Genomic DNA, 57,671 nt, shown 5'->3' with positions numbered 1-57,671 from the left:
GAATCTTCACTGCCGTCTCGCGCCGGGGGGTTACACCCCCCGGACCCCTCACGGACCGAGGATGGGCGGGGGCGGCGATTGAACACGGTCTCTACTAATTCTCCTGTCTTGAAAAAGAGCAATCAAGCGACGAGAAATTTTCATCCCGTATGCTTGAGGCATGCTTTCGCCTCATGAGCAATTCCATAAAATTGAAGGTTTCAACACGTCGGCAAACTTTTTTTTCAGAGCAGGAACGCCATTCCCGCGGCGCAGATCCCGCCGCCCAGCGTGGCGATGAGGTTGGTGCCCGCGTTCCCAAAGACCCCGCGGTTCTCCAGGGTCGCCCCGACGACGCTGTCCACATTGGTCCCGACAAACCCGGCAACCGTCCCGATGACCGCGATCCAGGGGTCGGCCACCCCGAGGGTCCAGGCGGTGAGGGAGACAAACGCCGCCGCACCCAGCCCCACCGCCTCGCCGAGGAGGGTCACCCCGCCGTTGGTGCCGGGCGGGACGCGCTCGAGGGTGGTGATCAGGTACGGCCGCCCACCCATCACCCCGATCTCCGAGGCCACCGTGTCGGCCGCGGCCGAGGCCACACTCCCGAGGAAGAGTGCGATACAGGCCGGGTGGCCGGTGATCCCGTACAGCACCGCGCCGACCGTGGCGACGAGACCGTTGGCAAAGACGTTCAGGTAGCCCCGCACCCCGCCGTGGGACTGCGCCACCCCGAGGTCGTTCTTCTCCCGATACTTGAACTTCGTCGCCCCTGAACCCAGGATGAAGAAGACGAGCATGATGAAGAACCAGCGGACGTCGGCGAAGACGATGAGGAGAAGCCCGATGATCGCCCCGGAGAAGAGGCCCGAGAGGTCGGCGGCCTTGAAGCGGTATGAGAGGTAGCCAAAGACCAGGGCGATGACCAGGGCCAGGAGGAGCGACTGGAGATCGACCGAGTACCCGATCTCGAAGAAGAGCTGCTGGGCCATGGCCACGCCGAGGGCCTCGATCATCAGGGCGTCCTCGCGGCCGACGAGGGCGGCCCTCAGGAAGACGGCGACCAGCGCCCCGATGAGGACGGTGAGCGGCGAGAAGACCCCGAGATAGGCCATGGCCGCCAGCGCCCCCATACCTCCGGTGAGGATATAGGCGATATAGGACCTGGGCTTTCCCCCGGTCACCCTGAAGGCGAACTCGCCGAGGACGACGATCGCCAGGGTCGAGGCAAAGACCGCCAGTGATAGCAGGCCGAGGCCGTACAGCAGGGCGGTGACGATGATCGAAACCGAGACATACCGCGTCCCCTCAATGAGGAGGAGGACGCCGGAGAAGAGGATCACCAGCAGGGAGAGGAGCCATGCAGGCTGGACCAGCGGGGCTACGAGGATCCCAAAGACCGCAAGGACAGCAGCCAGCGCAGGCCCGATCTCCCGAGTCATCCGGATGATCATTGGGAGTACACCAAAAAGAACTTTGTAGTAGGGAGGGGCGAGGGCACGGCATCTCCTGCGCCATATAATTCTTTTAAAAACTTGAAAATACAATAGGAAAGGAGATGTCATCCTCGCATACGATCCCTAAAAACTACGACTTTCGGGAAGTGGAGGAGCGGTGGCAGCGCACATGGCGCGACGAGGACAATTACTTTGACCCCGACTCGACAAAGCCGCGGTTCATCATCGATACCCCGCCGCCCTACCCCACCGGCAACTTCCATATCGGGAACGCTCTGAACTGGTGCTATATCGACTTCATCGCCCGCTACAAGCGGATGCGCGGGTACAACGTCATGTTCCCGCAGGGCTGGGACTGCCACGGCCTCCCCACCGAGGTCAAGGTCGAAGAGATCCATGGCATCACCAAAAACGACGTTCCTCGCGAGGAATTTCGGCGGCTCTGCCGGGAACTCACCCACGAGAACATCGCGAAGATGCGCACCACCCTGCGGCGGTGCGGGTTCTCGACCGACTGGAGCCACGAGTACATCACGATGCTCCCGCAGTACTTCGGCAAGACGCAACTCTCCTTCCTGCGGATGCTCAAGGCGGGCTACATCTACCAGAGCGAGCACCCGGTGAACTTCTGCACCCGGTGCGAGACGGCGATCGCCTTCGCCGAGGTGAGCCACGAGGGCCGGGAGACGAAGCTCAACTTCTTCGACTTCGACGGGCTGGAGATCGCGACGACCAGGCCCGAACTCCTTGCGGCCTGTGTGGCGGTCGCCGTCCACCCCGAAGACGAGCGCTACACCGACCTCGTCGGCAAGCACCTGACCGTCCCGCTCTTCGGCCATGAGGTCGCCGTGATCAAGGACGAGGACGTCGACCCCTCCTTCGGGTCCGGCGCCGTGATGATCTGTACCTTCGGCGACAAGCAGGACGTTCACTGGTGGAAGAAATACGACCTTCCCCTCAGAAAGGCGATCGACCGCAAGGGCAGGATGACGGCACTCTGCGGCCGGTACGAGGGCATGAAAGCAGAAGAGTGCCGCACGGCGATCCTCGGCGACATGGAAGCGGCCGGCATCCTCAAGAGGCAGGAGAAACTCGAGCAGCGGGTCGGGACCTGCTGGCGGTGCAAGACGCCGATCGAGATCCTTTCCGAGCGGCAGTGGTTCGTGCGGATCAAACCCGAGGAGATCCTGAAGGCCGCCCGGCAGGTCAAGTGGTACCCCGAGCACATGCAGATGCGCCTGGAGAACTGGGTCGAGCAGATGGAGTGGGACTGGTGCATCTCGCGCCAGCGGATCTTCGCCACGCCGATCCCGGTCTGGTTCTGCGCGAAGTGCGGCGAGATGGTCCTACCCGACGAGGCCGACCTGCCCATCGACCCGACGGTCACAAAGCCCAATCACCCCTGCCCGACGTGCGGGTCAGAGGAGTTTGTGGGCGAGGACGACGTCCTGGACACCTGGATGGACTCCTCGATCTCGGTCCTGAATATCACCGGGTGGGACGGGAGCGAGACGCCCGAGATCTTCCCGGCGCAGCTGCGGCCCCAGGGGCACGACATCATCAGGACCTGGGCCTTCTACACCATCCTCCGCTCGGTGGCCCTCACCGGCGAGCGGCCGTGGGACGGGATCCTGGTCAACGGGATGGTGCTCGGCGAGGACGGATACAAGATGTCCAAGAGCCGCAACAACATCATCCCGCCCGAGGACATCCTCAGCGAGTACGGCGCCGACGCCTTCCGGCAGTGGGGGGCGATGGGTTCGGCCACCGGGCAGGACATCATGTTCAACTGGAACGACGTCGTCGCGGCGTCCAGGTTCCAGACCAAGATGTGGAACATCATCCGCTTTGTGCTGACCCAGCTCGAACGCGAGCCGGTGGACGAGGCGGCCGAAGTGACCGAACTCCTGGACCGCTGGCTCCTCGTGAAACTCTCAAAGACCGCGGCCGAGGTGACGAACGCCCTCGAGACCTACCAGTTCGACCAGGGGCTCAAGGCGATCCGGGACTTCACCAGGAACATCCTTGCCGACGACTACATCGAACTGGTGAAGGGCCGGCTGTACTCCGACGCCCCTGAACGTGCGAGCGCCTGCCGCGCCCTGACCATCACCGTCGACGCCCTCTGCCGGATGATCGCACCCTATACCCCGCACTTCGCCGAGGAGTGCTGGGCCCAGTTCAGGGAGGACTCGGTGCTGAAGCAGCCGTGGGTGGAGATCGCCGTCGACGACCCGGAGGCCGAGCGGATCGGCGACCATGTGGTCGGCCTCACGGCAGAGCTCCGCCGGTACAAGCACGACGCGGGGCTTGCCCTGAACGCTCCCTTCGGGACGATGAACATCTACGCCCCCGACCAGATCGACGACTCCGGCGATGTGGCGCGGGCGCTGAACGCCACCGTCGCCTGGAAGACCGGCGAGCCGAAGCTCGAGAAGTCGGTGGCCGGCGTTACGTTCAATATGGCGGTGATCGGGCCGAAGTTGCGCAAGCAGGCGAAGGCCTTCATGCAGGCGGTCGAGGCCCTGCCGGCCGAGGCCATCGTCACCCCGCCGGCAACGGTGAGCGTCGACGGCGAGGAGATCGCCGTGCCTGAGGACGCCTTTGCCCCGAAGTTCGCCTTCTCCGTGGAAGGCGAAGAGGTCGAGGTGCTCGACTTCGATGAGGTGACGGTTACGCTGCGGCGTGACTGAGCCTTCCAACTTTTTTTTGGTACTGTCGATTCGTGATGGACACAGAACTCTTCGGCTGTGTCGAACTCATCTGAACAATCCGATCTTTTCCTTTTATCGAACTCACCCCCGGGGGAGAGAACCAGGCCCTATTATCACCGCTCTCCATGATTGATCATACCATGCCAATCGATCAGATCCCGATCGGGAAGTTCTCCCACCTGACCAGGCTCTCGAAGAAAGCGCTGCACTGCTACGACCAGAAGGGCCTGCTGGTGCCGGTGGCAAAGGACCTCTGTTCCGGGTACCGGTATTATGCGATCGCCCAGATCGACCGGGCCGTCAGGATCCGCGCCCTTGCCGGCCTCGGGTTCTCCCTGGACGAAGTAGGAACCGTCCTCGACGCCCTGGACCGGGGGGAGTCCGCGGTCGTTGCCGGACTCATGCAGATGCGGCGCCGTGCCGTCAGGCAGGAGATCGATCGGTTGCATGGGGTGGAACGGGTGCTGTCGTCGGCAGACCCGTTGAAGGAGTTGTTCAAGATGTCATTAACCGAATGGACAATCAAGGAGATCGCGCCCCTGCGCGTCGTCTCGACCCGTGAAAAAGGAGCATATGCAGAGGTCACCGGCCCGATGATCGAGAAACTCTGCCGGGAGGTCGCCCTCCCTGAGAACAGGAACGCCATGGTGAAGGTCACCGGGACCGTCATCTCGGTCTGTCATGACGGAGACGAGATCGGAAACGACTGCGACGTCGAGGTGGCCCTCCCGGTCGCGGGAGCGGTGACGGTCAGCGACCCGGCCGTCGAGGTGCGGGTGCTGCCGGGGTGCTGCGTCCTCTCGGTGCTGCACCGGGGACCGCATGAGAACCTCCCCCTGGCCCACCGACAGGTGAGGAAATATCTCGACGCCCATGGCCTGCACCAGACCGGTCCTGAGCGGGAGGTCTATCTCAACGACCCGGCAGAGACCGCGGCCGCAGACCTCATGACCGAGATCCAGTACCCGGTCGGGGAATGAGCACGGCGAAAGGTCATCATTTTCTGGCCCTGAGAATCAAGTATGAACCGAGAGCACGCCTCAGGCATACCGCGGGAACATTGTTCTAAGTGGCATTTTGAGGTGTGGAAGGATTCTTGATCCCTCTCAACCGCCGCCCCTCGACTATCTTCATCGTGGGGGGTCCTGGGGGTCTCCCCCCGGCTAAAGAAAGCAGGAGAACATTCTTTACTCTATAGGTGGGGCGGCACGTCGATCGGCCTGCCTTCCCGCATGCTCGTGCCGGGGGCTCTGCCCCCGGACCCCCGGGATTGCGATAGGGGCGGGAAGGCGCATGAGATGATGCTTAAGAGGGGATTACCGTCCTCCTCCCTATCTTCTGCGGGGGGAACGGCAGGCAACCAGCCACCCGGCGGAAGATCTGCGATCAGAATTTCTGGAATGAAGGGTTTTGATACGGACGAAGATTCATGTTCGGGATACTTTAGGGATATGCTCAGAGTATCCTCAGGGCCAAATCATTATTGAGATTCCCCCCATAGTACCAAATCGTGGTCTTGCAACCTCGTCCCATCTCCCGCCTTATGGGCATGGACCCGGTCCGCCGGCAGAGTCTGATCAGTCTCGCCTCCACGGTCGGCCTCACTGCTGCCGGTTTTGTTGCCACGATGTACTTTACCCATGTGCTGGGGAAGGCCGCATATGGACCGTACGCCCTCTTCCTCGCGTACTACGGGATCTTCAATCTCATCGGCGACGGGGGGTTCGGCGGCGCGGCGGTCAAACGGATCTCAGAGGAGAGCGAACAGAACGAATACTTCACGGCCTTTCTCGTACTCAGGGTGCTTCTCCTCGCGCTCTCGGTGACCGCACTCCTCGCCATCCGCCCGTTCATCGACGATCTCCAGGGCGAAGGGACCCTTTTCTGGCTGGTGCTTGCACTGGTCATCGGGGTCTTCACCGGCGTCACGGGAAATGGAGTCTATGGAGAAGGGAAGGTCGGCGTGAACCAGAGCGGGGGTCTCCTGAACAGTCTGGTAAAAATTCTTCTCCAGGTGGTCGCCGTCTTCTTCGGGTACGGTGCCGCCGGACTTATCGGCGGGTTCGTCGCCGGTCTCTTCGTCGGCGGCCTCTTTACCCTCAGGTTTCTCACGCTCAGACCGGCACGGTTCACCGGGCGCCACCTCAGAAACCTCAGCACCTTCTCCTTCTGGATCTTTCTCGCATCGAGCGGCGTGATCATCTTCTCCCATGCCGACACGATCCTCGTCGGCTACTTCATGACCGACGCCGACGTCAGTGTCTACCAGATCGCCTTCCAGTTCACCACGGCCGCGGCCTTCACCACCACGGCGCTTCGCACCACGCTCTACCCAAAGATCAGCCGCTGGCACGCCGACCGCAACCCTACCTGGATCGCCAACGCCCTCTCCCGCGCCTTCACCTACTCCCTCCTCCTCGCCGTCCCGGTGGCGGTCGGGGGATGGGTCCTCGGTGAGCGCCTCCTGTACTTCTTCTACGGCGCGGGGTTCGCCGAAGGTGCAGCAGCCCTCGGCATCCTCCTCCTCGTGCAGGTGGTCAACGTCTTCATGTACCTCCAGACGATGACCCTCAACGCCATCGACCGCCCGCGCGAATCCTTCTACGCCACCGGCACCGCAGCGGCCGTGAACGTCGCCCTCGACCTTGCTCTCATCCCCCTCATCGGGATCGAAGGAGCGGCGATCGCCACGCTCGTAACGATGCTCGTCAACGCCGCGATCGCCCGCCATTATCTCTCAAAGCAGATCTCGGTGCGCCTCGAACGCGGCCCCACCCTCCACATCCTCATCGCCGCCGGGCTGATGGCTCTCGTGCTCCTGTCGTACCGGGCCGTCATCCCCCTCTCGAACGTCTTCGTCGTCCTCGCCGCCGTCGCCCTCGGCGCGATCGTCTACGGTCTGGTGCTCCTGAAGGCCGACCGCGGCATCCGTGACGAACTCCGCGACCTCGTCGTGCAACTCGGGGTGCCCTGGCCGCGGTGGTTGTGAATGCTTGAAAAAAATGGCTCTGGAGATACTCTCTCGTCTTCTGAATGCGAACGTGACTCAACCGCCTTCCCCTCTCCTCGCGCCGGGGGCGCTGCCCCCGGACCCCCGGCATGGCGATAGGGCCGGGAAGGCTGAAAAAAAGATCCTGAATGTCGGGATGCCGTTCTCCACCCATCGCTCGCGCGGGGGGTTCGGAGGGCGGCCAGCCCCCCGCAGAGTGATCGATCCGGATCTGAAGAGATTACCTCGCCGCGCCCGCGCGCCGCCTGATCTCGTCGGCGACGAACGAAAGCATCTCGTCGACCGGGAGGAGGGCGTCGACCAGGACGAACCGTTCGGGATCGGCTTCCGCCAGGGCCAGGAAGTTCTGCTGGACCTCTCCGAGGACCGACGCCTCCTCGAAGTGCTCCCGCTTCTCTTTGAGTCTCGTCACCGCCGCATCGACCGGGAGGACGCAGAGGAAGGTGAGGCCGGGGACGACGGTGAAGGGGGCGTGGACGGCCTGCAGCCAGCCGGCGGGGTCAGGGAGAAGATTTTTGAGCGTCACCGCCTGGTAGGCGTAACGGCTGTCGGCGTAGCGGTCGGAGACGACGATCCGCCCGGCGGCCAGGGCCGGCCTGACGACATGCCTGAGATGCGCGGCATGGTCGGCGATGAAGAGAAGACACTCGGTCATGGGGTCGTCGTTCTCGGCGATAGACCGGCGGACGGCCTCGCCGACCCAGGTGGCCCCGGGCTCGCGGGTGATGACGGGATCGAGGTCGGCGAGGGCGCCGGCAAGCCCCTTCACCAGGGTGCTCTTCCCGCTCCCGTCGATCCCTTCGACGGTCACGAGCATGTCCGCCCCTCCTGCAGCCATTCGAGCGGGATCGCACCTTTGTGGACGCCGGTCGCCACGATCGCCCCGTCGAACCCCGCGCCCTCGAGCATATCGAGGTGGCGCACCCCGGCCACGCCGCCGCCCCAGAGGAGGCGGCCCGAGTACGCGGCGCGGAGGTCTTCCAGGTCGTCGGGGAGGCCGCACCCGGTCCCGACACCGCCGATATTGAGGAGGATGCACCCGGCGAAGGGGAGGGACTCGGCCCGCTTCAGCACCTCGATCGGCCGTTCTCCCTTCGGGATCACGAGGCCGTCCTTGATGTCCACCGAGAGAAAAGAGCCCGCATACCCGGAAAGGTCGTCCCCAGCCGTCTCGGTCCCGACGACGTTCGTCACCCCGGCCATCAGGTCGGCCGGCGTGCGGCAGCCGCGGTCGAGATAACAGCGCTTCACCATCCCGGCGAGGCGGCGGACAACCTCGTCATGGTCTCCCACCCCCTCGATCCGGTCGAGGTCGGCGATATAGAGATATTGGGGCGCAAGATCCCGGAGGTACGCCTCAGGCTCGGCCGTGGAGGAAAGCCCCCAGGTGAGCGGGGCATACGTCTCCCGTCGTCCCTTTGCGCCGTGGACAACACAACCCCCCTTCAGGTCCATTGCAAGAATACATTCCATGTGCTCAACGTAATCACTATTAGGATAAAAGATCATTAATTTCTATGCGATTATTGGTCAGCCCAAGCAGTATCGAAGAGGCTCGATCCGCCCTCGCCGCAGACATCATCGACGTGAAAAAACCGTCGGAGGGCTCGCTCGGTGCCAACTTCCCCTGGGTGATCCGCGCCATCAAGGAGATGGCGGAGAAGCCAGTCAGTGCTGCCATTGGCGATTTTGATTACAAACCTGGCGGCGCCGCTCTCGCAGCATATGGGGCCGCGTGCGCTGGTGCTGACTATGTCAAGGTGGGGCTCATGTTCGACGGCAAGGAGAAGGCCTACGAACTGAGCAAGGCAGTCGTGCAGGCAGTCAAAGACGAGTTCCCTGAGAAGATCGTCGTCATCGCCGCATACTCCGACTACCAGCGCCTCGGCACCATCTCGCCCTTCGTCGCCGCTGAAGCCGCGGCCGACGCCGGCGCCGACGTCGCCATGATCGACACCGGAAAGAAAGACGGGAAGAGCACCTTCGCCTTCATGGACGCGGATATGCTCGCCGCCTACACCGCGCAGAACCGGGATCTGGGAGTCGAGACCGCCCTGGCGGGTTCGTTGAAGTTCGAGGACCTCACCGCTCTCAAGACCATCGACCCCGAGATCATCGGCGTGCGCGGAATGGTCTGCGGCGGCGACCGAACCGACGCCATCAGGCCCGAACTGGTGGAAAAGGCCCTGGCAATGCTCAGGTGAGGACGATGTTCACCGAGAAATTCGAGATCCCGACCGCCCTCACCTTCGACGACGTCCTGCTCAAACCCGCGGCGTCGTACGTCGAGCCGTACAACGCCGACGTGCACGCGGCCTTCTCAAAGAACATCCCGCTGAATATCCCGATCGTCTCCTCGGCGATGGACACGGTGACCGAGTCGGAGATGGCCATCGCCCTCGCGCGTCTCGGCGGGATCGGGGTCATCCACCGGAACATGAAGCCCGACCACCAGGTCGAAGAGGTGACCAGGGTCAAGCACGCCGAGGACCTCATCGAGCGCGAGGTGCTCTCGGTCGGGCCCGACGCCACCCTCAACGAGGTGGAGGCGCTGATGAACCGGCACGGGATCAGCGGGGTGCCGGTGATCAAGGAGAAGCAGCTCGTCGGGATCGTCTCCCGACGTGACATCAGGGCCATCCTCCATGTGCGCGGCGACGAACCGATCGCCTCGATCATGACAAGAGAACCGATCACCGCGCGCGAGGACGTCACCGCCAGCGAGGCACTGGAGACGATGTACACCAACAAGGTCGAGCGCCTGCCGGTGACCAACGGGAACGGGAAACTCCTCGGGATCATCACGATGCAGGACATCCTGGAGAAGCGTTCCTTCCCGCAGGCAAACCGCGACGCCTCGGGCAGCCTCCGGGTGGCCGCGGGGGTCGGGCCCTTCGACGCGGAGCGGGCCATCATGCTCGACGAGGCGGGGGTCGACGCCGTGGTCGTGGACTGTGCCCACGGGCACAACATGAACGTGGTCGAAGCGGTCAGGAACATCAAGGGCAGCGTGAAGGCCGACGTCATCGCGGGCAACATCGCGACCTCTGAAGCCGCCGAGGCCCTGGCCGACACGGTCGACGCGCTCAAGGTCGGGATCGGACCGGGCTCCATCTGCACCACCAGGATCGTCGCCGGGGTCGGTGTCCCGCAGGTGACGGCGATCGCGAGCGTCGCCGAGGTGGCGTCGCCGCTCGGCATCCCGGTCATCGCCGACGGCGGGGTGCGCTACTCGGGCGACATCGCCAAGGCCATCGCCGCAGGTGCCAACTCGGTGATGATGGGCAGCCTCCTCGCCGGGACCGACGAGGCGCCGGGACGGCTCATCGCAATGCAGGGCAGGAAGTACAAGCAGTACCGCGGTATGGGTTCCCTGGGCGTGATGAGCGGCGGCGAGTCGTCTGACCGCTACTTCCAGAAGAAGGGGATCGGCCGGACCAAGTACGTCCCCGAGGGCGTCGAAGGGGCGATCCCCTATGTCGGGAAGGTCTCTGAGGTCGTCTACCAGCTCATCGGCGGACTGAAGTCGGCGATGGGCTATACGGGCTCGGCGACGATCGAGGACCTGAGGACGAAGGCGCAGTTTGTCAGGATCACCCCGGCCGGGATGGGCGAGTCCCACCCGCACAATATCCTCATCACCGACGAGGCCCCGAACTACCGGCAGATGGGATAATCCCTATTTTTTTAATAGGATGAACACTAACATCAGGTAAAGATGCTTGAGAGCACTGAGACCTCCCGCATCCTCGACATCCTGGGGAACCGCAACCGGCGGCGGATCCTGGACCTCCTCAGACAGAAGCCCTGCTTTGTCACGGAGATCTCGGACCGACTGATGATCTCGCCGAAAGCGGTGATCGAGCACCTCCAGCTGATGGAACAGGAACGGATCCTCTCCTCCTTCCACGACGACCGGCGGCGGAAATATTATTGCCTGACCCGAGAGATCAGGATCGACGTCCAGTTCAGCAACGGCGATCCGGTCCCCCTCGTCAGGCCGGCCGAGAGTCTGGAGGGAAAGTACCTGGCCTCCCTGTACACCCTTGCCCGGATGATCCGGGCGCGTGACCGCCTGATCGCCGACCTGGAGACGATCGAGCGGGAGATCGATGTCAAGATGAACGACATCGTGCGGTACAGCCGGAATCTTCTCGCCAGCGAGGTCGAGATGGACCTGGTGCTGGCCCTGGCGCACTGCACCCTCACCCTCCGCGACCTCGAGGAGTATACCGGATTGGAGGCCGGGCCGGTGGAGAGGATGCTCAACGACCTGATCGTGAAGGGTATCGTCGAACAGAACGGGAACGAGTACATGTTGCGTGGTCCTTATGTCAAACAATCCCTATGAAGAAATTTTCAAGCACCTGGCAGAGATCCTCAAGGAGGCCATGAGCGAGAGCAGCGACCGGCCGCGGGTCATCGGGTGCGCCATCATCGCCGGCGGGGGGGGGCCCGGGCCCGAACCCGAGGCCCATGACGACGACGGGATCGACTACGAGATCACCGAGTGCGACCGTTGCGTCTATATCACCGCCCCGATCCCGCCGGAATGCGAGGACAATGTCTCGGCGGCGATCGAGGGGAAGGCGGTCACCCTGACGATCGGCGACGCGCAGGAGACGATCGACCTGGAGAGCGAGGTCGACGAGGAGCAGAGTTCGGTCTCCTGCAACCACGGCGTCCTCGATATCGTCTGTGTGAAAACCGAGTGAAGCGTTTCTGGGTGCTGGAGAAAGCTCCTCTTATTTTTGAAAGCAGAGATTTTCCAGGCGTAAGGCCGTGGAAAGGCACGTCGATCAGACGTGCCGCCCCGGTCGTAGAATCAGTCAATAAGAGGAATGATCAGGATCGACGTCGTGGCCTTCCCGGTCCTATCTTCATCCCGGGGGTCCGGGGGCAGCGCCCCCGGCGCGTATGGTAAGGAAGGCGTGATGATCTGACGTGCCGCCCTTCATCGGAGAATTTTCACCGACGTCTCGCGCCGGGGGCTGTGCCCCCCGGGCCCCCCACGAAGTGAGGATTGGTGGGGGCGGCAATGGAGTGAAGTCTCCTCCGATTCTCCTGTCTTGAAAAGAGAGAGCAAGCAACGAAACATTTTCATCTCGTATGCTTGAGGGGTGATCTCGACTCACGCCCGATTCCACCGGGTCATGAAACCATTCCACGCAGCAGCCCTGAAGGGTGCTCCCGGTTCATCCCTGATGCACCAGAACCAGATGAATCTGCATCCCTTTCTTCCGACGGCCTGGTGAGAGACCCGCCACCATTATATATTATCACACAATTATAGTCCCTCGAGAATTTCTTATTCCACCACGGGGGGACAGATGAAGACCTTGATCCTTGCAGGCGGGAGAGGTACCCGGCTCTTTCCCTTGAGCCGTTCCCATTTCCCGAAACAGTTTCTCCAGTACTTCGAGGGGGAGTCACTCTTCCAGAAAACGCTCAAGCGGGCCCTCCTCTTCTCGGCGCCCGACGAGGTGACCGTGGTCACGAGTGCGGACCACCGGTTCCTGGTCGTGGACCAGATGAAGGGGATCGGCGCCGAGGGCCGGGTGCTCGTCGAGCCAGAAGGCAAAAACACCCTGCCGGCGGTGCTGTACGGGCTGAAAGATCTCGCCGACACGGACGAACCCGTCGCCGTCTTCCCCTCCGACCACCTCGTCGAGACCGACGAGGCCTATGGAGCGGCGATGAAGGTGGCAGAGTGCCTGGCAGACGATTACCTCATCACCTTCGGGGTCACGCCGCGCTCGCCGCAGACCGGATATGGTTATATCAGGCCGGGCGCCCCGCTCGATGGAGGGTACCGGGTCGACGCCTTCGTCGAGAAACCCGACCTCCGGACGGCTGAGCGGTATATCGCCGAGGGGTTTCTCTGGAACTCGGGGATGTTCCTCTTCAACCCACGCCTCTTCCTGGAAGAGTGCCGGCACTGCATGCCCGAAGCCCTCTCCGCCTTTGAAAAACCGACCGAAGAGGCATTCCGCCTCACCCCGGCGATCTCGGTCGACTACGGGGTGATGGAGCGGACGAAGCGGGCGGCAGTCGTCCCGCTCACCTCGGCATGGAGCGACGTGGGGAGTTTCGACGCATTTTATGCCCTTGCCGAGAAAGATCAGAAAGGAAACGTCGTCCACGGCGAACACCTCGGGATCGACGGCGGGGACAACCTCATCGTCTCCGACCGCCTGGTCGCCACCATCGGGGTCTCTGAGATGGCGATCGTCGATACCAGGGACGTCCTGCTGGTCTGCCCGAAGGCCGAGGCACAACGGGTCGGCGAGGTCGTCGGAACCCTGCAGAGGCGGGGGGACGCCCGGTGCGAGAGTCACACCACGGTCTTCAGGCCCTGGGGGTCGTACACGACCCTCGAACGCGGCCCCTCCTTCTCCATCAAGCGGATCACCGTCCTCCCAGGCCGGCGGCTCTCGCTCCAGCTCCACCACCACCGCAGCGAGCACTGGGTGGTGGTGCGGGGCACGGCCCTCGTCTCGAACAACGGAGAACGGTTCTTTGTCCGCTCGGGCGAGAGCACCTTTGTCCCCGCCGGGGTGAAGCACCGGCTCGAGAACCCGGGGCTGATCCCGCTCGAGGTGATCGAGGTCCAGAACGGCGAGCACATCACCGAAAACGACATCGTCAGGTACGACGACGATTTCAAACGCGAGCGGCGACCCGAAAAAAGACCGACAGTGCTATTAAACCATACGATACACTAGGGAGGATCGCATGAGATATGTCGTGACAGGGGGAGCGGGGTTCATCGGCTCCCATATCGCAGAGGCCCTCGCAGGAGAGCACGAGGTCGTGGTCGTCGACGACCTCTCCACCGGCCATCGTGAGAATATTCAGGACTTCGACGTCGAGTTCGTCGAGGGGAGCGTGACCGACCTCCCTCTTCTCCAGGAGATCTTCACAGGTGCCGACGGCGTCTTCCACCAGGCGGCAATCGCCTCGGTCCCCAAATCGGTCGACGACCCTCTCGCCACCCACGCCGTCAACGAGACCGGGACGCTCGACGTCCTCCTCGCGGCCAGGGACGCCGGGGTGAAGAAGGTCGTCTTCGCCTCCTCCTCCGCGGTGTACGGCGAGGAGCCCACCCTCCCGAAACACGAGGGGATGCTCCCGGCCCCGGTCTCCCCGTACGCCATCTCCAAACTGACTGGCGAACACTACGAGGCGGTCTTCTCAAAACTCTTCGGGCTCAAGACGGTGGCACTCAGGTACTTCAACGTCTTCGGGCCGCGCCAGGACCCCTCCTCCCAGTACTCGGGCGTGATCTCCATCTTCACCGACCGGGTCAGGGCGGGCGAGGCGATCACCATCCACGGCGACGGCGGGCAGACCCGCGACTTCGTCTATGTCGCCGACGTCGTCCGGGCCAACCTCCTTGCGATGGAGCGGGACGTGACCGGCGTCTTCAACATCGCACGCGGCCAGCAGACCGACCTCAACACCCTGGCCAGGGGCGTGATGGAGGCAGCCGGGCGCGAGGTGCCGGTGGAGTACGGCCCGGTCCGCCAGGGCGACGTCCGCCACTCGCTCGCGGATATTACCAGGGCCCGCGAGGTGCTCGGGTGGGCACCTGAGTGGACGCTGGTGGACGGACTGGTGGAGACGATGGGATGGGATGCACGGGGGCAGTAGATTCATTCACCTCCGAACACCCGATCCCTGGAAGGTGCAGGCATGCTGCCAGGAGTACCTCAATGAAAGAGGTAATCCTGAGAGAGATAATCAGCACCAGAAAACACACCGCTGTGGAGCATATTGAGGCTCTTCTCCAGGTCTGGGCTGTAGCAAGGCAGTCCAAAATCTGTTCCTGAAGGGGATACCCTCGGTTTGAGAGAGGAGCGATCTCATCTCCTGTCCCTGAGACCATGAAGACGCACTCCCCTCCGGGTTACCGCCTGTGCCGGGAGTTTTCACCCGGTATCGTTTTAATAAACGAGACTACGGTTTGGATGAACGTGACGGTGGGAACCACCACCATCCCGTTTAATGTCACCTCCCATACCATGCCCACGCACCCTACAAGCATAACCTCGTACACTCGTATTGTATATTTCCCAATCCAAATCGAGAACAATCCTATTACATGATATCGGAGCGATAGCACAGATCATATTCTGCTCTATGGCAGGCGCCGATTCAGAATCAGCAACCCTCCGGATCACCTTTTATCGACGCACCTGGACCTCCGATCACCCCTAAAGAATTTCATCCACCATAACCAAACCAGAATAATAACCCAGATCTTCTGACCCAGAAGAGAGCACATTTCTCTTCGCAGTATTTTTCCTATATTCAGGATCCCCAGATCGTACGAATATGTTCGTTCTGCTCCATGTCCCGGCCACATACAAATAATTATATATTGACTTGGCGATGGTTGCTCCACTCATCTCACCATTCGGAGAGGCACCGTGCAGATGCCCACCATAGAGTCCTTCCACAGAAAAGAGGAGGCAAAAGCCATTCATTGGTATTCTACCTTGATGAACACGGCCAGAAGTTCATCTGCTGGTTCCATAGTTTCGACCATGAGAGAGGTACCAGACAATGAGCATATCCCAAAAGTATCTGGACTGATCAGCCGTGCCGCCCACCGAGAGAAGAAAGCGGGTTTCCTTGCTCTCTCCCGCCGGGGGAAACCCCCGGAACCCCCCACAACGAAGATAGGGACGGGGCGGCGGCACGCTCTTGAACGACACCATACTTCAGAAACGTCTTCCCATCACATAGCAAGGCCGGAGAGTTTTGGGATGACCTCAATATCAAAAAAAGTGACAGATGCCAATATTTTTTAAAAAATATAGATTCAGAGGATTTTATCCGCAGAAAGCATTGATATGAAGTATATTATCACGGGGGGGGCAGGATTCATCGGTTCAAATCTAGCCGGGGCACTTTCACAAAATCATGAGGCCACGATCATCGACAACCTCTCCACGGGACGGATAGAAAACATCCAGGACCTCATCGACAGGGAGGACATACGCTTTGTCCAGGGAGACATCAATGACGCCACACTTCTCCTAGATCTCTTCCAGGATGCCGACGGGATCTTCCACCAGGCGGCACTCCCCAGTGTCCAGCGTTCGGTGAAGAACCCGATGGCGACCCATAAGGCAAACGTCACCGGAACCCTGAATGTCCTCCTCGCGGCCCGTGATGCAGGCGTTCGGAAAGTCGTCATGGCCTCCTCTTCCTCAGTCTACGGCAACACCCCGACCCTGCCCAAGCACGAGGGCATGATCCCCCACCCCCTCTCCCCGTACGCCGTCTCAAAGATCGCCGACGAGTACTATGCATCAGTATTTTCCGATCTCTTCGGGGTGCAGACCGTCTGCCTCAGGTACTTCAATGTCTTCGGCCCCAGGCAGGATCCGAACTCTCAGTACGCCGCCGTCATCCCGAACTTCGTGAAGCGGATTTTGAACGACCAACCGCCGATCATCTACGGCGACGGCAAACAGACGCGGGACTTCACTTATATCAAAAACGTCGTGCAGGCGAACATCAGAGCGATGGAGAGCGACGCCCAGGGTGCCTTTAACATCGCCTGCGGCGAGCGGATTGATCTCCTGGAACTCGCGAGCACCATCATGGAGATCGTCGGGAAAGATCTCCAGCCGGTCCACGAGGCCCCCCGCCCCGGTGACGTGCGGGACTCGCTCGCCGACATCTCCCGCGCCCGGGAAGCGTTCGGGTATGCACCAGAGTACGACCTGAAAACAGGACTTATGGAGACGATCGGATGGTTCAGTCATCACTGAAGGACAAGACCGTCTGTGTCGTCGGGCTCGGCTATGTCGGCCTGCCTCTTGCAGAGGCGTTTGCCGGGAAGATCGCCACCATCGGCTACGAGATCGTGGAAGAGAAGGTGCGGCACATCGCGGAGACCACGAAGGCGCCGCTGCACGTGACCTCAGACCCCAACGAGATCAAAAAAGCCGACTTCGTCCTAATCTGTGTTCCGACGCCGGTGAAGAAGACCCGGGAGCCCGACCTCTCTTTTGTCGAGTCCGCGGCCCGCACCGTCGGCCGGCACCTCAAGCCCGGCGCGATCGTCGTTCTCGAGTCTACGGTGTACCCCGGCGTCACCGAAGAAATCGTCGGACCGATCCTCGAGCAGGAGTCAGGCCTTCTCTGCGGGAAAGACTTCAAGGTCGGCTATTCCCCCGAGCGGATCAACCCGGGCGACGATGCCCATGATCTCGCGAAGATCACCAAGATCGTCGCCGGGATGGATGAAGATGCCAGTGCAGTCCTGTCCAAACTCTACAGTCTCGTCACCACCGTGTACCGTGCCCCCGACATCAGGACCGCCGAGGCGGCAAAGGTAATCGAGAACATCCAGCGCGACCTCAACATCGCCCTCATGAACGAACTCTCCATCATCTTCCACAAGATGGGCATCGACACCCCGGAGGTGATCAAGGCGGCGGGCACGAAGTGGAACTTCCACCAGTACCGCCCCGGCCTCGTCGGCGGCCACTGCATCCCGGTCGACCCCTACTACCTCGTCTACAAGGCCCAGGAACTCGGCTACCATCCCCAGGTGATCCTGGCCGGGCGGGCGATCAACGACTCCATGCCAAAACATGTGGCTAACATGGCGATCAAGGAACTGAACCGCGCCGGCAAGGTGATCCGCGACTCGAAGGTGCTCATCATGGGTCTCACCTACAAGGAGAACGTCCCCGACACCAGGGAGAGCCCGGTCACTGAGATGGTCCGCGAGCTCAAAGAGTTCGATGTGGATGTGTATGGATATGATCCGCTCCTCGGGCCCGCGGAGATCGAGGGGTTTGGAGCACGGCCCGCCGCCTCGCTCCAGGGGATCGGCGGCCCGGTGGACTGTATCATCATCAACTCTCCGCATGACGTGTTCGCGTCGCTGACAGTGGAGAAGATCTTCGTGATCTGCAATGGAACGCCGATTATCGTGGATGTGGCCGGGATGTTGTGGAGGAATAATGGAGTGAGGGAGGGATGCCGATATTGTACACTCTAGAAAGATTCCAATTCCTCATAAAAATAAAAGCGTTTCCGATTAGAAACCAACGGTAAAAAATCCAGATTAATAGACAACAGTAGAATGAGCACCTGTTAGTATTATAAGAGATCAGGCTTCCACCCCGGGCATCAAATAAGTAAGGCAGAGATCATGAATTTTAGTTATTTTTTAAATATAATTCAGCATTTTCCCCTGAAAACACTCTATCAATGGTTCAAAGAAGATTCTTTTAAGCTGCTTTTTAAGAATGCCGGCACCCTTCTGAGTGGAAATATGATTGCATGGGTAATGGGATTCTTTACATATGCAATTACCGCTCGGATTCTCGAGTCGACACAGTTTGGCATGCTTGTGCTCATCACGACCTACGTTACCATCGTGGATCAATTATTGAATTTTCAATCATGGCAAGCCCTGATCAAGTATGGAGCTGAAGCGCTGGAAAGAGAAAACCGTAATGAATTCAAGAGCATTGTTAAATTTTGTACACTGCTGGATATATCCACAGCAATTTTCGGGACCTTCGTTGCCGCGGTGTTCGTCTCATGGATTGGTCAATGGCTATCATGGGAGAGCAAAACGGTATCCATGGCTGCACTCTATAGTTTCGTTATCCTGTTCAATATCAGTGGCACTCCTACAGGATTACTCCGGCTATTCAATCGCTTCGGATTATTTGCAGTACAGAACATACTATCGTCATCAATAAAATTCATTGGGATCGTAATTCTATTTTTCACCGGTGCAGACCTCTGGTTCGTTCTTATTCTCTGGATGACAACGACAATTCTGGGCCAATTGTTACTTTTCGTTCTGGGCTGGCGCGAGCTTCATAAACAGGGTTTCTCAGGGATACATAAGGTGACGATCAGAAACATTTCAACGCAGCATCCAGGGATCTGGGGATTTATATTAACAACAAATTTGAACAGTTCTATCAGATTGACCTCTCGTGAGTTTGATACCATGATTGTTGGAGGCGTTATAGGAGTCGAAAGCGCAGGATTATATAAAATTGCAAAACAAATTGCCGCGATTCCTGCCATGATTTCGGATCCGTTATATCAAGCGATCTATCCCGATCTCTCAAGGTTATGGACAAGAGGGGATGTTAAACGGTTCAGCCAACTCATGGTCCGATCAGGGTTTGTTGCAGGAGGGGGAGCAGCAATAATCTGGGTAATTTTTATTCTCTTTGGATCCTTCTTTATCCAGCTTGTCTTTGGAGCAGAGTATATTGCTGCTCAGCCTGTGCTTATCTGGTATATGTTCGCGATGGTTATCGCCATTTATGGTTTTCCGTTATCGCCGGCGATGTTATCGATGGGTCGACCAAAAACGACATTTTGGGTGCACCTTTCGAGTACAATTGTGTATTTCCCATTGTTGTTTCTATTTCTCGAATCGATGGGGTTGATTGGTGCAGGCGTTGCGTATGTGTGCTATTATCTTTTATGGACATCTTTGATGATAGGTTTCGAGCATACCTTTTTGAAAGAAAAGATGGTGTATAGCACAAACTAAGGAGGGGAGCTGGGGGTGACTTTTGTGTACCAGATCAGGGGACAACCGTCTCATCAAGGGTCAATTCTCAGGAGATTCAGCGATGAGTATGGATCCGGTTCAGATTAATCAATATCTCTGGTGTGGGTTTCTCCCTCCCAGGGAATTTCCTGCCTGGGTATCCGGCTGCATGACCCCGGAATCCATAGGCAGAGAATATTCCCTCCGCGAGGCGGCAGAAAGGTTTGACATTCTCTTCGATGCTCTTGTCGAACTGGCCCCATCAGGACGCCATATCATCCCTCTCAGCGGTGGTTGGGACAGTCGTGCTATCCTTGGCGCATTGCTGGAACGTATTGATTCAGATCAGATAACAACCGTCACCTTCGGCGTGCCAGGTCATCTGGATTATGATCTGGGCAAGATAGTCGCCGACCTGGCAGGCGTGAACCATCATACACTCGACTTGAGATCTATTGATTTTACCTGGGAGACTCTCAGAGAGTCAGTTCTCGCATCACCATGGGCACCTGTGCCTGATGTAATGTTCAACTCTTTCTGTCGAAATCTGGTTTCCAGCACATCCGATACTATCTGGAGCGGATTTCTGGGAGATGCACTCACCGGTCTTCAGCCCTCTGATATGTCGATGACCTATGACGAAAAAACAAAAAAGTTTTCAGAAAAATTACGGAGATCAAAGTCACAACAGATACATGCAATTGATTTCAATCCCGATGAAGTATGCCGGAGTCCACAAAATCTCCCGGCAAATATCATAGATCATGAAAAAATTCAGAGATCATGGCACGTCTATTGTGTTGCATTTTCTGAAGCACCGATAGTCACCCCTACAGAAAAATGGGATGACTGGGGGGCTCTCATCGGCAAAGAGAGAAACGGTGCCCGAGTGATTGCTCCTTTTGCAGACAGTGCCTGGGGAGGGTACTGGCTCGCTGCACCACGCAAAGTACGCAAAGGGCAGAATCTCTATGTTGAGATGCTCAATCTGAAGTTCCCCAAACTCTTCTCACTGCCAGGAAAGATAAATTATGGGACCAGGTGGAGCCATGGCGTGCATGCAATGATACAAAAGTGGGTGTACATATTCCGTTCACAGATGCAGGCGCGAGCCCCGCAGTTTGGGATCAGATCGTCACTCATGGCAAACTACCTCGACTACAACGAGATGTTCCGCAACCGGGAGGACTATCAAGCGACGCTTGGAACTGCGTTTGAGTACCTAAGGGATAATCAGGTTGTGCCATGGCTGGACCTGGATATGCTCTGGGAGGAGCATATGCGACGGAGAAAGGATCACGGGGATGCGTTTTGTGTGTTGCTCGGGCTGGCAGCAAATTGTGTTGAGAACCCATTGGAGTGAGTGGGAGTGCGGGCATGAACATTGTGTATATTGCCACCTCGACCATCCCATCTCGCACGGCAAGCAGTATTCATGTTATGAAGATGTGCCAGGCATTTGCTCAAAATGGGCACGAGGTCACATTGATCGTTCCCGACAGGAAGATCGATCGTGAACCGGGTGTTGAAGATGTGTTCTCCTTTTACGGTGTGGAAAAATGTTTTGAAATTCTGTATCTTCCTCTCCTCCCAGTCAAAGGGAAAGGAATTATCTCTGGTATTCTTGCAGGAGGAAAAATAAGAAGAATGCAACCAGATATCATATATGGAAGAGATCTTCCGGGTTGTTTTTTCGCTTCCTTACTGGACCTACCAGTGGTATTTGAATCCCATGCTCCGATAGAAAATTATTTTTATTCACGGATGTTTCGAAATCTTATCGCAAAGCCTGTGTTTCAGAAACTTGTTGTTATTACCCACGCATTAAAGGAGTATTATTCTAAGAGGGATCCTATTCTATCAGAGAATATTATTGTCGCTCCTGATGGAGCAGATCCCGTGCCAGAAGATAGAAGGCCGATATTGTTGCTTAACAAGGAGAATAAATTACAGGTCGGCTATGTTGGTCACCTCTATAAGGGCAAAGGAATGGAGGTGATCTCGAACCTCGTACGCCAGTGTGATTGGGCTGATTTTCATATCGTGGGGGGGGCTGAGAAAGATATCTCGTACTGGAGGAAGAAAACCAAAGATCAGCAGAATATTTTCTTTTACGGCTTTTTACCTCATGCCAAAACAGTCGAGTACATCCTTGCCTTTGACGTCACTCTGGTTCCAAACCAGAAACACGTCTCGACCTGTATTACAGATGAGGATATCGGGAAATGGACCTCTCCTTTGAAAATATTTGAGTACATGGCTGCGGGAAAAGCTATCATCTGTTCGGATCTCCCGGTTTTACGAGAAGTGCTGGAGAACGGACATAATGCTCTATTGTGCGATCCAGATGACATTAATTCGTGGAAAGAGGCGTTAACGTTCTTATCCGAAAGAGAAGATGTACGTATCCAACTCGGTGAGAATGCAAAGAATGATTTTATTCGCAAGTACTCATGGTATTCTCGGGCAGAAAAAATACTCAACGAAATGAAACCGTAATCAAAATTTCATTTTGGGCTGCGTAGAATTCAGCATGAGGCGATATCATGCTTCAAGCATACGCGACGAAAATTTCTCGTCGCTTGCTCTCTCTTTTCAAGACAGAAGAATCGGTGGAACCCTCACTCAATTGCCACCCCCACCCATCTTCTGTCCGTGGGGGGTCCGGCGGGCAACGTCCCCCGGCTCGAGGCGGCAGAGAATATCCGAAGATTTTGGGTGGTACTTCGGATCATTGCGTCTTCTAATCGCACGTTTTGAACATTCGCCTCCCTCCCTCACTCGCGCCGGGGGCGCTGCCCTCGGAACCCCACGATGAAGATTGGGCCGGGAAGGCACAGCCAATGGACATGAAGAGGGAGTTGCGATAGCAGTCTCGTCCTACCTTGACGCAGAGGATTCGGAGGGTGGCCATCCCCCCACAGAGATAGCCATTTTGAGTATTCCTACGGAGTTGGATATGCTCTATTATCGATGTTGAGTTTATCGGTATAAACCGTGATTGCAGAATTATCATATATCTTATAGAAGTCTAAATTTGACAAATATATGTCGACATCCGGGAATATAGAATTTGACAGGAGGCTTTTTCTCTGGATTTCATCTAAATAGAGATTTCTCACTACCTTGACTGATCCGTCATGCCTGAACCTCCCTGTAAAATACGATATATCCAGCATCTGTAGCCGTTCACCATTGATATTATAGAGATTCATATATACGCTGCTGCTCGGATTTACGCAGTACGTTACATCCGAAGAGATCAATCCTATTGACCTGGCCCCAACAAAGTCACTACCTGCCATTTCAGATTGCGTATAATAAAGGGATGTTGCTGAGACCGGAGTTAGTTCGTTGTTGTCAAGACCGACAAACATGCCTGTAAATGTTAGAAAACTCAAGGCTACTATGAATCCAGAGATAAAGAAACATTGGGACTCTGGTTTCTTACATATCCATGTCCCCAAAAAGAGAACAGTGAGCGCTAATGGAACACTTAAAAGGATCTCACCGAAATAAAACCAGCGCTCCTCAATCAGTGTACCACCGGAAATATTAAAGAAAAATGCAATGAAAACTGGAGTTACAGAGATTAATGCCATCAAGAAAGTAGATTTGTTCCCTCTTCGGGAAATCATAAAAAGCACACCCACCAATGACAACCCTAAAAAGGCATATAATCCAATTAAATTATAAACATGCTCAATAAATGGGACATTTGCTTCATAGAGCCGATATTCAGGAAATCGCACAAAATATTCAGCACTAAATCCCACCTGCACAAGATCGACTAAAGTTTCCAGAGCAATAGAAGAATAGATCCACCACGCAAGCATCCCCATCATAAAACTGACCAGGATCGCGGATTTAATAACAGAGATAATTTGTTGATGAAAAAAACAGTGAAACAGATCGATACTCCAGATGAGAAGAAGAAGAAGAGCCATGAATATGGCTACAATTGAATGTGTTAAAATAATAGTAATCATCTGGGTTAACAATAGAATAAAAAAAATAGCCCCATTTTTTCCTTCCGTCTTAGATAAAATTAGATATAGTGCAATGAATACAAATATCGCACCAAAACCATTGGGAATAAATAGGTAACTCATGAGAATATGATGACTTGCAATACCTACGAGTAAAGCAGAGAACAATCCTATCCTATAGTTTTTAAAGATGTAATTGGAAATGAGAAAAATAAATACAATATTACAGACGATCTGTCCAAAACTCACCGATGCCATCGCGGCATATTTATAGGTAAGGCCCGTGACCAGCGAAGTGATGGCAACCATAAGATGAAAAAATGGAAGTTTTTCATAGCCCGAATAAATAGAATCATCGGGAATAGCATGATCATGCAGTATCAAATTCGTGAAACCCATATGGAACCAGGGATCCTTGCCAACAAGTTCGGGAACGATAAATAAGAGAGACCACCCGATACTCACTCCGAGTAGCAGGATCTGAATTAGAATCAAGTTTGTATGCCGCCGATCGGCGGTTAATATTTCACATGCGATTACACCGGCAATAAGAGATGTTACTACAAAATAGAGAAGAGGACGCTCATACATAGATGGGCGAAAGTAAATTGAAATGATGCTCAGGCCGTACAAAAGAAAAAAAGCTGTACACCACAAGGAGAAGCTGGATCGTACTCCCGGCACTTGAAACTCAAATGAAGCGCTATCCCTCATTGCCAACCAGATAAGACAAGAGGTTATGGTCAGAACACCCAGCGTGAAGAATCCTGCTCTCCCATAAATTCCTCCAAAAATGATCATAAACAATGATACTATAATGCCAAATATTGCCGCGAACGTATCGATATTATATCGGAGTGACAATGTTTTCTGCCACACCTCTATACCCCCTCGATCACTTCCTTCCACCTGGCGACCACATGCTCAAACGTGAAATTCTCCATCACAAATCGCTTCCCATTCTCTGCGATCTGCTCCAACGCCGGTGAGCTCAATGCCCTCAACACATTCTCCTCAATGCACTCGGGGGAGTTGTCCTCCATGATGAATCCTGTCTCCCCGTCTACGACGACATCCGGTATCGCCCCTACCGGCGTTGCAAGCACCGGTATTCCGCAGGCCATGGCCTCAAGCATGATGTTGGGGAGCCCTTCGGAGTATGACGGAAGTACGAGGAGGCGCAGTTGATTCAGGTATTCTGGAAGGTCTTCATGAGAGATCCATCCGGCGAGGTCAACACGGTTGGTGAGTCCATTTTCTTGCAAGGAGCTCTCAATCGCCTCTTTCAATTTCCCCTCCCCACCGATGAGCACGCTGAGGTTCTGCCGGTTGCTGAGAATAGCAGGGAGAGCCCGGGCAAAGTTCTGGACACCTTTTTCCACACTTAACCGACCAATGTATCCAATGAGGAGCGGGCGATCGGAGAGAGGAGTGACGGCAGCAAATTTTTCAAAGTTAACGGAGTGGTGACAGACAATATGGATTTTTTCACTGTAATTTTTGAGATTACAGGCGGAAATTAGGGCGGGAGAATATAAGCCGATATTGTCTACAATAGTATAACCAAGCATAAATATCATGGTCATCGGCTTTAACAACGGATCATTATTCGATCTTGCGATATTCAACGCATTTCCATCAATAAATATAATCAGAGGTATCCGAGTTATTTTTGTCAACATGATTGGCAAAATCATTAATTCTCCACCAATCAAAATCCAGATATCAACTTTTTTTGATAGTTTTGTCATGAGAAAAGTCGTCTTCAGTTGAATCATAGCATGATTATAGATTCTAATGATCTTATTGGGGTTGTAATTATAGCGAATTAGTCGAACGTGGGGTTTTTCTAACTTTTTTGCAACCTCGCCTCCTACGTTCCCCGTTATAACATAGACTTGATCTGCAAGGCAACTGATTATCCTTGCCAGATTATACAATGGAGTTACATGAGTTTTATTTTGCGGAAAAGTGATTATGCCAATGTTCAATCTGTTCATTACAGATATCCCCACATGGAGGCGGATGTTCCAAAGGCGTAACTCATTTCGATCCCTTGAATTGATTTATTAAACTCTCCTAGCGAGATATTTATGATAAATCAAAACGAGAGAGACAAATTATTTTCCACCGTTTCCCCCTCGTTAAATTTTTCTCATTACATCAATATACAATTTCAAAGTCTCATCAGCAACACTATCCCAGCGGAAGTCCTGCACCTTTTTCCCCGCATACCCTCCCATATCATTTCGGAAATCAATATTTTTTATCAAATATATAATTTTTGATGCAAGATCATTCTCATTCTCTTTTTCGGTAAAAACACCATTATAACCATCTTTTACAACAGAGCGAAAAACCTCAAGGTCACTCACAACAAGGGGCAAACCATAAGCCGAAGCCTCCAGCAATACTATGCCAAATCCTTCTGATCGTGACGGGAGGACAAAAATATCAGATGCCGAATAGCACAACTTTTTAGTGTCGTCATCAACGAAACCCATGAATGCGATCTGATCCAGGATGCCGTACTCTTCTGCCAGAGTCTCTAATTCATTTCGATAATATCCATCCCCAACAAAGAGTAATCGGCTATCAGGACAATCTCTCAAAACAAGACGCATCGCCTTAACAAGAACATCCGGGGCCTTCCTTGGAGTGAGACTCCCAACAAAGAGTACAATCTTCTCTTCCTGTGGCAAATGTAAGATGTCCCTGCTCTCTCTTTTCGAATACTTTCGCTGATAGTCTTCGAGGATTATGCCGTTGGGGATACTCTGAACTTTCTCCTTTATTCTCTTCAGGTGGGTTGATCTCTCGATATAATACTCAGACGGGGTAATGACAACATCAGCCTGAGAAAGGATATGATCTACAACAAAAGTATTCAGAAACCATACCGCCGTTCTCCTGAGCAAGCCACCGTACCCCCCGGTCATATCCTCATGATAGGTTATAACAAAAGGAACTCTCCGTCTCTTAGTATACAGAGCTCCTCCAAGAGAAGCAATAGGGTTCCCGATATGGGCATGAACAATATCCAGGTCAAGATCAAAAATAAAACCCGAATAGAGATAATCCAATACAACAGGGGATGAACTTACTTTAAAATGGGGCTTATATCTCACAACAGTTACATTCTCATGCTTTTCTACTGAAGTTTCTTCTCCCATAGCAGCGGTGGTAAAAACATAGATTTCATGTCCCTTTTTCGACATCTGCAGGAGGAGGTTGTAGACAACATTACCGATGCCTCCACTAAAACGGGCATTATTAGCTTCTCTAATATTATTCTCATCCAAACTGCAATGATATGGAAATATTTCAGTAAAAAACCCGATTCTCATGATATCCCCCGATAATGGACGTTGATCGTGCTGAAACCAGATCAGGAGCATTTATACACGGCATAGACAGATCCTCCCGGAATAATATGGATCAATACCACAGTATACGATCCCTATTCACCTGTTTCTTTGAGATCTCAATAACCTCCTCAGTAAAATCTCCAAAAAGAGAACCCCCATATAACTGGTGAAAATTTATTTCATTATTTTTCGTATTGATTTCAAGGATCCTGGTATTTCCTTTTCTATCAACATACATATCTATACCCAATACACGGAAATGATGGTTCGAGTTTTGAATTCTTTTTGCGACATTGATCGCTTCACTGAAGTTTGGAACGACTTTATCTTCAAAGCTCATTTTAGAATTGGGATGTTCACAGCACGTATATCCATATTTATCATAAGCAAAAGAATTCAGTCTTCCATCAGGGCATATACCACAGGATATCCCCCCCGCACCCTGATTATCCATAAATCGATTGTTGATACCCATTCTCAACACTGATTTTAAGACATAAGCCTCATCAGAATGCTCAGAGTAGTATGTATACAATTTCATTGTGTTTATCGAATCACTATGAAATCGGGCAAAGAACTCATTCTGTTCGATCTTATGCTGGATTACAAAATTACCTCCGTAAAAATGTACTCGATCATTGAATGAGATCTTTCGACTCTGTGCATCAAAAATTTCTCCCCTATCGATCCTCGCAATCTGAACCCCTCTTCCTCCACCTGAGTCAATTGTGGGTTTTAATACACACTCTTCGGCGCCACAGTCATCCAAGATGGAGTGAGAGTCATTTTCATCAATCTTATTGTAAAATCTGTCATAGAAGATTCCATTAATACACCGGAGTATCGTCTCTGGAAATAGATCGGGATTATAACGTCTTTCATAAAAGTTCTTATCTGCGTACCCAAATGACAGATATTGGTTATTCAAATTTGGTTCGATCTTGTTATAATAGATATTTTCAGGAACATACCTGACATCATCTATGCCTGAGCAATTCCTATAGAACAGATACCATCTCCGATCAACATCCTTGAATCCCTGAGCCTTCCAATACTTGACATGTTCCAGATAATTTTTATCGGTTATTGCAGAGCACCCAGGATTTTGACGTGATATCTCCCGAATCTTATGCTTATATATCTGATTATTCGCCCACAGTTTTATCCTATTGAACGAGTTGAAGATATACTCCCTCGTATTATCAGAGATCATCTGTTTCATATCATACCTACCTTCGAAACGGCACACCTGACCTTCCCTGAAGGATCCCTCGGGATCTCCTCAACCACCTCAACATCAACACGCACCTCCTCACCCATGACCTCCTGTACATCATGCACAATCTGCCTGGCGGTGGCCGCAGAGTAGACTTCGTCCCCGACAACCAGGATCCTGATGAGATCCTCCCTCTCCTGAATCGCCTTGAACATTGTAATTCCTGGAATCCTCCTCATCAGGGGTTCCCATATCATGGCTGCAAAGATCCTCCCGTCAGGCGTCTGCATAAACGAGTCGGACCGCCCTTCAATGATCTTCATGAGAGGGAGGCCGCGCCCGCATGGGCACAATTCGTCGGCCGGCACCCCGATATCCTCAATATTATAGCGAATGAGGGGCATGGCATAATTGTACAGGCCTGTGTAGACAATCTCTCCACGTTCACCTGGAGCAACGGCCTTTCCACCACGGACAAACTCCATGACAACCGCATCAACATCGATGTGATATCCGGCATGCTCGCCGCACTCCCAGGCAGTCCGGTTCAGTTCGACACAGCCAAAGTGGTCAATCATCCTGATATGAAAGACTGCGTCGATGTACTCTCGAGTACCTGGATCGAGCAACTCAGATGTACCGATAACCGCCTTTGGAGTAATACCTTCAATGCCCCTCTCCTCGATCGCCCGGGCCAACAGCACTATCGACGAAGTGTACCCACCAAGGACATCAGGTTTGAATTTCTGGAGGAATTCCAGTTGTTTTTCAACCGGATCGAAGACAGAGATCCAGCGGGGACTGAAAATCCCGAATTTCTGGAACCATGTGGGCTTCGGAAAATGATGAGGATCCCCAAAGATCGTCCACTTACTTGTAGGAGTCAACCCGTTCTCAATATGAGAGCGTAAATTGATCGCCTTACTGAAGTCATTGGCAGGCGAATCATAGACCACCCTGGTGGGGATACCGGTTGACCCGCTGGTCTCGGTGACCAGACATCTGCCCAGGTCCACGCCTCGTGCTATCATAGAACCGGTGCTATTTTTTCGGAGCTCATCCTTGGTGGTAAAAGGAACTTTTTCGAGGTCATCGACGGTTCTGATATCCTCAGGCCTGATCCCCGCATTCTTGAACTTGCAATGGTAGAACTCCGTATTCTCATAGGCATGCCTGACCATCGCCCTTAGCCGTTTCGCCTGCAACTCCTCCAGTTCAGAGGGTTTGAGCCACTGGTTCTTTCGGGCCTGCATCAGAAGCCTGCAGGCATTGAAGGCACCCATCTCACTTCCCCCCTGTACCACTCGATAAACCTGCCCAGACCTCCCCCGATGGAGACCTCAGGTCTGTATCCAATCAATTTCCCGGCAAGGGAGATCTCCGCGAGCGTATGCTCCGCATCTCCCTTCTGCCTCTGAGAATACACCACCTCAGACGCACTCCCCGTGATCTCCCGGATCAGAGCGATCAGGTCGTTCAACGTGATCCGCTGGCCGCCGCCGACATTCATCGCATACCCATCAGCAGCACCAGTCTTCAAGAGGTTCAAGTTCGCCTTCACGATGTCGTCGATAAAGGTGAAGTCGCGGGTCTGCTCGCCGTCGCCATAGACCGTGATCGGTTCGTTCTTGAGCATCTTTCGAGTGAAGATGGAGATCGCAAGGTCAGGGCGCATCCTCGGGCCATAGACTGTGAAGTACCGAAGGGAAACGGCCGGGAGCCCATAGACCTCGTAGAAGATCCGGCAGTAGTGCTCGGCGGCGAGCTTCGAGATGCCGTACGGGGAGACCGGTATGGTAGGATGGTTCTCATCAAAGGGGAGGTACTGCACCGTGCCGTACACCGAGGAAGAGGAAGCGTTGATCACCCGCTTCACCCCGGCATCCCGTGCGGCCGTGAGCACGTTGAGGGTGCCGGTCACATTGACGGTGTTCGGTTTGAAAGGATCCCGGACAGAGATCCTGACCCCGGCCTGGGCAGCCTCGTGGTAGACATAATCGACGGTATCGTCGATGACGCTCCTGACAAACGCGAGGTCAGTGATATCACCCCTGACAAAGATGGCGTCACCCTTCGCCATGACGCAGTCAAGGTTCCTCCGCTTCAAGGCAGGAGAATAGTAGTCGTCCAGGTTGTCGATGATGACGACCTCGTGATCAGAGACCAGCGCCTCGGCAAGATGCGAGCCGATAAAACCGGCCCCGCCGGTGATCACAATCTTTGACATCCCTCACTCTCCACGTTTTCAGAAACCGACATCCCATCGGCAGTGCGCCGCAGCACTGATCCGAGGTGTTGAAGGACAGCGTGCCGGGTATCATCATTTTCAAGGGCGAAATCGATGATCGCCTCGATATACCCACACTTGTCGCCGGTGTCATACCTCTTCCCCTCGAATGTATAGGCATAGACATCCTGCTGCTGCAGCAGGATGCGGATCGCATCGGTGAGCTGGATCTCGTTTCCTACACCCCGCAGGGTCTCGTCCAGACAGTCAAAGATCTGAGGGGTGAACACATACCGCCCGATGGCGCCGATCCGGGATGGAGCATCTTCGAGCCGTGGTTTCTCAACAATGTCGTCGATCTGCATGAGGGACGGACTCACTTTCGTCCCCTGAATGATCCCATAGCTGCCAACCTTCTCATCAGAAACCTCCTCGACGGCGATCACCGACGTCCCCTTCTGACAGAAGATCTCGATCAACTGTCTGGTGCAGGGCGTATGGTTCTGGATGATGTCGTCGCCGAGGAGGATGGCGAAGGGTTCGTCGCCGATGTGTTTTTCGGCCCGCATGATCGCATCTCCCAGCCCAAGGGGCTCTTTCTGGCGGATATAGTGGATATCGATGAGGGAGGAGATGCCCTGGATACACCTGAGCTGATCAGTCTTCCGATGCTGCCGCAGGTGCATCTCCAGTTCTGGCGAGTCGTCGAAATAGTCCTCGATCGCCCGCTTCCCCCTCCCGGTGATGATGATGAGGTCGTCGATCCCTGAGTTCACCGCCTCTTCGACGACGTACTGGATCACCGGCCGGTCGATGAGGGGGAGCATCTCCTTGGGCATCGACTTGGTGGCAGGGAGAAAGCGGGTGCCAAGCCCTGCCGCCGGGATGACCGCTTTTGTAACTCCTTTCACCAGCACACCCCCTCATAGACTCTTGCGTCCCGGGAAGCCGCGGCGACACGGCGACCATCGATAACGATCGTCCCGTGATAGTCCAGGTGCTCAAACTCCTCCCACGCGGTCGTGATCAGGACGGCCTCCGCCGAGAGGACAGCCTCTGCCGAGGGGGCATACGTGATCTCCGAGAAAAGAGAGGCAAAATTTTCCATCGCCAGAGGGTCGTAGGCGATGACCTCGGCCCCGGCGTCGAGCACCTGTCTGATGATCGGGATCGCCCGGCTCTCCCTGACATCGTCGGTATCGGGCTTGAAGGCCAGGCCAAGAACACCGATCTTCCTTCCTCTCAGGTCAGGAAGGTATTTCTGGAGCAACCTGACCACAACGAGGGGCTGACCCTCATTGACCTGCAGCACCGCAGGGAGGATCCTGAGGTGCTCATCATAGTCCTTTGCACCCGCGATCAGAGCGCGGACATCCTTGGGGAAACACGAACCGCCAAAGCCGATCCCTGTCCCGAAGAAGGCCGGGCCGATCCGACGGTCGAGGCCGACACCCTCAAAGACCTTTTCTGAATCGATCCCGAGTTTTTTTGCGAGGTTGCCGATCTCGTTCGCAAAGCTGATCTTTGTGGCAAGGAAAGCGTTGCTGGCGTACTTGATCATCTCCGCAGTTCGGATCGCCGTCTCGATCTTCGGGCATTCAAACGGGGTATAGAGAGATCGGAGCGCTCCCATCGTTCTCTCATCATCCGCACCGAGCACGATACGGTCAGGCGTACAGAAGTCAGGAACGGCAGTGCCTTCTCGCAGAAACTCAGGATTTGAACCAAGTCCGAAGTCCACATATGCCTTTTTATCAGACTTTTTCTCAAGGACCGAACAGATCGACCCTCCGGTGCTGCCCGGAAAGACGGTGCTCTTGATGATCACCGGGTGGAAGTCAGGAAGATTTTTCAGCGTTTTTCCGATTGCAGAACATGCAGACAGGACATAGCTCAGGTCGATCGAACCATCCTCCTGTGACGGAGTGCCGACACAGACGAAGGTGAGGTCTGTATCATGAACAGCACCGGTGAGATCTGAGGTCGTGGTGAAGCGATGCTGGTTTCTTCGGATCAGTTCTTCAAGGGAGGGTTCAAAGATAGGGGCCTTCCCGGCACCAAGGAGGGCGAGCTTCTTCTCATCGAGATCATAAAACGTGATATCATGACCCAGGTCTGCGAAACAGACACCGGTCACCGTGCCGACATAACCACAACCGACGATTGATAACTTCATCGCCTCTCACCTCTCGATTGATATGGGGCCAATTCACGGTGACACCCTATTCTCTCGGAGTCATGGGATCCAGGCCTCTTTTCTTGATCCTCCCTCGGATTCCTGACCTCTGAGATCTGATCCCCCGGCGAACAGGATCTAACAAGTGATTCATAGAGCCGAAGAGTTTTGCAGACCGTATCATCCCAGGAATAGCGTGAAACCACATTGTTTCTCCCGGAATTCCCAAGAGCACGGGCAATACGAGGATTGCAGACTATTTTTGAGAGAGCACCTGCCAGTGCTTCAGAATTCTTGAGAGGAATCAGGATCCCACATCTTCCGACAACATCGATAAGTTGGGGGAGTTCGGTACAGACCACCGGCCTGGCACAGGCCATTGCCTCAAGAATCGTCCTAGGGACTCCTTCTTCAAGGCTTGAAAGCACAAAGAGACACGAATCATGATACAACCCCAGGAGTTCATCATTTGGAACGAATTCGCGGAGAACGATCTTATCCTCAAGGCCCCCCTCTCTAATACTCTTGATGAATTTATCCCTCAACGGACCGCTGCCCACCATCATTAGAGTATAGTCAGGATGCTCTCGAGCAAAGATCTGAAATCCTTTGAGGAGGTATTCTACACCTTTTCCCGGAGCAAACCGCCCGATCCAGAGGATCTGTTTTTTGGGGTTACACGATGCTGACGGAACGAAAACATCCGTATCGATGCCGTTGTGGATGACATGGATCCTGGAAGGAGATACACCCAGATCGATCACCTGGGATCGTTCGATTTCGGTGTAACAGATGATCGCATCCGCCGACTGAAAGACCCATTTTCCCATCGTCGGGATATAGAACCGCTGCAGCCAGCCGGGTGCGGTCTGTGATACAAGGCCGTGATTGGTGACGACCAGAGGAGATTTTCGAAACTTTCGTGCGAGAGCGCAGAGGAGGGTGGAGAAGAACATGTGCGAGTGGGCATGAACGATATCATAGGAGTTCCAGCACCTGAGAAGTTGGAAAAAAAGAGAGAATGAGATCGTATTTCCAAAAATTTGAAATGGAGCATCAGATCTGACAAGACGATATCCGTCTCTCTTTTCAATCAGAAATTGAGAGGTATCTGTCCTAAAGGTCATGACAGTGACATCATGTCCATTGCGTGCCTGAAGATGTGACATCTCATGGGCGTGGAGGCCGATACCACCAACCACAGAAGGATAAAGATCAGATACAACACGCAAGATCTTCATAGTTAGGAAACCTCTTGTCGAGACTGCGTGCTCTTCATAATTTGAACGAGTGAGCGGAGGATCAAGCCCGCAGTCATCAGCAGAAGACCAAGGAGGAGAGCGGAGATACCCACCATGAAGACGATGAAGTGAAACTGAGCGGTCTCGTAAAACTCAGAGAAGGTATAGATCCCAGAGCCGATACCGATACATATGAGGAGGAGGCCGGGAATCCCGAAGCTGAACAGCGGGCGCTTGTAGCCGATGAGCCCGACGATCGTGGCCAGTACCCCGAAGCCATGAGAGAGGGGGTTCATCTTGTGCTGATTCGGGACGTCGTAGCGCACCGAGATCGGTACCTCAGTGATCACAAGACCGCGGCTGGCGAAGTGGGCGATCATATCGGATTCGATCGCATACCCTTCAGAAACGAAGTCGAGGTTTTCGAGGGCCCGCCCGGAAAGGGCCCGAAAGCCGGACTGGGAATCGCGGGTTGGACAAGCGCTTCCGACGTTGGTGGCGAAGGTGAGCAACTCCTGACCAAAGCGACGGTAGGCCGGGATTCCTGCCTTCTTGTCGAGGAAGCGAGAGCCAATGACGAGGTCGGCATTGCCGGCAAGGACAGGAGCGAGGACAGTCGGGATCGTGGCAGGGTCGTGCTGGCCGTCGCCATCCATCATGACAGCCGCCGCGACGTCGAGACCGCGGGCGTGCTTGAGGCCAGCCATAAGAGCGGAGGCCTTGCCGCCATTCCGCGGCATCCGGATCACCTCGGCACCGGCGAGGTCGGCAATCTCGGCGGTGCGGTCTCTGGAACCGTCGTCGACGACGATGACGAGATCGGTGTGTTGGCGGGCGCGGAGGATGACAGTGCCGATGACAAGCTCCTCATTATACGCCGGTACAACAACCGCGACCCGTCGCCTGGCGTGGCCTATTGTGATATTGGTATTATTTTCACCAACAGACGATAACGTAACTCGAGGACTTATCATCCTCTGAGTAGACCATAGCACTGCTTCCAGTCCCCCCCAAATTTTTTGTGCCTACAGGGCCACAATAAATAACTCCATATAAATATATTAGCTCCCTCTAGATCTCATGCCTCCTCCAATCTCTGTAATGCCGATTTCTGGGTTCTGTTGAATCGCTCATGATTCGAGAGCACGTCTCAAGCATACCAGATGAAAATCTCGTGTCACAGTCCTCTGGAGTATGGAAGAATCGATCCTGGATCCTTCTCCCTGTGGCAGGGAGATACAACCTGAAATCCTCTACGCCTGCCGCCCCTGCCTATCCTCATCCAGGGATGATCTCGGGAGTTTCGCCCACGGCGCGAGAAGGCAGGAAAGGTTCTGTGATGGAGGCGGCACATCTGATCATCACGCCTTCCACCCATCAATCGTGGAAAGGGCGCTGTTCCCGGAACCCACGGGATTGCGATAGGACCAGGAAGGCGGAGATATGAACATGAAGAGGAGGTTTCGTCCCTCGCCAATCTCCATCCATGGAGAGATGCGAGTTTTCTCCCCCCTGCAAGAAAGATCTGTTCAGAATTCCCAGAATGATGGGCTTTGATCCAGACAAAGATTCATTTCTCCGATACTTTTGGGATGACCTTACGGCAAAAAAATCATGGTTCGAGATAGAGTTCTTCTTTACGAGGTGCGTCCCTCCCAGCGCCATGTGCTTGTGATAGTCCATGACCTGAACGCGAAGCCCGAAATAGGAGTTGCAATCTCATCGCGTGAGGGGGAAGATCCCCCTCGTTTCAATCCTTGATCAAATCTCCTCAGCAAGCCGGCGGTACGCCGCCGCGAGCGCCTCCACCTCATCCTTCTCGGGGATGGGCGGGGCATAGAGGAGGCGGTCGGCGAGCGCGAAGAACGTCGCCAGGTCTTTGCGCTGCTCCTCAGGGCAGGCGTCCAGGGCGTCGGCGGTGCGGAGGATCCGGGTTCCGGTACGCTCCTCGATGAGGGCGTTCATCTGTTGCAGGAGGAGCCGGGCCGCTTCCCTCGTCCTGCCGTCCTCCAGCGCGGACTCCCAGCGTGCGACAGGCGCCGCCCTCTCCACCGCGGGAGGCGGCACCTCTGCCGGTGCGGATACTTCCACCGGCGGGGAGGGCACCTGTCGACGGCGCCGGTGCCAGTACCCGGCACCGAGGGCCACCCCTCCGATCAGGAGGCCGGCCAGGAGGAGGGGCATCACCCCGGCGTCGCCACCGCTCGCCTGTTCGGGAGGAGCGGCCGCTGCGGTTGTGGTCGTCGGGACCGGCGTCGTCGGGGTGACGGTGGTCGGCTGCTCGGTCGTCTGCGTCTCCGTCACCGGGGCCTCGACCGTCGGGGCCGGGGTGGCGGCGGCGACCGCCGCCGTCGAAAACCCGATCACCTCCCGGGAGGCGGCGGCGACGCCTGCAGTGCCGTCGGCGGTGAGGGCGACATGGTCGACCCAGCCGCCGAGGGGGTGGGCCCCGAGCAGGTGCCCCTCGCCGTCGAAGAGGGAGGCCTGCTGGTCCATGGACCCGGCAAGGACGCGAGAGCCGTTCTCCGAGACGGCGACATCCCGGATCCAGCCGCCGGCGGTGAAGGTCCAGAGCTGCTCGCCCTCGCGATCGAAACAGGTGAGCGTGTTGTCCTGCGAACCGGCGAGGACGCGGGAACCGTCGCCGGAGATCGCCAGGGCCGTAACCGGGCGGTGGGTGCGGTGCTCCCAGAGGAGCGCACCGGTGCGGTTCAGGAGGCGGACCCGGGCGTCCGAGGCGGCGGCGATCTCGTCGCCGCTCCTGGAGACCGCGACGGCGGTGCCGCCCTCCAGTTCACCCTCGTGCGCCCAGAGTTTCCGGCCGGTGCCGGTATAATAGAAGAGGCCGCGGCTGGAGATGACCGCGGCATAGGCGGCCTTCTCCGAGAGGGCGAGGTCCTGGATCCAGGACTGGACCTCGGTCTCGTCGTCGTCGTCGTCGGGGTCGCCCCTGGTGTCGACGGTGGCGCGGCAGGTTCCGTCGCGGTCGTAGAAGTGCACCTCGCCGATCCGGTCCGCGATCGCCAGGCGCGAGCCGTCCGAGGCGAGGGCGAGGGCCGCCGTGTCTGCAGCCAATTCCTGCCTCCAGAGCACGCCCGCGTCCCCGTCAAAGAGGGTGAGCTGCGGGCCATCTATCCCGGCGACCAAATGGCCGTCTGCCGAGCAGGCGGTCATCTCCGCCGACCACTCCTTCCAGATAGGGGTGCCGTCGCCGGCAAGAAGGCAGAGCCGCTCCCCGCCGAGGAGGACATACCTCCCGTCCGGCGTGAGGGAGAGGCCGGTGATCTCTGAAGGCGCCGAAAAATTCCAGAGGGGGCCCCCTGCCAGGGCGCCGCCAGGCAGGCCGGCAAGGAGGAGACAGGTCCAGAGGAGGACGATCACGCACCGCATGTGTCCTGACTATTGTCTGAGGATTCTATAAAGATTCTGTTTGCAGGAATCGGAGGGATCAGGGTCTGCGGGGAGTGGCATCACGACGATTGAATGGGGCCCATAAGGAGTGGTCCTGCAGGAAACCTCTGTTGCCTTCCCCCCCTCACGACCGGAGTGAGAGACCACAGAGAGCAGATCATCAGATTGCTCGCATTCCTCACCACACCCAGATCAGTACCAGAAGGTCGCCACTCGAATGCCATTGAACGATTCAGATATCTGGCCGCGGAGAATCGTTCCTGCCGATGGCGAACTCGACCGGGACCGATCAGATGCCGCGAGGAGGCAGGAACTCCTCCTCACTCATTCACCGTACAGCCGTTTCCACCGAAGGAACCACAGGATCGGCCTCATCGATCTGAAGCTGGTGCACCGGCGCATCCCTGTGACCGAAGGGTAGAGGAGCAGAAAAGGCCTCTACTTTCTCTCGGACAACCTCTTTGACTTCTGGTTTTCATTCGTCAATCCCTACCTCGATACCCTTGAGCGCGGCAACGCACCACTGATCGTGGACCGATACGTGCGGCCGCACTTTGCGCGCTACGTCGGCAAGCACTTCGAGGGCATGGTGACGGACCTCTTCGACTCCTTCAACCGGCACGGCCTCCTGCCGTTCGTCTTCACCAGGATCGGGAGCGAGTGGCACCGGGGAGAGGAGATCGATATTGTCTGCCTCGCCGAGGACGAACACCGGATCCTCTTCTGCGAGTGCAGGGGGCAGGACGGGGTCGATGCCGCCGAGGTCATCGCAGGGTTGCGGCGGGAGGAGCACTTCTGCGTCGTTGTGCGGTCGTTCTCGCACCAGGTTCCGGAGAGCGAGGATATCTTTCTCGACCTTGACGACTGTATGGCACGGGTCGAAGAGATCAGAGCGGAAGCAGTCCGGAGATGAGCGCCTCAAGGACGTCGAGTCCAGGTCTTCTGGTGCGGCCGCCCGGATCTTCCAGGCGGACGGCACGGCGTATCTGCCCGGCCGCCAGAAGAATTATGAGACGAAAGACCTATCCTCTTACTACGTGCACCAGGTGTCTGCAGTGGAAGAGGCAATCGAGAGGCTTCGAACAGTCGAGGGGTTCAAGAAAGTCCGTTTCGTCATCCTCTACGGTTCGGTCGCCCGGGGCGATGCAAGAGAGGGATCAGATATCGACCTCTGTGTCTTCTTCGACGGAAGTCCCGCGGAGGCGTCGAGGTTCAGGTTTCTCGCGCTTGCAGAGCTCTTCAGCGATCGGTACGACCTCCAGATTTTTCAGCAGCTCCCGCTCTATGTGCGGGTGGAGTGCTTGCGCGGCCGGGTGCTCTACTGCCCTGACGAGCGGTTTTTGTACGACGTCGCCGTCGAGACCATCAGGGAATTCGACGCATTCAAACACCGCCTCTATGACTATATCGGGGAGCGGGCGATGCCATGAACGGACCCATCAGGAGTGCCGCCATCAGGACCAAACTTCAGGAGATGACCGAGAGCATCGGCATGGTCCGGGAGCATCTGCCTGATTCGGCCGGGGCATTCACCAGGCTCGGGATCGTCAGGGACGGCATCTACAAGAGGATCGAATATGCCATTGAGAATGTCTTCGATATCTGTGCGATGCTCAACACCGACCTCCGCCTCGGCGTGCCCGGCACGGACGAGGATATCGTCGACCACCTGATCCAGCAGGGGGTCCTCAGCAGAGGGATGCTCACGAACCTCAAGGCGATGAAAGGGTTCAGAAACATCGTCGTCCACCGCTACGGAGCGATCGACGATGCCCTCACGTTTGCGATCCTGCAGGAGCATATCGGAGATTTCGCTCAGTTCAGGCAGGAGATCGAGGCATTTTTGCGCAGCCGGGATGCCGCGGCCGACACCCGGGACTGACTGTCAGGGTCCATCCTTTTCTGGAAAGAGAGGACATTTTTCAAAAAAGCGCAGCCCTCGATCGTCTCCGGTTCAGGGATCCTGCTGTAGCGCATCCAGGATCTCTGTAACTGCCCGCTTCAGTGCAGGGAGATCCTGTTCGACGACGTCCCACACGGCGTCCAGGTCCACCCCCATATACCGATGGATCAGGATATCCCGAAGGCCGGCAATCGCACGCCAGGGGACGTCGGGACGTTTTTCTTTCACCTTTTCCGAGACCTGCTTCACCGCCTCGCCGATGATCTCGAAGTTCCGGATCACCGCATCCTGCACCATCGGGGATGCCATGAATGCGTCCCGACCTCCCCGGGTGTCTGCCGGCACACTCGAGGATATGGATGAGATACAGCCGGTCGTCTTTCACAGGGGGACGGCCTCCTCGTGGATGCGGTCCCTGATATACCAGTGCAGTCCACCCTCGGTCACGACGTCGACCGTGCGGCCGAGCAGATCCTCCAGGTCCTGGACGAGGGCAACGTGATCGAGGAGATTTCGTCCAGGTTCAAATTCAACGAGCAGATCGATGTCGCTCTCCGGGGTCTCCTCACCCCTGACAGCCGAGCCGAAGAGCCGGATCGTACGGGCGCCGTGGCCTGCTGCGACCCGCAGGATTTCTTCCCTTTTTTCCAGCACATCTGCATACAGGCTCATCTGATCTTCTCTTATCTGAATAGAGGAGGATAAGGGTTGCCAGGGGGTCGTTCCCATCTCCGGCATCTGATGCCGAACTCTCCTCCAGCCGGGCGAACTCATCGGATAAGGACGGAGATCGGGTCTAATGCAGGCCTACCCTGCCGCATGGTGGCGGCCTCGCTCGATCCAGGCACCTATCATAACGTCGATCATCTCTGCCTGGCGGGATTTATGTGGTGGTTTCATCGAGGATTGCCAGAATGCCCTGCTTGAGCAGGGGGATGTGTCGTCCTGTACGGTCAGGAATACTGCTTCATAGTCCACACCAAAGTAGTGATGAACGATCTTGTCCCGCATGCCTGCGATCTCTTTCCAGGGGATTTCAGGATAACTCTTGCGCAGTTGCGGCGAGATATTCTTTGCAGCCTCGCCGATGATCGTGAGCATCCGCTCGATTCCGGCACGCTCAAGGGGGCGGTCTCTGAGTTCTTCCGCCGACGCAATGTCCCGGGAAAAATTCTCAATGTTGACGATGGCGTCAAGAATATGATGGAGGTAGGCGGGATCTTCCGGCGTCATAGATCACCACTTCGTCACGGTGTATCGCATCGGCGAGGTAGGGGCTGACCGCATGTTCCGTGACGAGATCGACGTTTCTCTGGAGGGCGACCCTGAGGTCGTCTTCGATCCGCACAAGCTGGAGGAGGCTTTTTGTGCGGGCGAATCTGACCAGGATGTCAATGTCACTCTGTGCACCGGCCTCTCCCCGTGCATAGGAACCAAAGATTGCGATCCGCTCGGCATCGTTCTGTGTCAGGACGCGAACGATGGTCTCACAGATCTTCTCGGTCAAGGTATATCTCGGCATTTCTCCCTCGCTCTTGCTGTGACTATTCATCCCCCCTCTTCATCAGTCTTTCGACAGAAGAGTTGATTCATCGTTTTGCCGATCCCGTACCGGCATCTCTTCTCTCTGGGGGGCCGTTTCTGGCTCTATCCATTGCGCCAGGATGACCAGGGGGACAAACAGAGCGAGTCGAATAAATTGAAAATCTTCGAAGACCAAAACCCCGCACAGAGACCAGCACTATCGTTCAATTGTATCTATTGACAACCTTTTGTTCTTGACTCGCCACGGGACAGAGACCTCTCCCCGGTTTTCTCTGCTCTCAGATCGTCGCGAGGTTTTGAAATGCAGATCTGAGCGGAGGAATGTCATCCCGGATCGTTGTCCGGATGATCGACCTGTTGATCCCAGAATAGGCGCGATGATGAGATCGTGACACCGGCCTGCTCCAGAAAAATACCGGCAGCTTCAAAGGAGTCCGTTCACAAATATGAACATATGTTCGAAGATACGAACATACTCTCCAGGACGTCGTTTCTGCTGCTCAGATTTCTGGGCAGAAACTACCATAAAGGATTTTATGTCCGTGAGATTGCCCGGTTGCTCCACCTGGGAACAGGATCGGCGAGTGAAACACTTGCCCGCCTGTCAGAGGCCGGTCTGCTCCACCGTGAGGAGAGAGGACGTCTGGTGCTGTACCGGGCAGCGATGGAAAGCCCGCTCCTTCGCGAGGTGAAGGTCTGTGCCACTCTTCTCGACATTAACCCGCTGGTCCTCAGCCTGCGGGGGGAGGTGAGGCGGACGATACTCTTCGGGAGCGCGGCAAGCGGGGAAGACACCAATGAGAGCGACATCGATCTGTTTCTCGAAACCGATGATAAAATCAGGGTCGCAGAGACGATTGCCGCGGCCCAGGCCGGGCTTGACCGCGAGATCTCGCCGATCATCCTCACGCCCGGTGAATTCCGTTCATTGAAGAGAACAGATCCGGGCCTCTATGAGCGCATCCTTGGTGGGAAAATGTTGATCGAGGAGTACGATGAAGCATCAGTTTGAGCAGTGCCTGCGGCGAGGGAAGATCGTGCGCATCCCAGTCGATGGGACATGGGTCGAAAGAGAACTGCGAGAGGCGGACGACGATCGCCATGCTGCCGAGCACTCGCTTGCAGAGGGAAACATGAAGTGGGCGATCATCCAGGGATACTATGCACAGTTTCACGCCCTTCGTGCGCTGGTGTTTGCCAGAGGATATCGAGAAAAGAGCCACACGTGCCTTCGGTATGCTGTCGAAGCGCTTTATATCGATGAAAAAATCTTGCTCCCCTCTGTACTTGAGGACTTCATCTTTGCGATGCGTACGCGTGAGGGCGCAGATTACGGGTGTGTCTATTCAGAAAAGGATGCCCACGATGTGGTGACGTCGGCAAAGGCGGTGCTCGACCAGGTCAGGAGCGTCCTTGAGTGAACAGTCCTGCCCGATGGGGCCGCGGGATGCAGAGTAACATCGGGACGTTTTTCTTTCACCTGTTCTGAGACCTGCTTCACCGCCTCGCCGATGATCTCGAAGTTCCGGACCACCGCATCCTGCACCATCGGGGATGCCATGAACGCGTCCCGACCTCCCCGGGTGTAGGACTCGATCCTGCCGGCACACTCGAGGATATGGATGAGGTACAGCCGGTCGTCTTTCACAGGGGGGCGGCCTCCTCGTGGATGCGGTCCCTGATATACCAGTGCAGTCCACCCTCGGTCACGACGTCGACCGTGCGGCCGAGCAGATCCTCCAGGTCCTGGACGAGGGCGACGTGGTCGAGGAGATTTCGTCCGGGTTCAAATTCAACGAGCAGATCGATGTCGCTCTCCGGGGTCTCCTCACCCCTGACACCCGAGCCGAAGAGCCGGATCGTACGGGCGCCGTGGCCTGCTGCGACCCGCAGGATTTCTTCCCTTTTTTCCAGCACATCTGCATACAGGCTCATCTGATCTTCTCCTATCTGAATCGGGAAAGATAAGAGTTGCCATGGGGTCGCTCCCTTGAATGTCTCCCCCCTCATCCTTGCCCAGAGTATCTTCCTTCATCCCCTCTGGCATAATGGAGAAAGACCGTGTCTGGCCGTAGCAGACCACAGGATCGAGTCGCATATCTCTGAGCATCGAGGACCAGGAGAAGACCCTGAGAACAGGAGACACACCACCCTGGAGAGACGCTATTTTTTTCTACCATTGGTTCAAATAAGTTCCATGTGGAACAAAACGTAACCATCAAGATCATCGCTCACCTGCTCAGGGGCGACGCACACCCCCGCAAACTCGCAAAAGATCTAGGTACCTCACACACGACCATACTGCGGAAACTCAAGAATCTTTTAGACGGGAATGTCGTCGACTTCAGGACAGAAGGGAAAAATAGAGTATATTTCCTGAAAAAAACCCTTGAAGCGCGGGTGTATATATTCATGACAGAGTGGTACGCGCTCGGAATATTGATCGAACAGGCCCCCCATCTGAGGTCTGTCGTCAGGACACTTCAGGAGAGACAGGACATCCCCCTTGTCGTGCTCTTCGGGAGCTATGCGAAGGGGACCGCGGACCCGAAGAGCGACATCGACGTCTATATCGAGACGGACGATCGAGAGGTGAAGCGGGAGCTGGAAAGGTGTCACTCGCGGCTCAGTATAAAGATCGGGCCCTGGGAACCGGAAAATTTACTGATCCAGGAGATCGTAAAGAATCATGTCATCGTGAAAGGAGTCGAACGGTATTATGAAAACACAAAATTTTTTGAATAAACTCTTCAGAGAAGGAAAGATCAGGGTCGTCGATCCCAGTGTTCAGGTCCAGGAGGCATACCGGAAGAAATCTGAGAGTTATCTCATCTCCGCAAAGATCCTGCTGGAGAACGGGCGGCTTGAAGAAACCGTATCGATGGCATATTACAGCATGTACTACATGGTGCTGGCCCTCCTTTTCAAGACTGGCATAAAATGCGAGAACCACACCGGTGCGATGATCCTTCTGGAGAGACTGTATGGCATTGACAGTTCCCGCATTGCCGCCGCCAAAAGGGATCGCATCGATAAACAGTATTATGTGGACTTTGCAATCACGGCGGAGGAGGTCAAGGACTCCATAGAAGAGGCTGAGGCGTTCTGCGCAGACCTTCTTGATTTCATGGAACGGCTCCATCAGGGAGAGATCTCACGCCTCAGGGAAGAAGCAGTGCGGCTCCAGGAAGGATCGTGAAAGTGGAAGAGAAAAAGACCAGATTATCCGGCAGGGTATCATGGGGGTCTTCATACCGCTGGCGAACATGTCCTGATGATGGAGTCCCCTCACTCTGAGAGGCGACAGTTCGACTGCCATCAAGGGGGACGTACCCATCATAATCACCTTTCGATGGTGCGCCGTCCTCTCCGGGTACGGTGGACTCATATCGGACGATAGATCTACTCCTGTTCTCCAGGTATGTCTGAAGACTGTAATCTGCCGCGTAATGGGTAGAATTCTGTGGTGTGTTTGAGAAGAGGGCAGAGGAAATGGCAAGGAAAAATAACCACGAGATCAGGGACCCGATGTATGCGTTTATTCATCTGGATTCGGAGGAGAGACAGGTTCTGAACTCAGTATCGGTGCAGCGCCTTCGTCATATCCACCAGTTTGCATTGACATATCTGGTCTGTCCTGGTGCAACCCACAGACGCTTTGAGCACTCCCCTGGCGTCATGGAACTGGCAACACGGATCTATGATATTGTGGTTAATACCAGCTCTCCTGATGTTCTGGAAATCGATGGCGATTATGAGAAAGAGTATTACCGACGCACCGTGAGAATGGCAGCTCTTGTCCATGATATTGGTCATGCTCCTTTTTCTCATGCATCAGAAGACCTGTTTCCCCCTGCCCGGGACCACGAGGCGATGACGCTCAGGCTCATCGAGAGCGAGGAGATGGAACGGCTCTGGAAAAGATTGAGAATGTCTTCGATATCTGTGCGATGCTCAACACCGACCTCCGTCTCGGCGTGCCCGGCAAGGACGAGGATATCGTTGACCACCTGATCCGGCACGGAGTCCTCAGCAGAGCGATGTTCAAGAATCTCAAGGCGATGAAAGGGTTCAGAAACATTGTCGTCCACCGCTCCGGGGCAATTCGACGATGCCCTTACTTTTTCGATCCTGCAGGAGCATATCGGAGATTTCGCTCAGTTCAGGCAGGAGATCGAGGCCTTCCTGCGGGCGTCGGGATGCGGTGGGGAGCGAGGTTAACCTCGCCGATTCCAGCACTACTCTTATACGATCTTCACCCTATCCCCATTCATCAGGTGAAGAAACGATGTCAGACGTCACGATCATGGTGCCCCACGGTATCGTCCAGGCACTTCGTCTTCCTCCCGATACGATCCAGGCCGCGCTGCAACAGGAACTCGCCCTGGCGCTCTACCAGCGTGGCATCCTCTCGTCAGGGAAGGCATGTGCTCTCGCATGGGTGAACAGATGGGAATGGGAGAAATTGCTTGAAGCACGGAAGATCCCCAGGCACTATGCCGATGAGGATCTCGATCAGGACATTGCCTATGCTACAGGCGGTCAGTAATTCCTCCCCGCTCATCCACCTCGCAAAGACCTGCTGCTCCATCGATTTTCATCAGCGTGTACTCTGTCTGGCATGAGGTCGTAGAAGAGGGAAGAGGAGATCATCCCTCACCATGGTTCAAGACAGACGGCATGCAATCCCTCGCGTGAGGAGGAGTGTTCCCCTCTTCACACTCGATCCAAATATCGCTACCCCCAACCGCCGGGATTTCGGCCGACCAAACGCCAGGGCACCTGATCTCTTCTCTTCTGGACGGAATCCTGCAGAAGGATAGATGTACGGTGTCACCAGGCTTTCAGTGCAACGCTAGTTTTATGCTGTTTTCACCCAACCCTAAGTATCAGGTTGAAGTCACTATGTCTCCCCGGCGGGATATGAACGATCTTGAAAGAGAACAGATGATCATAGAGATCAGCCGGTGCCTCTCCGGTGTCGAGGATCTGCTGCTGGGTTATCTCTATGGCTCGTTCCTGGTGCGAAGCGACTTTCATGACATCGACATAGGGCTGATTGTTTCCGGGGAAAGGAGTCCATATGAACTCTTCAGGTATGCCATGAAGATTGCAGCCGATCTGGAGCGATGCATCAGGCCGAGGTACGAGGTGGATCTTCGGATTCTCAATACCGCACCCGTGGAGTTCCAGTACGAAGTGGTGAAGACAGGAAGGGTTGTCTTTGCCAGGGATGAGGGCCTGCGAGTTGCATTTGAGGCTGATGTGCTGGCGAAGTACCTCGATCTCAAGCCCCTCTGCGAGAGGATGGACCGCTCGCTTCTTACACCAGAGGTCACATGAGAATTCTTCACCACATGCGGGAACTGCAGGATGCGATGGGGGGCCGGGAACGATATCAATCCATCTCCAGGGAGCAGTTCTTCTCTGATCGGGATACCCGGAATATGGTCTTTCATGCAATGTTGGTCGGGATCCAGTCGGCGATCGATAGTGCAACCGATCTGATCGCAGAAGAGCGGCTCAGGAAACCTGCACGTTACCGCGAGACTTTTGAGATCCTCGGCGAGAACGGGATTCTCTCGGAACCGCTTACCCGTGATCTCTCGGCCCTGGCAGGATTCCGGAACGTCCTGGTCCACATCTACCGGGATCTGGACCTCGAACAGGTCTATGCAATTTTGCACCAGGATCTCGGTGCCCTCACGGCATTCCGGGATGCCATCCTGGAGCATCTTCACGACCGATCTTCGGGGAACACATAATTGGGTAGTGCCCCGGAATGAAAATCTATTTCAGAATATCTGACCGAATTCCGTCGAGCAGTGACCGGTATTCATAACAAAAATTCGCACAGGGAGAACTTTTTTGGTATCAGTTATTGCCTGGAGCACTACCCACTGGTTCGATAGAATGGTGATCACTTTCCTGTTGTTCGCGTATATATCCTGGGATATCTGGTCGACCCTGCCGCCTGCCACACGCGTTGGAGCGCTCCGCCGGCGTCCTGCATACCGCTGGGTGAGAGGAGGATCTTATACCGCTTCGTTATGCCGTCCTCCTCCGCGACCCCTCCTTCTACATCTTTAAAGCACTCCTGAAAGAGACCAGCCCCGGACGATCTTTCTATCTCTTCTGCCCGGAGGAGCACCGGCAGATGGTGCCCGGATGACCCATGGGATGGATTATATATGACTCACACCCTACATGGTGATGTTCAGGGGGCAGAAACAATTGAGCGCGGTAAAAGAACAGTATATTACCGACGAACATGGGGAGCGAGTTGCAGTGATCCTCCCTCTCGAAGAGTACGAGCAGTTGCAGGAGGATCTCCATGATCTGGCTGTGGCGGCAGAACGGCGCAACGAATCGACCCTCACGTTCGACGAGATGAAAAAACGAATTTCAACCTCCAATGGTCCCATATAAGATTTTTTTCAGGGCAAGTGTAGAGAAGGACATTGCAGGCGTGCCACACGAGAGGGTTTCAGACATTCTGAAGAAGATCGAAGCCCTTTCCGAAATGCCGGCACCCCACGGTTCCCGGAAGTTGAGCGGTACCGGATCTCTCTATCGCATCCGGGCCGGCGAATAGAGAATTATCTATAAGGTCTGTCATGAAAGCAGGCGGATCACAATTCTCTATGTCCGTCACCGGCGTAACGTGTATCGTGGACTGTGATCAAGCACATTGCATTGACGGCCCGATTCTTCGCCCTTTGACGTCGGTATGTTTCACATCATCCGGGTCAGCTCCCGGCGTCCCTTTTCCGCCCGGCGCACATGTCTCCTAACGCAAAGAAACAAGGGTCCAAAGTACCTGCCCGATTCCGGATGATTTTCACGCGTATTCCCGTCACCGGCACCTCTCGGAGCCAAATCGCACAGGGGGTATACGTCGTAGGATTTTCCCCCTGTTTCAGGGCAATTGTTTGCGGGTTGAAAATCATAAAACCATCGGGATGGACAATTTACGTATTCTAGCGATTCAGACCAGAGAAAGAGACAATACCGCCGGATTTTTCTGACGCTGATGCGACGCCACGAGATCCATCGGCGAACCTGCCGGGAACATTGCAGGGGGGTCGGCATCCATGCAGGATCGCGATCCAGGCACCGAAGGAGCACCTCCATGCGCTCCACCCCTTCTGAATCTGTTTAACTATCCCCATTTTTCAGGAAAAAATGCACAACTTTATGAATTGACACGCGAAAATGAGAGCGCGATCTATCGGGAGTACCACACCATGAAGACCCTCATCCTTGCCGGCGGCAGCGGCACGCGGCTCTTCCCCCTCAGCCGCACCTGCTACCCAAAACAGTTCATCCCCCTCTTCGAGAACGAGTCCCTCTTCCAGAAGACGGTGCAGCGGGCGCTTCTCTTCTCCGAGCCCGAGGAGGTATACGTCGTCACCAACGCCGCCCACCGCTTCCTGGTCGCCGACCAGCTCGCGGCGATCGGTGCCGGGGGCCGGGTGCTCGTCGAGCCTGAGGGGAAAAACACCCTCCCGGCGATCGTCTACGGCATGACGGCCCTGGACGGTGAGGACGCCGTCGTCGCCGTCCTCCCCTCTGACCAGCTGGTCACCCCTGACGAGGAGTACACCAAGGCCTTCCGCGCCGCCGCCGCCCTCGCGAAGGACCGCCTCGTCACCTTCGGCATCACCCCCACCTCCCCACACACCGGCTACGGCTATATCAGGCCCGGCGACGACCTGCCCGGCGGCCACGCGGTGGGCGCCTTCGTCGAGAAGCCCGACCAGGAGACCGCCGAAGCATATCTCCGCGACGGCTACCTCTGGAACTCAGGGATGTTTCTCTTCTCGTCCGCGCTCTTCATGGCCGAGTGCCGCCGCCTCGCCCCCGCGGTCGCGGAAGCCTTCGCAAACCACTCCTCCCATGCCTTCTCCATGCGCTCCACCTCTTCTGAATGTGTTTAATTCCCTCCTATTTCCAGATAAAAATACAAATCTTTATACATATCTCCACGAAAATAACAGCGCATTCAATCTGGAGCACCCCCATGCAGATACCCATCGCACAGCCCTCCCTCGGAAGCGAGGAAGCAGAGGCCGTCACCGCCGTCCTCGACTCGGGCATGATCGCCCAGGGCCCGGAGACCGCCGCGTTTGAAAACGAGTTCGCCGCGTACTGCGGTGTCCCACACGCCGTCGCCGTCAACTCCGGCACCGCGGCCCTCCACGCCGCGCTGCTCGCCGCCGGCGTCGGGCCGGGCGACGAGGTGATTGTTCCCGCCTTCACCTTCTTCGCGACCGCCTCCTCGGTCTCAATGTGCGGGGCGGTGCCGATCTTTGCCGACGTCGAGCGGGCGACCGCCACGGTCGACCCGACCGACGTGAATGCGAAGATCACCTCCCGGACAAAGGCGGTCGTAGGCGTCCACCTGTACGGCCAGCCCTGCGATGCTGGGGCGCTGCGCGAGATCTGCGATGATAATAATCTCGTCTTCATCGAAGACGCCGCCCAGGCCCATGGCGGGGAATATCACGGACAGAGGACCGGGTCGCTCGGCGACCTTGCCTGCTTCTCCTTCTATGCGACCAAGAACATGGCGACCGGCGAGGGCGGGATGGTGACGACCGCCTCCGACGAGTATAAGGTACACCTCCGCCGGATCATCAACCACGGCCAGGCCGACAAATATCTCCACACCGAACTCGGCTACAACTACCGGATGACCGACCTCGCCGCGGCAGTCGGCCGAGTGCAACTCAAAAAACTCGACGGCTTCAACCGTCGGCGGCAGGAGAACGCCGAGTATTACCGCACCCACATCACCGCCCCCGGCCTGGTGCTGCCGGCGGTCGCCCCCGGCAGAACCCATGTCTGGCACCAATACTCCCTCCGGGTCACCGACGCCTTCCCGCTCTCACGGGACGACCTGATGGCTCATCTCCGCAAGCATGGGATCGGTTGCGCCGTCCACTACCCCGTCGCCCTCTCCAGCCAGCCCCTCTATGCCGGAGCAGGCGCCTGCCCGATCTCCGAGGCGCTCGCGGCATCGGTGCTCTCCATCCCGGTCCACCCCAACGTCACCAACGAGGGCCGGACATATATCTGCGACACGATCAACGAGGTGATCTAAAGATGGACGCGGGCGTCATCGGGACCGGGGCGATGGGGCGGAACCACGTCCGGGTGTACACCGAACTCAAAGAGGTCGGCACCACCTATGTCTACGACCTCGACACCGCCGCCGCGGAGAAGGTGGCGGCCGCGACCGGCGCGGAGGTCTGCCGCTCGATGGACGAACTCCTCAGCAAGGCCGAGTGCGTCTCGGTCTGCGTCCCGACGCCGTACCACTTCAGGACCGCCGGCGAGGTGATCGCGGCTGGGGTGCACACCCTCGTCGAGAAGCCGATCTGCCTCACCACCGGGGAGGGCGCAGCCCTCATCAGGATGATCCCGGACGACGTCGTCGTCGGCGTCGGGCACATTGAGCGCTTCAACCCGGTCGTCACCGAGATCGCCGGGCTCGTCCACGACCCCCTGTACGTCTCCTTCAACCGCCACAACCCGGCCTCGGCCCGCGTCACCGGCTCCTCGGTCGTTGAGGACCTGATGATCCACGACATCGACGTCGCCTTCAACGTCCTCTTCCCTGACCAGGCGTACACCATCCAGGCCACCGGCACCGCCGACGTCGCCGCCGCCCTCGCCACCTTCGGCACCACCCCGGTCTACCTCTCCGCCTCCCGCAAGTCCTCCAAGAAGGTGAGGTCCATCTACATCGAGGAGGAGAGCCGCACCATCGAGGCCGACTTCATGGCCCAGGAGGTGTACGTCTACCGCAAGCCCTGCACCTACGACCAGACCAACGGGCTGTACCACCAGGAGAACATCATCGAGAAGCTCCTGGTGAACAAGGTCGAACCCCTCAAGACCGAACTCCAGACCTTTGTGCGCTGCGCCAGGGACGGCACGCCCTTCCCGGTGACGCCCGCGCAGGGACTCGCCAACGTGCAGGTCTGCGACGCGATCAAGCACGGAGCAACACTATGACATCTTTACAAGAACTCATCGAACAGCGCGGCCCGATCCGAAAGATCGGCGTCTTCGGCATGGGCTATGTCGGCATCCCGGCCGCCCTCCTCTTTGCGGACGCCCCGGGGATCGAGCACGTCTACGGCTTCCAGCGCGACTCGCCCACCTCGGGCTACAAGATCGCGAGGCTCAACCAGGGCGAGTCGCCCCTGAAGGGCGAGGAGCCCGGGCTCGAAGACCTCCTCCAGAAGGTCGTCTCATCTGGAAATTTCTCCTGCACCCCAGACTTCTCGAAGGTCGCCGAGTGCGACGCCGTCACCCTCGCCATCCAGACGCCCTTCAAAGATCCCAAAGACCTCCTCCCCGACTTCACTCCCCTCATCGAGGGGATCAGAAACGTCGGTCGCCACCTCACGCCCGGCACCCTCGTCGTCCTCGAGTCGACGATCACCCCCGGCACCACCGCCGGCATGGCGAGAGAGATCCTCGAAGCGGAGTCGGGCCTCGTCGCGGGCGAGGACTTCGCCCTCGCCCACGCCCCCGAACGGGTGATGGTCGGCCGCCTCCTCAGGAACATCCGCGAGCACGACCGCTGCGTCGGCGGCATCGACGAGGTCTCCACCCGGCGGGCCGTCGAGCTCTACTCCAGAGTCCTCACCACCGGCCAGGTCATCCCGATGACCGCCACCGCCGCCGAGGTGACCAAGACCGCGGAGAACACCTTCCGCGATCTCCAGATCGCCGCCATCAACCAACTCGCCCTGTACTGCGAGGCGATGGGCATCAACGTCTACGATGTTCGTGACGGCGTTGCCTCGCTGAAGGGGGAGGGGATCACCCGGGCCGTCCTCTGGCCCGGCGCCGGCGTCGGCGGCCACTGCCTCACCAAGGACACCTACCACCTGGAGCGGGGGGTGCAGCAGCTTGGGCCCAACGCCCTCGACTTCCCGGATGGGAGAGAGTCGCTGTACACCCTGGCACGCGGCATCAACGACTTCATGCCGGCGCATATGCTCCACCTCACCACCTCCGCCCTCGCGCAGACGGGGAAGACCCTGAAAGGCTCGAAGATCGCCCTCCTCGGATGGGCCTTCATCAACGATTCGGATGATGCGAGGAATACGCCCTCGGAGCCGTTCTATGAGATGGCGATCGCGGCGGGAGCGGAGGTTAGAGTGCATGATCCCTGGGTGGACCCCGCGACGGCGCCGGATGTGCCAGCTGGGTTGTCGAAGGATCTTGAGGCAGTAATCCGCGGTGCGGACGCGGTCGTGGTCTTTGCGGGGCATCGGGAGTATCGGGGGTTGGTGGCTGAGCGGGTGGAGGGGTTGTGTGGGTGCAAGTGGCCGGTGATCGTTGACGGGCGGAACGTGGTGGATCCAGATGCGTGGATCAGGGCGGGGTTTGCGTACCGGGGGATCGGGAGGGGAGGTAAGAATGGGCATTCCCTGAAATAAATCCAATCATTCATTTCCCTTGCCTACCCAAAGTTAGAGTGACAAAAGACCAGCAGCAGAACTCTGCCAAGCCTCAGATGACCCATGGACATATCCCTCCCAAAAACCATCCCTGAAATACACGACTACCTCAGGAACCCGTTTTACAAGAATTCCTTTTACATCACTCTCGGAAGGTTTGCGGACGTTGGCTTCGGGTTCCTCTTCTGGACACTTGCAGCGCGGCTGTATACCGTCGGGGAGGTTGGGATCGCCACCGCCCTTATCTCTTCCCTTGGCCTCGTGATGGCCTTCTCGCGTCTCGGTTTTGACATTACCATCATCAGGTTCATGCCCTCCAATGACCACAGCCGGGTCTTCAACACCTGCCTCTGGATCACGACTGGGGCAACGATTGTGGTCGGTATCATCTATCTCGCCGCCATCGATCTCATCTCTCCCGAGATCGCCTTCATCAGGGACTACGCTTCCCTCTTCCTCCTCTTCGCTATAGTCAACTCTGTCACCCTCATCACCGGCAAAGCCCTCCTCTCTTTCAGGAAGGCTGACTTCAAGTTCGTCCAGAATCTCATCATGGGAGTGCGGCTACCCCTGCTCCTGCCCCTTGCCCTTCTCGGAAGCCTCGGGATCTTCTACGCCTTCGGCTTCGCCTACCTTGCCGCTGCCGTCTTCGCCCTGGTGATGCTCCGGGGCTACGTCACCCTCACTCCCCCAATCGACCGGGAGTTCATACGGAAGACTTTCCGTTTTTCCTCCCTGAACTATCTTGCAAATATTTTCCAGAGCGTGCCATCGCTTGTGATGCCAATCCTCATTGTGAACCTCCTTAGCCCTGAGGAGGCCGCCCTTTACTATGTTGCCTTCGCCATAGGAAATCTCGTTCTCATCATCCCCAATGCGATGAGCACCTCCTTCTTCATCGAAGGAAGCCATGGGATCAACCTGCGGAGGGGAGTAATTAGAAACCTTACGGTGACCTATATAATACTTACTCCGACGGTCCTGTTTATTGTCATCTTTGGAGAATTTCTTCTCGGACTTTTCGGAAAAGATTATCTTGCCGCATTTGATTTGCTCAGAATAATCGCTGTCTCCAGTCTCTTTGTAACGGCATACAACCTTTTCATTCCCCTTCAGAATATCCGTCTCCAAGTAGGGGGTATCATGGTCATGAATTTGATCCGGTTCGTGCTTCTCCTAGGGCTCAGTTATATCTTCCTTATTCAGTTTGGGGTCATCGGTGCAGGGTATGCTTGGGTGCTCACCTACATGATTCTGGGTTTAGGAATTATATTGATTGCGAAGGGTAAGGGTTGGGTCTAAGTTACATACCAAGAAGCACATCCCATAAAACGGCAAGAACTCGGCCAAGGAGTAACCATGTTGTATCAGTAGGACCAACGATGAATGGAGAGTTTATCATATCGCCAAGAATGAATTTTCCTTTCCGTAAGGTCGATTTTACGATCATATTTTGCTGGAATCCATAATTTGTCCCAAAATAAATGTACTTTTGTTAGAGAGCGATCTTCTTGTCGAATATCGGGAATCCCGCTGCAAATCAGGGAAATTGCCCCCCGAAATCCCACCTCTCTTTATGTCTCTACGATGCGCCAATGCTCCCTCTCATTGTTGAAACCCGGATTCCGCATCAATAACTTGAGGACCATACGTTTCAAATTCAGCGATTATCTTGTCATCACTCTTGTTGAGCTTCTTTCCGGTAATGTACTGCAGATTATCTGCCCGAATCATCCGGGTATTGGCAACACTATTCGCTCCTTTGTCGAATATTACCAGAGATCCCTCTCTGAGTCTGCCGCTTGATTGCCGATAGGTCTTCTTGAAGTGGGTCTGATCATTGAGATTGCAGGGTTCGATCGTCATCCCAATCGGGATATTGATGGGATCTGCAAGTTCTGTGACGCCGACTGTAATCTGTTTTTTGTCCGGCCGATGATCATGGCCATAGCCATATTTTCCAAGCTTAGCCTCAGTGCCATGAAGAACAATGCTGGTCCAGTCCATGTTGATGTTCATATGCTCAAAATCATATCGCTCAAAAAGGACGTTCTGGAGGTCAGAGGTGATTTCATCCCGGTTGGCACCAAGGATTTCAAGGACACGATACAGTGTTCTTTCGCTGAAGGAAGGGAGATCAAATTCAGCAAGAACTTCAGGGCGGTTGATCCATTCGTGAGATCGTTTTATGCTGAAGTTATCCGTCAATTTATAACTGACAAGAGCTCTGATGGGTTTGTTGATATCTATCCCATTTTTCTTGTGTTCCCTGAAAATATCGGTGAAATTGAGGATTTCGTAATGGCTGGTAACGGCAAGGAGGATTACAATAGGAAAGGATATATTTTCATTGGGCTCAATCTGAATCGTTCTTAGTTCTGTTTGCATTTTGGTCGATTCAAACATTACTAAGAACACACTTAGTTCTTTTCAACTGGCAAAGTTAGGATAAAGGAGAATAAGAAATCGCTCAGTAAATCCAGCGATTTACTAAGTTCGGTAAACGTCAATATCAAGGCTATTAAATATTTTAGAAACTTTGCAATCCATATCTAATCGTTCATAGTCTTTAAGATCGTAATCTTTCATATCATTTACTTTTATGGATGACTTTGAATAAGACATCTTTGAATATTCAAATGATGTAATATATGCATTTGTTTTATTTAACGACGCCATTTGATCATAGCCAAAGTGTTTAGGTAGTGGCGAATAGGATATCATCTCTCTTTTTGCTCCAAATCCTCCTCCCATAAAGTCACAGTAACGATATACATTTTGGGGGTTTGTGGTGTCAATAATAACTGCATTATTTTTATGAGAAAATAGCCAATGTAATCCCTCCGCTTCATTGTATGTTGAGGCGGTATTTGACCTAAATGTCAATGGGGAATTGGATAACCCAAAGATGGACAAACCAAAAATAATTCCCAATATCATCACTATGGAGACGACACTTTTTGTTCCAAGTTTCCGAATCATAACACCTAATGAAAGTGTAAAAAGGGGAATAAGCCCATATATGAATACATTTAGTGTAGTCAATCTTTCGAAAACATGGGGTATAAATGGATTTAGGACTAGAGCAAAGTCAAAAAAACAGTAGGCTATAAATATACAAAATAACGTTTTATATTGTGACACCAACGAATTGTGATTACATTTAGAAATCACAAAGATATATGTCAAACTAATAATCATAACCGGGACGATATATCTCCCATACGATATTAGTATAAACTGTATCAAATCTATTGGCTCCACTTTGAAAATACCGGATGATAAAGCATTTGTACCCTGAGCAAGAGTAGACATCCTTGCTTGTCCAGATATGGAATTAGATATCTTTTCCAACTGCTCATAGAGTTTGAAATTATGGAATAGCCAAAATATAAAGCCTACAGTCGCAATAAGGGATAGATAGATAAATAGTTGATTCTTGTTCGCCCGTAAATAATAAAAATACAATATCCCAAGGATTAATATATACAATGTCTGTATATATATAAATGGATGCATAAGCGGTATTTCTACAACGATGATTGATATGGCAATAATCCAAGAGTGTCGTGTACGGTACGTCCTATCATCAGCTAAAAAAAGACCTAATAATAAATATAATGCCATCGGTAGCAATGAGAAGTAAAAGTAATGAGGTGATATGGAAAAATGATAACTCCTCAAATAATATATGACCAATATGGGCATTAAAATATATTCAAAGGCGAAGTACCGTTTCAATTTGTCTAAAAAAAATCTTGAATAAAGATAAATGCCACTAATAAATAAAAGGGAAAAGAAAATTGGGACTATCTTGATAATATGATATGGGTTTTCATGTACAGTTATCAGTAAAACTGCACAAAATATGCTCCCTGCGGGATATATATTACCTGCGGATACACTTCCATTATTATATATTCCAATGACCTCACCCAGATACGTTAAACCATCTAATCTATCCATAATTAAATAGTTTAAGCCACAAGGAATACTAAGGCCAGAAACGAAATTAATCAGAAGAATAACTAAGCCTATTTTTTTAAACTTATACGATTTCGTTTGTAGTGTGAGCGACGTTCCCACAATGAAAACAAAGAGAAGGCCACACCAGTACTCCAATGGAATTTGTTCATAGATAGTAAAGGAATAGCCATTTGGGGTGTATTTTATTAGCGATATTGCATTATAGGAAATTAGCATGAGCATACATGTAGCTAGAATTGAGTACACTCTTTCCAAACAATTAGTATGTGTCTTCATAGTATCTAGCAATAATTATGTTTTATCGGACCGATCACACAAATTTGATATGTTTTCACCCGTCGTCTCGCCGATAAAATTAACAAATTCAGATAGATCGAATTGTAGATAAATGCGTTTCCCATCTCTTTACAATCTCATTCCAATCAAACTTTTGTACATAATTCCTTCCCATTTTTCCCATTTCAATCCTTAGATCTGGATTTTTAATTAATTCGTCTAACTTCTCAAGCATATCCTCGTAACTATCAACTGTGAAGCCTGTTACTCCATCAATTAAAGTTTCTGGCTTGTAATCCTTGAAAACGATGACTGGTAATCCACAAGAAGCTGCTTCTAGCGTGACCTTTGGAAAACCTTCATGATATGATGGAAATAGGAAAATATCCGCGTTTTGATACTTATTTATTAACTCCCCTTTTGAAACCCCTCCTATTATGCTAAGATTTCTTATGTTTTCTTTCTCTTTTTCATAAATCAGTTTATCTAAAAGCGGCCCCGTCCCAACGATCTCAAAAACTGCATCTGGAAATTCCTTCGCTGCTTTTAGTACATAATCGGGTCTTTTTCGCTCTTGCAATGATCCAACATATAGAATTTTAACTTGGTTTTCATTTCTCCTATTATCATCTATCAGCGGCAAAAATACATTGGTGTCCACTCCTACATATACAACAGGTGTGACTATACCATATTCACTCTGAGCAGTTTCAGCAACATACTTACTTACAGAAAAGATAAAATCACAATTTAAAGCATTTGACTTGGCAATTTTATTATAATACTTATTCTTATTGGGATAGGGCAACGTATTTTCAATATGGTGTATTGTGACTTTCTTAAGGGCCATAATCTTAGCCACCTTAAGATAAAGGTAATCCACTAAGAATACTCGCACATTAAGATAAATATCGTATTTAGGGCTAAGTAGATGCTTCAGCACAACAAGGGATGCCAGATATCTATTTTTTGGTACTTTTATTAAATTAATGTTATTTTTGTCAGCCAATCTTTCATCGGGTGCGTCCTGATAAAATAATGTTATTTGAAACCTTTCAGGATCCAGTCTCAAGCATATCTCTCTTGCATTAAGATTTTGAGCATTATAATCACTATTATCAACAAATGCGTGCATT

General features: G+C 54.8%; 54 protein-coding genes and 3 pseudogenes (1 of these 57 only partly in view). 33 read left to right on the top strand and 24 right to left on the bottom strand.

The features are described 5' to 3' along the window. Positions 1-224: 224 nt before the first annotated feature. Complete coding sequence (locus E2N92_RS10900; protein WP_220681186.1) at positions 225-1,421, bottom strand: DUF92 domain-containing protein; 1,197 nt, start codon at positions 1,419-1,421, stop codon at positions 225-227. A 116-nt stretch (positions 1,422-1,537) separates the two neighbouring features. Between E2N92_RS10900 and E2N92_RS10895 the strand changes: the two genes are divergently transcribed. The 3 genes from E2N92_RS10895 (at position 1,538) to E2N92_RS10885 (ending at position 7,139) form a co-directional block, all read left to right on the top strand. Further along, positions 1,538-4,129 carry a valine--tRNA ligase gene (locus tag E2N92_RS10895; protein ID WP_220681185.1) on the top strand — a complete coding sequence of 864 codons (2,592 nt, stop codon included), beginning with the start codon at positions 1,538-1,540 and terminating at the stop codon, positions 4,127-4,129. 161 nt (positions 4,130-4,290) lie between these two features. After that, the gene (locus E2N92_RS10890; RefSeq protein ID WP_220681184.1) at positions 4,291-5,130 is read left to right on the top strand and encodes a MerR family transcriptional regulator; all 840 of its coding nucleotides are present in this window, start codon (positions 4,291-4,293) and stop codon (positions 5,128-5,130) included. 530 nt (positions 5,131-5,660) lie between these two features. Continuing rightward, the gene (locus E2N92_RS10885) at positions 5,661-7,139 is read left to right on the top strand and encodes a flippase (protein WP_246589195.1); all 1,479 of its coding nucleotides are present in this window, start codon (positions 5,661-5,663) and stop codon (positions 7,137-7,139) included. 241 nt (positions 7,140-7,380) lie between these two features. Here the strand turns inward: E2N92_RS10885 and tmk are convergent, their stop codons facing one another. Continuing rightward, a complete protein-coding gene (tmk, locus tag E2N92_RS10880) occupies positions 7,381-7,977 on the bottom strand; it encodes a dTMP kinase (RefSeq protein ID WP_220681183.1) in 597 nt (198 codons plus the stop codon). Continuing rightward, a complete protein-coding gene (locus E2N92_RS10875; RefSeq protein WP_220681182.1) occupies positions 7,968-8,633 on the bottom strand; it encodes a HisA/HisF-related TIM barrel protein in 666 nt (221 codons plus the stop codon). Before E2N92_RS10875 ends, tmk begins: the two co-directional genes overlap by 10 nt. 44 nt (positions 8,634-8,677) lie before the next feature. On the opposite strand from E2N92_RS10875, the gene E2N92_RS10870 reads away from it, so the two are divergent. The 11 genes from E2N92_RS10870 to E2N92_RS10820 all read left to right on the top strand — a co-directional run bounded on the left by E2N92_RS10870 (position 8,678) and on the right by E2N92_RS10820 (position 22,212). Then, positions 8,678-9,364 (top strand): (5-formylfuran-3-yl)methyl phosphate synthase, encoded by a 687-nt coding sequence (locus E2N92_RS10870; RefSeq protein WP_220681181.1) that lies wholly within the window; start codon positions 8,678-8,680, stop codon positions 9,362-9,364. A gap of 5 nt (positions 9,365-9,369) precedes the next feature. Next, the gene (gene guaB / locus E2N92_RS10865; RefSeq protein WP_220681180.1) at positions 9,370-10,836 is read left to right on the top strand and encodes an IMP dehydrogenase; all 1,467 of its coding nucleotides are present in this window, start codon (positions 9,370-9,372) and stop codon (positions 10,834-10,836) included. Between the two features lie 42 nt (positions 10,837-10,878). Then, positions 10,879-11,511 carry an ArsR/SmtB family transcription factor gene (locus E2N92_RS10860; protein WP_220681179.1) on the top strand — a complete coding sequence of 211 codons (633 nt, stop codon included), beginning with the start codon at positions 10,879-10,881 and terminating at the stop codon, positions 11,509-11,511. Next, positions 11,492-11,875 carry an Hsp20/alpha crystallin family protein gene (locus tag E2N92_RS10855; protein ID WP_220681178.1) on the top strand — a complete coding sequence of 128 codons (384 nt, stop codon included), beginning with the start codon at positions 11,492-11,494 and terminating at the stop codon, positions 11,873-11,875. Before E2N92_RS10860 ends, E2N92_RS10855 begins: the two co-directional genes overlap by 20 nt. Positions 11,876-12,490: 615 nt before the next feature. Beyond that, positions 12,491-13,885: a mannose-1-phosphate guanylyltransferase/mannose-6-phosphate isomerase gene (locus E2N92_RS10850; protein ID WP_220681177.1), complete on the top strand. Its 1,395-nt coding sequence runs from the start codon at positions 12,491-12,493 to the stop codon at positions 13,883-13,885. A gap of 10 nt (positions 13,886-13,895) precedes the next feature. After that, on the top strand, positions 13,896-14,813 hold the full coding sequence (locus E2N92_RS10845) for an SDR family oxidoreductase (RefSeq protein WP_220681176.1): 918 nt from the start codon (positions 13,896-13,898) through the stop codon (positions 14,811-14,813). A gap of 1,205 nt (positions 14,814-16,018) precedes the next feature. Next, entirely contained in the window at positions 16,019-16,945 is a 927-nt protein-coding gene (locus E2N92_RS10840; protein ID WP_220681175.1) for an SDR family oxidoreductase, read from the top strand. Continuing rightward, a complete protein-coding gene (locus E2N92_RS10835; protein ID WP_220681174.1) occupies positions 16,927-18,186 on the top strand; it encodes a nucleotide sugar dehydrogenase in 1,260 nt (419 codons plus the stop codon). The genes E2N92_RS10840 and E2N92_RS10835 overlap by 19 nt, the downstream gene beginning before the upstream one ends. A gap of 153 nt (positions 18,187-18,339) precedes the next feature. Further along, positions 18,340-19,713 carry a lipopolysaccharide biosynthesis protein gene (locus tag E2N92_RS10830; protein ID WP_220681173.1) on the top strand — a complete coding sequence of 458 codons (1,374 nt, stop codon included), beginning with the start codon at positions 18,340-18,342 and terminating at the stop codon, positions 19,711-19,713. An 82-nt stretch (positions 19,714-19,795) separates the two neighbouring features. Next, positions 19,796-21,076 (top strand): asparagine synthetase B family protein, encoded by a 1,281-nt coding sequence (locus E2N92_RS10825; protein WP_220681172.1) that lies wholly within the window; start codon positions 19,796-19,798, stop codon positions 21,074-21,076. 14 nt (positions 21,077-21,090) lie between these two features. After that, positions 21,091-22,212 (top strand): glycosyltransferase family 4 protein, encoded by a 1,122-nt coding sequence (locus tag E2N92_RS10820; protein ID WP_220681171.1) that lies wholly within the window; start codon positions 21,091-21,093, stop codon positions 22,210-22,212. Positions 22,213-22,658: 446 nt separating this feature from the next. Here E2N92_RS10820 and E2N92_RS10815 read toward each other — a convergent pair whose 3' ends face one another. From E2N92_RS10815 to E2N92_RS10770, 10 genes are all read right to left on the bottom strand, one after another. Next, complete coding sequence (locus E2N92_RS10815) at positions 22,659-24,611, bottom strand: hypothetical protein (RefSeq protein ID WP_220681170.1); 1,953 nt, start codon at positions 24,609-24,611, stop codon at positions 22,659-22,661. Beyond that, a complete protein-coding gene (locus E2N92_RS10810; protein WP_220681169.1) occupies positions 24,584-25,702 on the bottom strand; it encodes a glycosyltransferase family 4 protein in 1,119 nt (372 codons plus the stop codon). The genes E2N92_RS10815 and E2N92_RS10810 overlap by 28 nt, the downstream gene beginning before the upstream one ends. Before the next feature lie 144 nt (positions 25,703-25,846). Beyond that, a complete protein-coding gene (locus tag E2N92_RS10805) occupies positions 25,847-27,049 on the bottom strand; it encodes a glycosyltransferase family 4 protein (RefSeq protein ID WP_220681168.1) in 1,203 nt (400 codons plus the stop codon). Between the two features lie 91 nt (positions 27,050-27,140). Beyond that, entirely contained in the window at positions 27,141-28,292 is a 1,152-nt protein-coding gene (locus E2N92_RS10800; RefSeq protein ID WP_220681167.1) for a sugar-transfer associated ATP-grasp domain-containing protein, read from the bottom strand. Continuing rightward, positions 28,289-29,569, bottom strand: coding sequence for a phenylacetate--CoA ligase family protein (locus tag E2N92_RS10795; RefSeq protein ID WP_220681166.1), 1,281 nt, complete (start codon positions 29,567-29,569; stop codon positions 28,289-28,291). The genes E2N92_RS10800 and E2N92_RS10795 overlap by 4 nt, the downstream gene beginning before the upstream one ends. Then, positions 29,539-30,513 carry an SDR family oxidoreductase gene (locus E2N92_RS10790; protein ID WP_220681165.1) on the bottom strand — a complete coding sequence of 325 codons (975 nt, stop codon included), beginning with the start codon at positions 30,511-30,513 and terminating at the stop codon, positions 29,539-29,541. The genes E2N92_RS10795 and E2N92_RS10790 overlap by 31 nt, the downstream gene beginning before the upstream one ends. Continuing rightward, positions 30,498-31,424 carry a UTP--glucose-1-phosphate uridylyltransferase GalU gene (gene galU, locus E2N92_RS10785; RefSeq protein WP_220681164.1) on the bottom strand — a complete coding sequence of 309 codons (927 nt, stop codon included), beginning with the start codon at positions 31,422-31,424 and terminating at the stop codon, positions 30,498-30,500. The genes E2N92_RS10790 and galU overlap by 16 nt, the downstream gene beginning before the upstream one ends. Next, entirely contained in the window at positions 31,421-32,689 is a 1,269-nt protein-coding gene (locus tag E2N92_RS10780) for a UDP-glucose dehydrogenase family protein (RefSeq protein ID WP_220681163.1), read from the bottom strand. The genes galU and E2N92_RS10780 overlap by 4 nt, the downstream gene beginning before the upstream one ends. Further along, positions 32,686-33,930 carry a glycosyltransferase family 4 protein gene (locus E2N92_RS10775; RefSeq protein WP_220681162.1) on the bottom strand — a complete coding sequence of 415 codons (1,245 nt, stop codon included), beginning with the start codon at positions 33,928-33,930 and terminating at the stop codon, positions 32,686-32,688. The genes E2N92_RS10780 and E2N92_RS10775 overlap by 4 nt, the downstream gene beginning before the upstream one ends. 2 nt (positions 33,931-33,932) lie before the next feature. Beyond that, a complete protein-coding gene (locus E2N92_RS10770) occupies positions 33,933-34,904 on the bottom strand; it encodes a glycosyltransferase family 2 protein (protein ID WP_220681161.1) in 972 nt (323 codons plus the stop codon). A 220-nt stretch (positions 34,905-35,124) separates the two neighbouring features. Here E2N92_RS10770 and E2N92_RS10765 point away from each other — a divergent pair, with 220 nt between their 5' ends. Beyond that, positions 35,125-35,355, top strand: a complete 231-nt coding sequence (locus E2N92_RS10765) for a hypothetical protein (protein ID WP_220681160.1) — start codon at positions 35,125-35,127, stop codon at positions 35,353-35,355. A gap of 336 nt (positions 35,356-35,691) precedes the next feature. Here E2N92_RS10765 and E2N92_RS10760 read toward each other — a convergent pair whose 3' ends face one another. Next, positions 35,692-37,320: a WD40 repeat domain-containing protein gene (locus E2N92_RS10760; RefSeq protein WP_220681159.1), complete on the bottom strand. Its 1,629-nt coding sequence runs from the start codon at positions 37,318-37,320 to the stop codon at positions 35,692-35,694. Between the two features lie 502 nt (positions 37,321-37,822). Between E2N92_RS10760 and E2N92_RS10755 the strand changes: the two are divergent. From E2N92_RS10755 to hepT (E2N92_RS10745), 3 genes and pseudogenes are all read left to right on the top strand, one after another. Continuing rightward, a pseudogene (locus tag E2N92_RS10755) lies at positions 37,823-38,254 on the top strand (DUF234 domain-containing protein); the annotation flags it as partial. Further along, positions 38,199-38,771 carry a nucleotidyltransferase domain-containing protein gene (locus tag E2N92_RS10750; RefSeq protein ID WP_246589193.1) on the top strand — a complete coding sequence of 191 codons (573 nt, stop codon included), beginning with the start codon at positions 38,199-38,201 and terminating at the stop codon, positions 38,769-38,771. The pseudogene E2N92_RS10755 and the gene E2N92_RS10750, both read left to right, overlap by 56 nt. Then, positions 38,768-39,223 (top strand): type VII toxin-antitoxin system HepT family RNase toxin, encoded by a 456-nt coding sequence (gene hepT / locus E2N92_RS10745; RefSeq protein ID WP_246589192.1) that lies wholly within the window; start codon positions 38,768-38,770, stop codon positions 39,221-39,223. The genes E2N92_RS10750 and hepT (E2N92_RS10745) overlap by 4 nt, the downstream gene beginning before the upstream one ends. Before the next feature lie 72 nt (positions 39,224-39,295). On the opposite strand, the gene E2N92_RS10740 is transcribed toward hepT (E2N92_RS10745), so the two are convergent. The 4 genes from E2N92_RS10740 to mntA all read right to left on the bottom strand — a co-directional run bounded on the left by E2N92_RS10740 (position 39,296) and on the right by mntA (position 40,751). Continuing rightward, positions 39,296-39,589, bottom strand: coding sequence for a HepT-like ribonuclease domain-containing protein (locus tag E2N92_RS10740; protein ID WP_425515753.1), 294 nt, complete (start codon positions 39,587-39,589; stop codon positions 39,296-39,298). Between the two features lie 36 nt (positions 39,590-39,625). Beyond that, positions 39,626-39,916, bottom strand: a complete 291-nt coding sequence (locus tag E2N92_RS10735; RefSeq protein ID WP_220681157.1) for a nucleotidyltransferase family protein — start codon at positions 39,914-39,916, stop codon at positions 39,626-39,628. 135 nt (positions 39,917-40,051) lie between these two features. Then, positions 40,052-40,477, bottom strand: a complete 426-nt coding sequence (locus E2N92_RS10730) for a HepT-like ribonuclease domain-containing protein (RefSeq protein WP_246589191.1) — start codon at positions 40,475-40,477, stop codon at positions 40,052-40,054. Beyond that, positions 40,437-40,751 carry a type VII toxin-antitoxin system MntA family adenylyltransferase antitoxin gene (gene mntA / locus E2N92_RS10725; RefSeq protein ID WP_343222843.1) on the bottom strand — a complete coding sequence of 105 codons (315 nt, stop codon included), beginning with the start codon at positions 40,749-40,751 and terminating at the stop codon, positions 40,437-40,439. Before mntA ends, E2N92_RS10730 begins: the two co-directional genes overlap by 41 nt. A 492-nt stretch (positions 40,752-41,243) precedes the next feature. On the opposite strand from mntA, the gene E2N92_RS10720 reads away from it, so the two are divergent. Both E2N92_RS10720 and E2N92_RS13815 read left to right on the top strand, forming a co-directional pair. Then, positions 41,244-41,801: a MarR family transcriptional regulator gene (locus E2N92_RS10720; RefSeq protein ID WP_220681155.1), complete on the top strand. Its 558-nt coding sequence runs from the start codon at positions 41,244-41,246 to the stop codon at positions 41,799-41,801. Continuing rightward, positions 41,785-42,210 (top strand): HEPN domain-containing protein, encoded by a 426-nt coding sequence (locus E2N92_RS13815; RefSeq protein WP_220681154.1) that lies wholly within the window; start codon positions 41,785-41,787, stop codon positions 42,208-42,210. The genes E2N92_RS10720 and E2N92_RS13815 overlap by 17 nt, the downstream gene beginning before the upstream one ends. Here E2N92_RS13815 and E2N92_RS10710 read toward each other — a convergent pair. Next, complete coding sequence (locus E2N92_RS10710; RefSeq protein ID WP_220681153.1) at positions 42,132-42,437, bottom strand: HepT-like ribonuclease domain-containing protein; 306 nt, start codon at positions 42,435-42,437, stop codon at positions 42,132-42,134. The two genes, E2N92_RS13815 and E2N92_RS10710, sit on opposite strands and share 79 nt — an antisense overlap. After that, complete coding sequence (locus E2N92_RS10705) at positions 42,434-42,724, bottom strand: nucleotidyltransferase family protein (protein WP_220681152.1); 291 nt, start codon at positions 42,722-42,724, stop codon at positions 42,434-42,436. The genes E2N92_RS10710 and E2N92_RS10705 overlap by 4 nt, the downstream gene beginning before the upstream one ends. 264 nt (positions 42,725-42,988) lie before the next feature. Here E2N92_RS10705 and E2N92_RS10700 point away from each other — a divergent pair, with 264 nt between their 5' ends. From E2N92_RS10700 to hepT (E2N92_RS10670), 7 genes and pseudogenes are all read left to right on the top strand, one after another. Further along, complete coding sequence (locus E2N92_RS10700; protein ID WP_246589190.1) at positions 42,989-43,534, top strand: nucleotidyltransferase domain-containing protein; 546 nt, start codon at positions 42,989-42,991, stop codon at positions 43,532-43,534. Continuing rightward, a complete protein-coding gene (locus E2N92_RS10695; RefSeq protein ID WP_220681151.1) occupies positions 43,509-43,988 on the top strand; it encodes a HEPN domain-containing protein in 480 nt (159 codons plus the stop codon). Before E2N92_RS10700 ends, E2N92_RS10695 begins: the two co-directional genes overlap by 26 nt. Positions 43,989-44,281: 293 nt before the next feature. Continuing rightward, positions 44,282-44,632, top strand: a pseudogene (locus E2N92_RS13730) (HD domain-containing protein); the annotation flags it as partial. A gap of 107 nt (positions 44,633-44,739) precedes the next feature. Beyond that, a pseudogene (locus tag E2N92_RS13600) lies at positions 44,740-44,823 on the top strand (type VII toxin-antitoxin system HepT family RNase toxin); the annotation flags it as partial. Between the two features lie 254 nt (positions 44,824-45,077). Then, positions 45,078-45,338 (top strand): UPF0175 family protein, encoded by a 261-nt coding sequence (locus E2N92_RS10680; protein WP_220681149.1) that lies wholly within the window; start codon positions 45,078-45,080, stop codon positions 45,336-45,338. Positions 45,339-45,712: 374 nt separating this feature from the next. Continuing rightward, entirely contained in the window at positions 45,713-46,132 is a 420-nt protein-coding gene (locus E2N92_RS10675; RefSeq protein ID WP_220681148.1) for a nucleotidyltransferase domain-containing protein, read from the top strand. Positions 46,133-46,146: 14 nt separating this feature from the next. After that, positions 46,147-46,554 carry a type VII toxin-antitoxin system HepT family RNase toxin gene (gene hepT / locus E2N92_RS10670; protein ID WP_246589189.1) on the top strand — a complete coding sequence of 136 codons (408 nt, stop codon included), beginning with the start codon at positions 46,147-46,149 and terminating at the stop codon, positions 46,552-46,554. Positions 46,555-46,709: 155 nt separating this feature from the next. Here the strand turns inward: hepT (E2N92_RS10670) and E2N92_RS10665 are convergent, their stop codons facing one another. Continuing rightward, positions 46,710-46,940 carry a hypothetical protein gene (locus E2N92_RS10665; RefSeq protein ID WP_220681146.1) on the bottom strand — a complete coding sequence of 77 codons (231 nt, stop codon included), beginning with the start codon at positions 46,938-46,940 and terminating at the stop codon, positions 46,710-46,712. Between the two features lie 56 nt (positions 46,941-46,996). On the opposite strand from E2N92_RS10665, the gene E2N92_RS10660 reads away from it, so the two are divergent. The 6 genes from E2N92_RS10660 to E2N92_RS10635 all read left to right on the top strand — a co-directional run bounded on the left by E2N92_RS10660 (position 46,997) and on the right by E2N92_RS10635 (position 53,574). After that, positions 46,997-47,218, top strand: coding sequence for a type II toxin-antitoxin system prevent-host-death family antitoxin (locus E2N92_RS10660; RefSeq protein ID WP_246589187.1), 222 nt, complete (start codon positions 46,997-46,999; stop codon positions 47,216-47,218). A 773-nt stretch (positions 47,219-47,991) separates the two neighbouring features. Continuing rightward, complete coding sequence (locus E2N92_RS10655) at positions 47,992-48,729, top strand: mannose-1-phosphate guanylyltransferase (protein WP_246589186.1); 738 nt, start codon at positions 47,992-47,994, stop codon at positions 48,727-48,729. Between the two features lie 83 nt (positions 48,730-48,812). Then, positions 48,813-49,895: a DegT/DnrJ/EryC1/StrS family aminotransferase gene (locus tag E2N92_RS10650; protein ID WP_220681145.1), complete on the top strand. Its 1,083-nt coding sequence runs from the start codon at positions 48,813-48,815 to the stop codon at positions 49,893-49,895. A 2-nt stretch (positions 49,896-49,897) separates the two neighbouring features. Next, positions 49,898-50,812: a Gfo/Idh/MocA family protein gene (locus E2N92_RS10645; protein ID WP_220681144.1), complete on the top strand. Its 915-nt coding sequence runs from the start codon at positions 49,898-49,900 to the stop codon at positions 50,810-50,812. Further along, positions 50,809-52,251 carry a nucleotide sugar dehydrogenase gene (locus tag E2N92_RS10640; protein WP_220681143.1) on the top strand — a complete coding sequence of 481 codons (1,443 nt, stop codon included), beginning with the start codon at positions 50,809-50,811 and terminating at the stop codon, positions 52,249-52,251. The genes E2N92_RS10645 and E2N92_RS10640 overlap by 4 nt, the downstream gene beginning before the upstream one ends. Positions 52,252-52,335: 84 nt before the next feature. Beyond that, positions 52,336-53,574, top strand: a complete 1,239-nt coding sequence (locus tag E2N92_RS10635; RefSeq protein ID WP_220681142.1) for an oligosaccharide flippase family protein — start codon at positions 52,336-52,338, stop codon at positions 53,572-53,574. A 303-nt stretch (positions 53,575-53,877) separates the two neighbouring features. Here the strand turns inward: E2N92_RS10635 and E2N92_RS10630 are convergent, their stop codons facing one another. The 3 genes from E2N92_RS10630 to E2N92_RS10620 all read right to left on the bottom strand — a co-directional run. Next, a complete protein-coding gene (locus E2N92_RS10630) occupies positions 53,878-54,690 on the bottom strand; it encodes a transposase (protein ID WP_220681141.1) in 813 nt (270 codons plus the stop codon). A gap of 72 nt (positions 54,691-54,762) precedes the next feature. Next, a complete protein-coding gene (locus E2N92_RS10625) occupies positions 54,763-56,238 on the bottom strand; it encodes a hypothetical protein (protein ID WP_220681140.1) in 1,476 nt (491 codons plus the stop codon). 385 nt (positions 56,239-56,623) lie between these two features. Continuing rightward, positions 56,624-57,671 carry the 3' portion of a glycosyltransferase family 4 protein gene (locus E2N92_RS10620; protein ID WP_220681139.1) on the bottom strand. 23 nt of this gene lie beyond the right edge of the window, so only the last 1,048 of its 1,071 coding nucleotides appear in the window; its start codon lies beyond the right edge, outside the window — the gene reads right to left on this strand; it ends in the stop codon at positions 56,624-56,626.

It is taken from the genome of Methanofollis formosanus (assembly GCF_019633745.1).
GTDB lineage: Archaea > Halobacteriota > Methanomicrobia > Methanomicrobiales > Methanofollaceae > Methanofollis > Methanofollis formosanus.
This window is presented reverse-complemented; position numbering and strand designations above follow the sequence as displayed.

Coding starts and splice junctions, on each gene's coding strand:
- E2N92_RS10720 (WP_220681155.1), top strand. CDS start 41,244: ATGTTCGAAGATACGAACATACTCTCCAGGACGTCGTTTCTGCTGCTC.
- E2N92_RS10775 (WP_220681162.1), bottom strand. CDS start 33,930: ATGAAGATCTTGCGTGTTGTATCTGATCTTTATCCTTCTGTGGTTGGT.
- E2N92_RS10850 (WP_220681177.1), top strand. CDS start 12,491: ATGAAGACCTTGATCCTTGCAGGCGGGAGAGGTACCCGGCTCTTTCCC.
- E2N92_RS10660 (WP_246589187.1), top strand. CDS start 46,997: ATGGTGATGTTCAGGGGGCAGAAACAATTGAGCGCGGTAAAAGAACAG.
- E2N92_RS10650 (WP_220681145.1), top strand. CDS start 48,813: ATGCAGATACCCATCGCACAGCCCTCCCTCGGAAGCGAGGAAGCAGAG.
- E2N92_RS10680 (WP_220681149.1), top strand. CDS start 45,078: ATGTCAGACGTCACGATCATGGTGCCCCACGGTATCGTCCAGGCACTT.
- E2N92_RS10765 (WP_220681160.1), top strand. CDS start 35,125: ATGGAAGAATCGATCCTGGATCCTTCTCCCTGTGGCAGGGAGATACAA.
- E2N92_RS10855 (WP_220681178.1), top strand. CDS start 11,492: ATGTCAAACAATCCCTATGAAGAAATTTTCAAGCACCTGGCAGAGATC.
- E2N92_RS10705 (WP_220681152.1), bottom strand. CDS start 42,724: ATGAGCCTGTATGCAGATGTGCTGGAAAAAAGGGAAGAAATCCTGCGG.
- E2N92_RS10640 (WP_220681143.1), top strand. CDS start 50,809: ATGACATCTTTACAAGAACTCATCGAACAGCGCGGCCCGATCCGAAAG.
- E2N92_RS10800 (WP_220681167.1), bottom strand. CDS start 28,292: ATGAAACAGATGATCTCTGATAATACGAGGGAGTATATCTTCAACTCG.
- E2N92_RS10645 (WP_220681144.1), top strand. CDS start 49,898: ATGGACGCGGGCGTCATCGGGACCGGGGCGATGGGGCGGAACCACGTC.
- guaB (WP_220681180.1), top strand. CDS start 9,370: ATGTTCACCGAGAAATTCGAGATCCCGACCGCCCTCACCTTCGACGAC.
- hepT (WP_246589192.1), top strand. CDS start 38,768: ATGAACGGACCCATCAGGAGTGCCGCCATCAGGACCAAACTTCAGGAG.
- E2N92_RS10675 (WP_220681148.1), top strand. CDS start 45,713: ATGAACGATCTTGAAAGAGAACAGATGATCATAGAGATCAGCCGGTGC.
- E2N92_RS10735 (WP_220681157.1), bottom strand. CDS start 39,916: ATGAGCCTGTATGCAGATGTGCTGGAAAAAAGGGAAGAAATCCTGCGG.
- E2N92_RS10810 (WP_220681169.1), bottom strand. CDS start 25,702: ATGAACAGATTGAACATTGGCATAATCACTTTTCCGCAAAATAAAACT.
- E2N92_RS10730 (WP_246589191.1), bottom strand. CDS start 40,477: ATGACGCCGGAAGATCCCGCCTACCTCCATCATATTCTTGACGCCATC.
- E2N92_RS10895 (WP_220681185.1), top strand. CDS start 1,538: ATGTCATCCTCGCATACGATCCCTAAAAACTACGACTTTCGGGAAGTG.
- E2N92_RS10795 (WP_220681166.1), bottom strand. CDS start 29,569: ATGGGTGCCTTCAATGCCTGCAGGCTTCTGATGCAGGCCCGAAAGAAC.
- E2N92_RS10900 (WP_220681186.1), bottom strand. CDS start 1,421: ATGACTCGGGAGATCGGGCCTGCGCTGGCTGCTGTCCTTGCGGTCTTT.
- E2N92_RS10860 (WP_220681179.1), top strand. CDS start 10,879: ATGCTTGAGAGCACTGAGACCTCCCGCATCCTCGACATCCTGGGGAAC.
- E2N92_RS10790 (WP_220681165.1), bottom strand. CDS start 30,513: ATGTCAAAGATTGTGATCACCGGCGGGGCCGGTTTTATCGGCTCGCAT.
- E2N92_RS10625 (WP_220681140.1), bottom strand. CDS start 56,238: ATGGATAGATTAGATGGTTTAACGTATCTGGGTGAGGTCATTGGAATA.
- E2N92_RS10635 (WP_220681142.1), top strand. CDS start 52,336: ATGGACATATCCCTCCCAAAAACCATCCCTGAAATACACGACTACCTC.
- E2N92_RS10840 (WP_220681175.1), top strand. CDS start 16,019: ATGAAGTATATTATCACGGGGGGGGCAGGATTCATCGGTTCAAATCTA.
- E2N92_RS10890 (WP_220681184.1), top strand. CDS start 4,291: ATGCCAATCGATCAGATCCCGATCGGGAAGTTCTCCCACCTGACCAGG.
- E2N92_RS10875 (WP_220681182.1), bottom strand. CDS start 8,633: ATGGAATGTATTCTTGCAATGGACCTGAAGGGGGGTTGTGTTGTCCAC.
- E2N92_RS10805 (WP_220681168.1), bottom strand. CDS start 27,049: ATGAGAATCGGGTTTTTTACTGAAATATTTCCATATCATTGCAGTTTG.
- hepT (WP_246589189.1), top strand. CDS start 46,147: ATGCGGGAACTGCAGGATGCGATGGGGGGCCGGGAACGATATCAATCC.
- tmk (WP_220681183.1), bottom strand. CDS start 7,977: ATGCTCGTGACCGTCGAAGGGATCGACGGGAGCGGGAAGAGCACCCTG.
- E2N92_RS10770 (WP_220681161.1), bottom strand. CDS start 34,904: ATGATAAGTCCTCGAGTTACGTTATCGTCTGTTGGTGAAAATAATACC.
- E2N92_RS10825 (WP_220681172.1), top strand. CDS start 19,796: ATGAGTATGGATCCGGTTCAGATTAATCAATATCTCTGGTGTGGGTTT.
- E2N92_RS10845 (WP_220681176.1), top strand. CDS start 13,896: ATGAGATATGTCGTGACAGGGGGAGCGGGGTTCATCGGCTCCCATATC.
- E2N92_RS10830 (WP_220681173.1), top strand. CDS start 18,340: ATGAATTTTAGTTATTTTTTAAATATAATTCAGCATTTTCCCCTGAAA.
- E2N92_RS10870 (WP_220681181.1), top strand. CDS start 8,678: ATGCGATTATTGGTCAGCCCAAGCAGTATCGAAGAGGCTCGATCCGCC.
- E2N92_RS10760 (WP_220681159.1), bottom strand. CDS start 37,320: ATGCGGTGCGTGATCGTCCTCCTCTGGACCTGTCTCCTCCTTGCCGGC.
- E2N92_RS10835 (WP_220681174.1), top strand. CDS start 16,927: ATGGTTCAGTCATCACTGAAGGACAAGACCGTCTGTGTCGTCGGGCTC.
- E2N92_RS10695 (WP_220681151.1), top strand. CDS start 43,509: ATGAAAACACAAAATTTTTTGAATAAACTCTTCAGAGAAGGAAAGATC.
- E2N92_RS10820 (WP_220681171.1), top strand. CDS start 21,091: ATGAACATTGTGTATATTGCCACCTCGACCATCCCATCTCGCACGGCA.
- E2N92_RS10780 (WP_220681163.1), bottom strand. CDS start 32,689: ATGAAGTTATCAATCGTCGGTTGTGGTTATGTCGGCACGGTGACCGGT.
- E2N92_RS13815 (WP_220681154.1), top strand. CDS start 41,785: ATGAAGCATCAGTTTGAGCAGTGCCTGCGGCGAGGGAAGATCGTGCGC.